Here is a 56,405-nt window from a genome sequence, read left to right as displayed (position 1 = left end):
ATCTCCTTGATCTCCTTGTCGATCGCCTTCAGGTCATCCTCGGTGGCGTGTTTGCCGCTCAGCAGCATCTCGCGCACCATCTCGATCGGGTCGCTCTGTTCGCGCACTTTCTGCACCTCTTCGCGGGTCCGATACTTGGCCGGGTCCGACATCGAGTGGCCGCGATAGCGATAGGTCTTGACCTCGAGGATATAGGGGCCCTTGCCCGCGCGGCAGTGGGCAACGGCCTTCTCTCCGGCCTCTTTCACCGAGAGCACGTTCATGCCGTCGACGGTCTCGCCGGGAATGCCGAAGGCCTCGCCGCGGGTGTAGATGTCGGGCGAGGAGGTCGAGCGTTTCTGGGCGGTGCCCATGGCGTATTGGTTGTTCTCGATCACGAAGATCACTGGCAGCTTCCACAGGGCCGCCATGTTGAAGGTCTCATAGACCTGGCCCTGGTTGGCGGCGCCATCGCCGAAATAGGCGAAGGTGACGCGGCCATTGTTCAGATACTTGTCGGCAAAGGCCAGACCGGCGCCAAGCGGAACCTGCGCGCCGACGATGCCATGGCCGCCATAGAAGTGCTTCTCTTTCGAGAACATGTGCATCGAGCCGCCCTTACCCTTGCTGAGCCCGCCGATGCGGCCGGTCAGTTCGGCCATCACGCCGCCGGGTTCCATGCCGCAAGCCAGCATATGGCCGTGATCGCGGTAGGAGGTGATGCGTTTGTCGCCCTCTTCGGTTGCGGCCTCCAGCCCGACCACAACGGCCTCCTGACCGATGTAGAGGTGGCAGAAACCGCCGATCAGCCCCATGCCATACAATTGGCCGGCCTTTTCCTCGAATCGGCGGATCAGTAGCATTTCTCGGTAATAGTGTTTCAGCTCGTCAGCCGAAGTATTTGATTTTCTTGGCGTCTTTTTGGCGGTCGTCACTGCGGTCTCCCCCTTGCGGCAAGATAGTTTAGCATTAAACTATTAAATAGAGCATTTGAGTGCCCATGGCGAGGGATAATATGACGCGGGGGAAGTCAGCCGCTGCGCGGCCAAAATCTTTACCAAAGATTTTGCGACAGGATTTCGTGGAAATCCTGAGTCCGGCCTCAGCGGATGACGATTTCGTCCGAACGCAGCAGGCCCAGAACCGAGCGGGCCTGTTCGTCGAGCAGGTCAAGGTCGAGGTAGTCGTCAGACAGGCGTTGCGTGAGATTTTCCATCCGGGCAATCTGGCTCTGAAGTTCTGTCAGCTTGCGTGACAGCATGTCCCGTTCCGCCGCAATCTCGACGCGCCGGAACAGGCCAAAATCGCCCTGCACCGCCGCGAAGGTGAAATACGTCCCCAGCGCAAAAGAGACCGCGAAGAAGATCATCGCGCCAAAGCTGGGTCTGGTGGAACGGGACACTCGAGGTACCTGCTGTCTTATTGCCTCTGGCCGCATCTCTGACGGATGCGCTGCTGCAGTATGGCACAGCCGAATCGCCTTGTGAATCCCTCATTTTCCAAGCCCTCTCACCACCGGCCCTCAGGTTGAGGGGTGCAGGATGCCGCCCATCTCGTCGCGGACCACCTGCCGGGTCAGATCGGCGAACCGGTCTATTGCGAGAGGCGTGCCGCTGGCCTCGCGCCACGCCAGGCCGACGTTCCGATGCATCGCCGGACGCAGTGGCCGGGTGACGACATCGGCCCCGGTCGCGCGCACCTCTGACGCGACATAGAGCGCCGGCAGCAACGTGATCCCCATGCCCAGCGACACCATCTGGCGCAGGGCGTCCAGGCTGGTTCCCTCGAACTCGGTGCTCAGCCGCGCACCGGCGGAGTCGCAAAGGGCCTGGACCTGCCGGTGCAGCGCATAGCCGGAGCTGAGGCTCAGCATGACTTCACCTGCCAGGTCCGCCTGCCGGACCTGCGTCACTCCTGCCAGCCGGTGCGCCGGGTCCAGCGCCACGTGCAGCGGTTCGCGAAACAGCGGCGCCACCCGGATGTCGTCACGGCCAACCGGGAGTTGGGTCAGGATCAGATCATAGCGGCCTGCCGCCAGATCTTCGACCAGTTCGCGCGGCGCGCCGTCCCTGATCGCCAGTTTCAGACCTGGGAAACGGTCGTGCAGCCGACGCAACACCCGTGGCAGCAGATAGGGGCCGATGGTTGGGGTTGACCCCAGCCGCAGCGTGCCGGTCATGTTGTCCCGCATCGGGCTGGCATAGAGCGTCAGCGCCTCGACCTCGCGCAGAATGCGCGTCACCATCTCGGACACGTCGCGGCCCTCGGGGGTCAGGATAAGCCCGCTCCGCCGCCGCTCCAGCAACCGCGCCCCCACCGCCTTTTCCAGCGCCGCGATTTGCAGGCTGAGCGAGGGTTGACTGATGCCAAGGCTGCGGGCGGCGCGCCGATACTGTCCGGCATCGACCAGGGTAGAGAAGTAGGTGAGCTGGCGCAGGGTGATGTCGGGCGGCATGCGGATATCATAAGATAGGAAAAACCTATCTATATCTATAATGATATTGGCTTCATTCCAGATCCGCCGCCCCCATCTTGGGGCCAGGCCGCAACGTGATCGCGGCACATAAGCAACCGGAGGAGACCATTTATGAGTGCCAAAAGCAGAGCTCGCGCCTTCTCGCTGAAGCTGAGGATGGCGGTCCTGAAAGAGCGCAGGGCAGAGTTGAAACAGCGCATCCTGACCGAACTCAAGCGCCCTGCGCCCTGCGCCCAGACGCTGCGCATGCTCAAGCGGCGCAAGCTGACGCTGAAAGACGAACTGGCGCGCCACGAAGGGCTGCTGCGCACGCTCGAAGCGATGCGGCCGCAGCCGGAACAGCAGCTGGGGAGGGTGTGATGTTTCGTCTTCTCTTCATGACGACGGGCCTGCGCTGGCTGCACAGCCCGGATCTGGGCGACATGCGGCGCGCCCTCGTGCCCGAGGACGACGACGGGCCGGATGGCGGTGGAATCCGACCCGAAAAGGTCCCGGCGGGCGGGGCGTAAACCCGGAAGACTCAGCCGTTCCGCATCAGGGCGGCGACGCCGGGCAGGGTCTTGCCTTCCATCCACTCCAGGAAGGCACCCCCGGCGGTGGAGATATAGGTAAAGTCCCCCGCCGCGCCACTGGCGTTGAGCGCGGCAACCGTATCGCCACCGCCGGCAACCGATACCAGTTTGCCTGCCCGCGTCAGCGCCGCCGCCTTCAGCGCGGCGGCGTTTGTTGCGGCGTCGAACGGCTCCAGTTCAAACGCGCCCAGCGGACCGTTCCAGATCACGGTGCGGCTCTTCTCGAAAATGGCCTTGATCGCGGTCAGGCTTTCGGGGCCCGCATCCAGGATCATCCCGTCTTCGGGGCAGCGGTCCGCCGGCAACACTTCGTGCGGGGCGTGGCTTTCGAATTTCTTGGCCACCACCACATCGCTCGGCAGGACGATGGTGCAGCCCGCGGCTTCGGCCTTGGCCATGATCTCGGCTGCGGTGTCCTTCATGATCCGCTCGGCCAGCGACTTGCCGACCGAATGGCCCTTGGCCACCAGAAAGGTATTGGCCATGCCGCCGCCGATCACCAGGTAATCCACCTTTTCGATCAGGTTGCCCAACAGCTCCAGCTTGGTCGAGACCTTGGCGCCGCCCACGACTGCGGTCACCGGACGTTGCGGCTTGCCCAATGCCTTTTCCAGCGCTTCCAGCTCGGCCTGCATCAGCCGTCCGGCGCAGGAGGGCAAAAGGCGCGCAATCGCCTCGGTCGAGCTGTGCGCGCGATGGGCGGCGGAAAACGCGTCGTTGCAGTACACCTCGCCCAGCCGTGCCATTCCGGCGGCCAGCGCGGGGTCGTTCTTGGTCTCCTCGGCATGGAACCGGGTGTTTTCCAGCAGCAGCACCTCGCCCGGGTGCAGTGCTTCGGCGGCTTCCTCGGCTGCGGGGCCAACGCAATCGTCGACGAACAGAACCTTGGTGCCAAAGGCGCGCTCCAGCGTCGGGACCAGCTGGTTCAGCGACAGGTTCTTGCGCCGCTCGCCGCCCGGGCGGCCAAAATGCGCCAGCAGGATGGGGCGGCCGCCTGCGGCGATGATGTCGCGCACGGTGGGCATCAAACGGCGGATCCGGGTCGAGTCGGTGACCACGCCCTCCACGATCGGCACGTTGATATCGACACGCACCAGCACGCGCTTGCCGTTCAGGTCCATGTCGTCGAGTGTCTTCCAGCCCATATCCCGCAATCTCCCTGATCAAATGCTAGGGCGTTTCTCTACCCGAATGCGCGCGCCCGTCAATGGCGTGCCTTGTCGATTGCGCGCGCGATGGTTAGGTTCCCGGCAATCAACGTGACAGGAGGGCCCGATGGCCGAAATCAAGGATCCCGAAAACACCATCATCGTCGAGCTGAAGGACGGCAATGTGGTGATCGAACTGCTGCCCGACGTGGCGCCCAAGCATTCCGAACGGATGAAGGAGCTGGCGCGCGCTGGCGAGTATGACAATGTCTGCTTTCACCGGGTGATCGACGGCTTCATGGCCCAGACCGGCGATGTGGCCAATGGCGACATGGAAGACGGGTTCAACATCCGCATGGCGGGGACCGGTGGATCGTCGCTGCCGAACCTGCCGGCCGAATTCTCGAAACTGCCGCATGACCGGGGCACGCTGGGGGCTGCACGTTCGGCCAACCCGAACTCGGCCAACAGCCAGTTCTTCATCAACTTCAAGGACAACCATTTCCTGAATGGCCAATACACCGTCTATGGCCGGGTGATTTCCGGCATGGAACATGTCGATGCGATCACCCGCGGCGAGCCGCCCGCGAACCCTGATCGCATGATCAGTGTCAAGGTAGCAGCAGATGTATAAACTCGCCGCCCTTCTGGCACTGATGGCCGTCCCGGCCGGAGCCACTGGCCTCAAGATCGAGGTGACGGGCGAGGCCAATGGTACCGTCACCATCGATCTCTTCGAAGATGTCGCGCCCAAGCATGTGGAGCAGATCACCGCGCTTGCTGCCGAAGGCAAATACGACGGCGTCGTGTTTCACCGCGTGATCGACGGGTTCATGGCCCAGACCGGCGATGTCCAGTACGGACGTCTCGGTGGCGACATGCGGCTGGCCGGGCGCGGCGGCTCCGACCGCCCCGATCTGCCGGCCGAGTTTTCGAACATCACTTACGAACGGGGCGTTGTGGGAATGGCGCGGGCGCAGGACCCCAACAGCGCCAATTCGCAGTTCTTCATCATGTTCGCCCCCGGTCCGTTTCTGGATGGCCAGTACACCGTTGTCGGCAAGGTCTCCGAAGGCATGGATGTGGTCGACGCGATCAAGCGCGGCGCTGGCCCGAACGGGTCGGTGATCGGCCAGCCGGACCTGATGAAAACGGTCACGGTGACAAAGTGACCTCCTGCCCGGCGCCGGTTTCCGGCCCCGGGCTCCGTCTTCACGATCGCGTGTAGACACTGGCACCAGCGGCACTGGCCGGGGATCATGGTCTTGTCCTGTCCTGACCGAGGCTCCGATGCGCTTGATCGTTTCTCTGTTTGTCTGGCTGCTGACCGTACCGGCCTCGGCCGATCCCGAATTCTGGCGCCACGAATGGCCGCGAACGGATTTCTCTCGTTCCTCTGTCGAAAACTGGGGCGAAATCCTGTCCGGAGGGCCGCCGAAGGATGGGATACCGGCGCTTTCCAACCCGGATTTCCTTCCGGTTGCCGCCGTTTCCGGCATCAACGGGCGGGAACCGGTCATCACGCTTGAACTGGCTGACGAGGTGCCGCGTGCCTATCCGATCCGCTACCTGATCTGGCACGAGATCGTGAACGATCGGCTCGGCGATCTTGCTTATGCCGTCACCTTCTGTCCGTTGTGCAATTCGGCCCTGATCTTTGACCGGCGCACCGACCACGGCATCCTCACCTTCGGTGTCACCGGCAAGCTGCGCAATTCGGATATGGTGATGTATGACCGCGAGACCGAAAGCTGGTGGCAGCAGGCCGAAGGCCGCGCCATCGTTGGCGCGCTGACCGGCATGCGGCTGGCGGCTCTGCCGGGCTGGATGGAGAGCCTGGACGCTTTCCGTAGCCGCAATCCAGATGGCCTGGTCATGGCCGAACCGGACCACGCCCGGCCCTACGGGCGCAATCCCTATCGGGGGTATGACACGGCCAGCCGTCCGTTCCTCTATTCAGGAGAGCCGCCACCTCACGGCATCGCGCCGCTGGCGCGGGTCGTGCGGGTCGCGGACCGGGCCTGGCCGCTGGAGCGGCTGGCAAGGGCCAGGCGCCTGACCGAGGCAGAGGTCACGCTGAGCTGGGAACAGGGAGTGGCCTCGGCGCTGGATACCGAAGAGATCGGCATGGGGCGGGATATCGGGTCGGTCCGGGTACAGGACGCCCAAGGCCGGGATCTGCCCCATGACGTGATGTTCGCTTTTGCGTTTCACGCCCTGTGGCCGCAAGGAACATGGATGCTCGGCCGGTAAGACATACCTCGCACAAAAAAGCGCCGCGGAATGTCTTCCGCGACGCCTCACTGTCCCTGTCAGACCGGCTGGCCGTTTTCGGCTTCAGGCGCCTTCGGGTTTGGTTGCAGGGGCGGCAGCGGCTGCCGGGTTGGCAGCAGGCTTGGCCGCGCGGCCCGGGTTCAGCGGGTCGTCCTGACGCTGTACCGACCCCTCGAAATGGGCACCGCTCTCGATGGCGATGGTCTTGTGGATGATGTCGCCCTCGACCCGTGCGGTCGATGTCAGGCGCACCTTGAGACCCCGGACGCGGCCCACGATACGGCCATTGATCACCACGTCGTCGGCGGTCACTTCGCCCTTGATGGTCGCGGTTTCGCCGATGGTCAGCAGATGGGCGCGGATGTCGCCCTCGACCGAGCCTTCGACCTGGATATCGCCGCTGGTCTTGATGTTGCCGGTGATGTGCAGGTCCGAGGACAGCACCGATGCCGGCGGCTTTGGCTTGGGCGCGGCTGGCTTGAAATCGCTCGGAGCGGGCGCAGCGGGGGCCGTGGAAGTGGCGGGTTTTGCCGCCTCGGGTGCCTTGGGGGCGGGCTCGTTGATTTTGCTCTTAGAAAACATTGCGTGCAGCCTTGATGTAAGTCATGGGGTTAACAGGTCGTCCGTTGACATGCACCTCGTAATGAAGGTGGGTACCGGTGGACCGTCCGGTGCTACCCATATCAGCAATATGATCCCCGCGCGAGACCCTTTGACCGACCTTCACGCGGATCTGTGAATTATGGGCGTAAAGCGTCTCGATTCCAAAATCGTGCTGGATCCTGACCAGTTTGCCAAAGCCTGATTCCCACCCCGCATGCACGACCACGCCATCGGCCGTGGCATAAATATCGGTGCCATGCCTGCCCGCGAAATCCGACCCGTTGTGCATGCGCTTGCCGCCGGTCTTGGGATCGCGCCGATAGCCGTAGCCGCTGGTGAATCGCACGGCGGCCCGGACCGGGTTGGCAAAGGGCGCGCGCTCCGCCGCAATCCGATAGAGGTTCAGCTGATCCATCTGCTGCAACAGGTTATTGGCCCGAATCTCGTCCGCCGAGGGTTCTTCACCCCGGGTGGAAAAGGACAAAGGGGTGAGCGGCCCGCCCTGACCGCTATAGCCGCGCCGCACCTGTTCCAGGATGCTGTCGGTGGGCATGCCAGCCGCGCGGAACATCTTGTCCAGCGGTTCGACCGAAACCGTCATCGCCTCTTCCAGCTGGCGGAAAATCTGGTCGTTGCGCTCTTGCATCAGCTTGATTTCCAGCTCCAGCTCCGCCCGCGCCGCCAGCGCTGATTGCGCGTTGGAATGGATTTGATCCCGTTGCTGGGCGGTGCGCTCCAGCGCCTGGGCCATGAAAGTCATCTGCGCTGGCAACTCGCTCGCGGCCAGGTGCACGGCGCCGTTCTCTCCGGTCTCTTCCTTCAGGGCGGCCAGTGCTTCGCGCGCGGTCTCGCGCTGTTTCATGGTGGCGCGAAGGGTGGTCTGAATCACCTCGATCCCGGTTTCCAGCTCGCGCCGCCGGGTTTCGGATTCCAGCAGTTCCGACTGCATCACCGAGATCTGCGCCAGGGCGGCGTTGAACCGGCGCTGTGCCGCCACCGCCTCTTCGGCGCGGGCGTCCCGCTCGGCCGAGATCGCGTTCAGCCGTTCCTGATACGTGGCCTGGTCCCGTTTCGCCTGTTCGCGGAAATTGCCCGACCCTATGCTGTCCATCAGCAGGATCGCGGTGGCCACGATGGTCCAGGCGACAAACAGTGTCGCCCCGGCAAAGGCGACGATCTGGGTTTCCGATTTGAGCCGGATGAACCGTGTGTCACTGTCGGATTTCAGAAAAACCCGGCGTTCCGGAAACCGCTGCTCCAGAAACGCGTGTATCTTGATCGCCAGACGTGTCCGCACCCGCCCATCCCTTGTTGTCCCCTCGGCAAGACCCGTCCGGCTGAGTGGCGCCGGGCCTTGGCCCGAGTGCATAAGCGGTTAAGACGGATCGGGCAAGTTTGTTTACCGGTTGGGCGAAAACGGCACGGGGCTGCTTGATTTTTTGGCAAAAATCCGCCGATTGGAATGCGCGCCCGGCTCAGACCGGGCGATCCCGTGTCGGCGTCTCTTCGGCCAGCGGCCAGTAGAAGTCGGGCGGCAGGCCCGCTTCGGCACGTTTCTCTTCGTTGAACGGGGGCTTCAGGGCGCCATGGAAATAGCGCCGGACAAGTGCGTGGAACACATCCTTAGGGTCTACATTCTCGCGTCCGCAGAGGAAATGGAACCATTTCGAGCCATAGGCCACATGGCCCACCTCCTCGGCATAGATCACCTCCAGCGCCGCCACGGCCTGGGACAGCCCGGCCTTGCGAAAGATCCCGATCATGCCCGGTGTCACATCCAGCCCACGCGCCTCCAGCACCATGGGCACCACCGCGAGCCGCCCCATCAGGTCCTCGGCCGTATCCTCGGCCGCGCGCCACATGCCGGCATGGGCGGGCAGCGCGCCATAATGGCTGCCGATACTCTCAAGAACATCGCAGACCATGTTGAAATGCTTGGATTCCTCGTCGGCGCATTTCACCCAGTCGTCATAAAACCCGATGGGCATCGGTACATGGCCGAACCGCGCCACGATATCCCAATGCAGATCGACCGCGTTCAGCTCGATATGCGCCACCGCATGCAACAGCGCGATGCGCCCAGCCTCAGACCCCGGGCGTCGGCGCGGCACGTCCCGGGGGCTGAGCAATTCGGGCCGCTCGGGCCGGGCGGGATGCAGGGGGGGGGTAGCCGTGCCCACCGCAATCGGTTCACTCTCACCGCGGCGCGCAGCGAACCACGCGCTGGCATGGCGGCGCGACAACGCGGTCTTGGCACGCCCGTCGGCGGTAGAGAGCACCTCCACCGCCATTTCGGTCAACGTCAGGCTCACAGCGCTTTGACCGCGTCCAGAACCTCGGCCACATGGCCGTCGACTTTGACCTTGCGCCAGATCCGGGCAATGCGCCCCTCGGCGTCGATCAGAAAGGTCGACCGTTCGATCCCCATGGATTTCTTGCCATACATGTTCTTTTCCACCCAGACGCCATAGCGCTCGCAGGTATCGCTGTCGGCATCCGACAGCATCGCGGTGGTCAGCCCGTGCTTGGCCACGAACTTGTCATGTTTTGCAACCGTGTCCTTGGACACGCCCAGCACCGTCGCCCCGGCATCGGCAAAGGCTTGCAGATGGTCGGAAAAGCCGATGGATTCCTTGGTGCATCCCGGGGTATCGTCACGGGGATAGAAGAACACTACAACCGCGCCACCGCGCAGGCCGGACAGGCTGATCTCGCCGCCGCCATCCCGGGGCAGCGTGAAATCGGGGGCGATATCGGAAATGTCGGGCATAGGAAAACTCCGCTAAGGGTTTCATGGATATGTTGCGCGCATAATAGGTCGCGGCAGGGAAGTTGAAAGACACCGAACCCAAATCAGGCCGGAAAACACCGGAGAAACCGCGCCGCAGCAAGCGGCGGGTCACGCTTGTCTGGGCGATGCGCGGCACGCTTCTGCTGGTGTTTCTGGCCGCGTTTTCGGCGCTTATGGTCCCAGGCCAGACCTTGCAGCCGCCGCCCTGGGTCAAGGCGCGGGTCGAGGCCCGGCTGAACACGCTGCTCGGTGACAAGCAGGTCCGGTTCGGCGATGTGTCCTTTGTCATCAACAAGGGGTGGCGGCCGCGCCTGCACCTGCGCGATGTCGAACTATCCGACACCGAGGGGCGCGTCATCGCCCGGCTCGGCGATGCCGAGGCGAGCCTTGCCATGCGCCCGCTGCTGCGCGGTCAGGTGCAGCCGAAGCGGATTTCGCTCAGCGGCGCCTATGCCAACCTGCGCCGCGACGCCGACGGGCGGTTCACCCTGTCGCTGGGTGGTGGCCAGGCGGCGGTTGAGCAGGCGCCGACGCTGGTGCAGGTGCTGGAAAAACTCGACGATGTCTTCCTCAACCCCGCGCTTCAGGCCCTCACCTCGATCGAGGTGAGTTCGCTGGCGATGGAATACGAGGACCTGCAACAGGGGCGGGCCTGGACCCTGGATGGCGGCCAGGTGCTGGTCACACGCACAAGCGACGCGATGCGCATGGCGACCGAATTCTCGGTGCTCAGCGGCCGCGATTACGCCAGCCGGGTCGAGGCCAACTACAGCTCGACCCTGGGCAAGCCAAGCGCAAGTTTCGGCATTTCGGTCACCGATGTGGCGGCCTCCGACATCGCCGCGCAGGCGCCGGCGCTGGCCTGGCTTCAGGTCCTGGATGCGCCGATTTCGGGTTCTGTGCGCGGCGGCATCGGCGAGGACGGTGCGCTGACACCGATTTCGGCGACATTGCACATTGGCGCCGGTGCGGTTCAGCCGAACCCCAAGACACGCCCGATCCCCTTTACCGGGGCGCGTACCTATTTCTCTTACCTCCCGACAGAGCAGAAACTGAGCTTCGCCGAGATCTCGGTCGACAGCGCCTGGGGCGCGGCCCAGGCCGAGGGCGACGCCTATCTCGACGGCCTCGATCAGGGGCGGTTGGACCGTCTGGTTGCGCAGTTCCGCCTGACCGGCCTGCGGGTGAACCCGGCAAATGTCTTTGACGCGCCGCTGGAACTGGATCGGGCCGAGATCGACTTTCAGATGCGGCTCAATCCGTTTCGGGTGCAAGTGGGGCGGATGAACGTCATCGACGACGGTCGCACCTTGCTGCTGCGCAGTGATCTGACCGCCGCGCCCGATGGCTGGCAGCTTGCGCTGGACGCCCAGCTCGACGCCATCACGCCCGCACAGGTGCTGGGTTACTGGCCGGAACGGGCGGCCCCCAAGCCGCGCGAATGGGTGGTCGAGAACCTGCGGACAGCCGAGTTGAGCGATCTCGACCTTGCCCTCAGGCTCAGGCCCGGCGCACCGCCCGACCTCTATGCCGATTTCGATTTCGCCGATGCCGAGATCCGCTTTGCCAAGACCTTGCCGCCATTGGTGAACGCGCGCGGACAGGCCAGCCTGTTGGGCGGGCGTTTTGCGGTGACCGCCGACGCGGGCCAAATCCTGCCCGACGAGGGTGGCGCGGTCGATGCAAGCGGCACCTCCTTCATCATTCCCGATATCGGTATCCGCAAGGCGGCGCCGGGCATCGCCCGGATCGCAGCACGCGGGTCCGTGACAGCGGCGCTGTCCTTGCTGAACCGCGCACCGCTCAGCATCATGGACAAGGCCAATCTGCCGGTGACCATCGCCGAGGGACGGGCCAACCTTGCCGGCACGCTGGCCCTGCCGCTGCGCGACGGGGTCAAGCTCGGCGATATGGAGTTCCACCTTGCCGGAACCATCGACGAGGTGCGCAGCGCCGATCTGGTGCCGGGGACGGTGGTCTCGGCCAGGCGGCTTGAAGTGACCGGCAATCAGACGCAGATCGCGCTCCGGGGCGAGGGGCTCTTCGGGTCGGTGCCGACCCAGGTCCGCTGGCGCCAGCCCCTGGCCCAGGACGAGGCCGCCCGCAGCGAGGTGACGGGCAGCATCGAACTGTCGCCTGCACTGGTGCGCGAACAGCGTCTGGGTCTGCCGGACGGCATGGTGACCGGTGCCGGGACGGCGCAGTTCACGCTTGGCATCGGTGGCGGTCAGCCGCTGCGGCTTGAGGCGCAGTCGGATCTTGAGGGCGTGCGTTTGGCACTTCCCGAATTGGGCTGGGTCAAGCCCGAAGCCGAAACCGGCCGGTTGGCTGTCGGCGCAACGCTGGGGGCGGGGGGCAGGGTCGACCGGCTGGAGATCGACGCCGCCCGCCTGCGGGCACGTGGCACGGTCAGCTTTCGCGAGGACCGCAGCTTTGACAAGGCGCAGTTCACCACCTTTGAACTGGCCGACTGGCTTGCGGTGCCGGTCGACCTGATCGGGCGGGCCGGGCGGGCGCCCGACATCGCGGTTCTGGGCGGGCGCATGGACCTGCGCAGCGCGACCTTTGGCTCGACCGGTGGGGGGCAGGGCGGGGCCGGGCCGGGCCCGGCGCTCGCTGTGTCGCTGGACCGGTTGCAGATCAGCGAAACCCTGGCGCTGACCGGAATGCGCGGCACCTTCACGACAACCGGAGGTCTGGCGGGCCGCTTCACCGGCAAGCTGAACGGATCCGCCGATATCGAAGGCCAGATGATCGCCCGTGGCGCCCGCAGCGGCATGGTTCTCAGCTCCGCCGACGCGGGCCAGGTGTTCCGCGCCGCCGGTATCATAACCCAGGCCCATGGCGGCAGCTTCCAGTTGTCGCTCGATCCGGTCGGCGACGCGGGGCACTACGATGGTCAGCTTCGTGTGCGCAACACCCGGATCAAGGACGCGCCCGCCATGGCGGCGCTGTTGAACGCGATGAGCCTTGTCGGCCTGCTGGATGAAATGTCCGGGCAGGGCATCCTGTTTGGCGAGATCGAGGGGCGGATGCGGCTCAGCCCCTCCGCCATCACGGTGCTGGAAAGCAGCGCCGTTGGCCCGTCGATCGGCCTGTCGATGAACGGGGTCGTCGATACCGAACGCGACACGCTGGACCTGCGCGGCGCGATCTCTCCGATCTATCTGGTCAACGGGATCGGCAGCGTGCTGACGCGCAAGGGCGAGGGGCTGATCGGCTTCAACTACACCCTGACCGGTTCGATGGCGAACCCGCAGGTCTATGTGAACCCGCTGTCGGGCCTGGCGCCGGGCTTTCTGCGTGACGTGATCCGGGCACCGGCACCGCAGGTGCCGGTCGCGCCCGGCGAGCCCCCGGCGCCACCGGCAGAGGCGAAACCACGCCCATCCCGGCCGGGCGGCGACCGCTGATCACTTTGCCTGTGGTCAAAGCCGCGGGCGCGCTCTATAGGCGCGGGCCATGAAACTGAGCGATTTCGATTTCGACCTGCCCGACGGGCTGATCGCGACGCGGCCGGCCCGGCCGCGATCCTCCGCGCGGCTGCTGGTGGCCGAGGGCGACAGGATCACCGATTCCGTCGTGTCCGATCTGACCGAGTGGCTCCGCCCCGGTGACCGGCTGGTGCTGAACGATACAAGGGTGATTCCCGCACGCCTCAGCGGCAGCCGCACCCGGCAGAGCGCGCAGGGAGAGGTCTCGGCCCGGATCGAGGTCACGCTGCTGGAACCCCAGGCCGACGGCGCCTGGGCCGCGCTGGTCAAACCGCTGCGCAAGCTGAACGTCGGGGAAACGATCACCTTTTCGACCGACCTGTCCGCCACCGCCGAACGTATCGCCGAAGGCCAGGCCTATCTGCGCTTCAACCTCACGGGTCAGGATTTCGACGCCGCGCTGGCCGAGGCAGGCGCCATGCCGCTGCCGCCCTACATAGCCGCCAAACGCCCCGCTGACGCCCAGGACAAGACCGATTACCAGACGGTCTGGGCCCGCCATTCCGGCGCTGTTGCCGCCCCGACCGCGTCCCTGCATTTCGACGAACCGCTGCTGGCGGCTCTGGCCGCTCATGGCGTGACCTTCACCCATGTCACCCTGCATGTGGGCGCGGGCACCTTCCTGCCGGTCAAGGTCGAGGACGTGACCACCCACAGGATGCATGCCGAATGGGGCCGCGTCAGCCCCGAGGCCGCAGCCGAGATCGCCGCCACCAAAGCCGCTGGCGGCCGGGTGATCCCGGTCGGCACCACCGCGCTGCGCCTGATCGAAAGCGCCGCGCGCGGCGGCGACATCGCGCCTTGGGAAGGCGAGACCGATATCTTCATCTATCCCGGGTTCCGGTTCCGGGTCACCGACGGGCTGATGACCAACTTTCACCTGCCCAAATCGACGCTTCTGATGCTGGTCTCGGCGCTGATGGGGCAGGAGCGCATCCGCCGCATCTATGCCCATGCGGTCGAGCACAGGTACCGCTTCTTTTCCTACGGGGACGCGTCCCTGTTGTTGCCCGGCTAGACGCTAACGGTTGCAGCCCCGCCGCTTTTGGCGTGGACAGACCCGGCCCGCTGCCGCCATTTTCTCACACAGGCTCCGCCCTGCTCCATCGAAGGTCACGACGAATGCTTCAGGTTCTTTCCAGCGCATGGGCGCTGCTTCTGGGGATCGGCCTCTTGATGGTCGGCAACGGGCTGCAAGGCACGTTGCTCGGCGTGCGTGGCGAGATCGAGGGGTTTTCGACCTTCGAGATGTCGCTTGTCATGTCGGCCTATTTCGTGGGCTTTCTCGGCGGGTCCCGCATGGCGCCCGAGATGATCCGCCGGGTGGGCCATGTGCGCGTCTTCGCGGCGCTGGCCTCGTTCATCTCGGCGGTGATGATCATGTATCCCGTACTGCCCGACACCTATGCCTGGATGCTGGGGCGCGTCATCATCGGCTTTTGTTTCTCCGGCGTCTACGTCACCGCCGAAAGCTGGCTGAACAACGCCGCCGACAACTCCAACCGGGGCAAGGCGCTGTCGCTCTACATGATCGTGCAGGTGACCGGCATCATCGTGGCGCAGGGCCTGATCCAGGTGGGTGACCCCGGCGGGTACGAGGCGTTCATCATCGCCTCGATCCTGGTGTCGATCTCCTTCGGCCCGATCCTCTTGTCGATCTCGCCGACCCCCGCCTTTGACAGCACCAAGCCGATGAGCCTCAGGGCGCTGATGAAGACCTCGCCGCTGGGTTGCGTCGGCATGCTGCTTCTTGGAGGCGTGTTCTCGGCCCAATTCGGGATGAGCGCGGTCTATGCCGCCAAGGTGGGGCTGACCCTGACGCAACTGTCGATCTTCATCGCCACGTTTTACGTCGGCGCGCTGTTCCTCCAGTACCCTCTGGGCTGGCTGTCCGACCGGATGGACCGGCGGGTGCTGATCCTGTTCGTGGCTCTGATCGGTGGCGGTGGCGCGATGCTGGGCGCGATCATGGGCGAGCGGTTCGAGTTGCTGCTGGTGGCGGCGCTGATCATCGGCGGCCTGTCCAATCCGCTCTATTCGCTGCTCATCGCCTATACCAACGATTATCTCGACTATGACGACATGCCCGCCGCCTCGGGCGGGCTGGTGTTCATCAACGGTCTGGGCGCCATCGCCGGGCCGGTCACCACTGGCTGGCTGATGTCGGATGGGGTGTTTGGACCTCCGGGTTTCTTCATCTTCATCGCAGCGCTGATGTTCGCAACGGCCGCCTATGCCGCCTATCGGGCAACACAGCGCGCCTCGACCCCGATCGAGGCAACCGGTAGCGTCGCATACATGTATCCAACCGCCTCGCCGGTGGCGGTGGAATTGGCGCAGGAAGCGGCACACGAGGCCAGTCAAACCGGATCAGAGTCGCAATAATCGGCATTTTCCCCTTGTTTCATGTCGCTATGTTGCAAAACTTTACTGTAACAAAACTGTAAAATATCGTTTAATCCCCAAGTAGCTGGGGATAAAAATGGAGGGTGGAGAGAGACCTATGGTCGGCCCCGAAGACATTCTGAAGTTCTGGCTGGACGAAACCGGTCCGGACGGGTGGTATATCCAGGACGAAGAGCTGGACGCCCGTATCCGGGCAAGGTTCCTGCCCACGTGGGAGGCCGCCGCCGAAGGCCGCTTCTCGCTGTGGCTGACCTATCCCAGCGGTGTTCTGGCTTACATCATCCTCACGGATCAATTTCCCCGCAACATGTTCCGCGGCTCGGGTCGGGCCTTCGAGACCGATCGCGCGGCGCTGATGGCGGCCAAATGCGCGGTGGACAAGGGCTGGGACATGAAGATCGACGAGCCCGCAAGGCAGTTCTTCTACCTGCCGATGATGCATTCCGAGAACCTGTGCGACCAGGAACGCTGTGTGCGTCTGATGTGCGAGCGGATGCCGGCGTCCGGACCTTCCAACCTGCTGCACGCCCGCGCGCATCGCGAGGTGATCCGCCAGTTCGGCCGCTTCCCCTATCGCAACCATGCCCTTAAACGGCACAGCACGGATCAGGAAAACGCCTATGTCGACAATGGCGGCTATGGTGCGACTGTGCGCCGGTTGCAGGCCGCCGCTGGCTGATAGGGTCAGGAGGCGGTTTCGCAGCCTCTGATCTCGGACAGGCCGCGGGCGAACTTGTCTGCGGCCGTTTCCATCGCCGTGTCGATCAGCCGGTCGGGCAGGGCGGTCAGTTGCTCCATCCGGGTCTGCATCTCATCCAGCCGCGTCCCGATCGCATCCAGCCGGGCCTCGACGCGGGTCACCGGCACCCCTTGCGTACCCGCAGCCGCGATGTCGGCGCGCAAGCCGGAGAGTTCGGCCCGCAGGCCCGCGACCTCGTCGCGCACCGGCGCGAAGCTCTGGATGCTCTCGGACAGGCGGTCGGTGATGCCGTCGACCGTGGACATCAGTTGCCAGCCCAGGAACAGACACAGCGCCACCAGGATCAGCGTCGCGTTGATCAGGGCAAGGACCAGGTCTTTCAGCGTCTTCATTGTCAAAACCTCGGCTTGGGGATGGAACGCGTTCCTTACCATGCAGTTCTAGCGAAACCGGACCCAAGCGTATAGGCTCGACCATGACGGGTTCACTGGGTGCCCCTGCGTCAAATTTGTCGCGGAACGCTGTCATTGAAGTCGTTTGAAAATTAGTTTAATGGTAAACTAGTTTTTGAAACAGGTCTGGCCGAGGGAAGAACATGGCTGCACAATCCTATGACGTGATCGTAATCGGTGCCGGGCCGGGGGGCTATGTGGCCGCCATCCGTGCGGCGCAACTGGGGCTCAAGACCTGTGTGGTCGAGCGCGAGCATCTGGGCGGCATCTGCCTGAACTGGGGCTGCATCCCGACCAAGGCGCTGCTGCGCTCGTCCGAAGTGTTCCACCTGATGGAGCGCGCCAAGGAATTCGGGCTGAAGGCCGACAATATCGGCTATGACCTCGACGCGGTGGTGAAACGCTCGCGCGGGGTGGCGAAACAGCTCTCCAGCGGCATCGGCCACCTGATGAAGAAGAACAAGATCGACGTGGTGATGGGCGCCGCGACGATCCCGGCCAAGGGCAAGGTTTCGGTCAAGACCGACAAGGGCACACAGGATCTGACCGCCAAGAATATCGTTCTGGCCACCGGCGCGCGCGCGCGCGAATTGCCCGGGCTGGAGGCGGATGGCGATCTGGTCTGGACCTACAAACACGCGCTGCAACCGGTGCGGATGCCCAAGAAACTGCTGGTGATCGGATCGGGCGCCATCGGCATCGAATTCGCCAGCTTCTACAACACGCTGGGCGCCGACACGACCGTGGTCGAGGTGATGGACCGCGTCCTGCCGGTCGAAGACGCCGAAATCAGCGCCTTCGCCAAGAAGAGCTTTGTCAAGCAAGGCATGAAGATCATGGAGAAATCCATGGTCAAGCAGCTCGACCGCGCCAAGGGAAAGGTGACCGCCCATATCGAGACCGGCGGCAAGGTCGAGAAACTGGAATTCGACACCGTGATCTCTGCCGTGGGCATCGTCGGCAACGTCGAAAACCTCGGGCTCGAGGCGCTGGGGGTCAAGATCGACCGCACCCATGTGGTAACCGACGCCTATTGCCGGACCGGGGTCGAGGGGCTTTATGCCATCGGCGACATCGCCGGCGCCCCCTGGCTGGCGCACAAGGCGTCCCACGAGGGCGTGATGGTGGCCGAACTGATCGCGGGCAAGCACGCCCACCCGGTCAAACCCGAAAGCATCGCGGGCTGCACCTATTGCCATCCACAAGTGGCATCGGTCGGCTATACCGAGGCCAAGGCCAAGGAACTGGGATACGACATCAAGGTCGGCCGCTTCCCCTTCATCGGCAATGGCAAGGCGATTGCATTGGGCGAGGCCGAAGGCATGGTCAAGACCATCTTCGATGCCAAGACCGGCGAGCTGCTGGGCGCGCATATGGTCGGGGCCGAGGTGACCGAGATGATTCAGGGCTATGTTGTGGGCCGCCAGCTGGAGACCACCGAAGAGGATCTGATGCACACGGTCTTCCCGCACCCGACGCTGAGCGAGATGATGCACGAAAGCGTTCTCGACGCTTACGGCCGCGTCATTCACATGTAAGATCATCCGCTTTTGCGGTAAAGTTTACCCTCGCCCGGCCATGCCGGGCGAGGGTTTTTCTTACTCCACCACCACCGCGCGGCGGGCCAGGATACGCTCGCCCGCGACGGTCGAGACATAGCGCAGCTCGTAACGCCCAGGCGTGTCAGGGGCCTGCACCTGCACCGTCGCGCCATCGCTGGTATAGGCATAGCCGAGATAGTCCAGCACACCCGCATCCGGGGTGACAAAGGTGATATAGTCGCCCTCATAGGCCGGGCCGGTATGGCTCACCGCCACCATGCTGCCCGCCGCCACCCGGTCGGGCGCCGCTAGCGTCACGCTCAGGTCGGTCACCGTGATCGGTTGGCTCACCGCAACCGAACTGTCCTGACCCACCACATAACGTAGCTGGTATTGGCCCGGTTCCAGCGGCATCCGCAACCCCACCGGGTTGCCGTCGCGTACATAGGCATAGGTCACGTAGTCATTACCGTCACCCGCATCCAGACGCGCCACGGTCAGGAAATCCTCGTCAAAGCCGCCGCCGGACCATGCGACCTCCACCAGACTGCCCACCGGTGCGCTGTCCGGCGCGCTCAGGTCAAAGCCGCGCTCAGTTACGGTGATCGGCAGGCGGGCCAGCGTTTGGATCCCGTCCGCCAGCACATAGCGGATCTCATACGCGCCCGGCTCCACCGGCAGGCGCAGCGGCAGCGGGTTGCCCTTGGCGGTATATTCAAAGGTCAGGTAGCTGGCGTCGTTGGCGCCAATCGGACCGGCAGTCAGATAATCGCCATCGCCGTCCGGGCCGGTCCAGGTGACCTCGACCATGCCACCCGCGGTGCCACTGGCCGGCGCCGAGAGGGTGGCGAGGGGCAGAGCTTCGGCAAAGACGATCTCGACCCCCTCGCTGCCGCCGGGTTTCAGGGTGACCCTACGCTCCTCCACCGTCTCATCCGACAGGCGCAGGGCACGGACCAGATAGGTGCCGGGCGGCAGTTCGGCCTCGCCGCTAATCCCCTGGGTCGCATCCATGGCCTGCGCGCCATCCTCGGTGTACACCTCCCAGACTACCTCGACCTCACGGAATGTGCTGCCATAGGCCTCGGTCGCGGAATAGATCAGCCGGGCGGGACCGGGCGCCGGGTCGGGCTTCACCGTGGCGGCAGCGGTCAGCGCCGCGCCCAGTTCCTCGGCATTGGCAGCGCTGCGGAATGTCCCGCCGGTCTGGTCCGCCAGGCATTGCATCTGCGCCAGCGCCTGCGGGTCGTCGATATCGAAGCCCACCACATGGGCGGTGAAATCGACGCCCGCCGCCTCCAGCGCGGCGGCGGTGGCGCAGGGATCGGCGTCACAGGTCTCGACCCCGTCCGAGACCAGGATCACGGTGGCCTTCTCCTCGGTATAGCGCAGCGCCTCGGCCGCCTGCCGCACCGCGTCCAGCATCGGCGTCTTGCCCTTGGGTTTCAGCCCGGCCACCGCCTCGGCGATCGCCGCGCGATTGCCCGCCGCAGGCAGGGTCAGCGTTTCGATATCGCCGCAATCGCCCTTGCGCCGGTGCCCGTAAACCGTCAGCCCCAGCGGCTGGTCTGTGGGCAGGGTGGCCAGCAGGTCGCCCACCACCCGGCGGGCAATCTCGATTTTCGCCTCGCCCTCGATCTGGCCCCACATCGAGCCCGACGCGTCCAGCACCAGAATGGCCGAAGGCCGCTCTTGCGCGGCAAGGCTCAAGGGAAGACAACAGGCCAGCGCGGCCCAACCAATCCGTTTCATTCAATACCCCGTATTCAAAGCGAAATCCGCCGCGCAATCCCGCGGCATGGTCAGACATTACGAGGTCGGGAAAACGCGAAAAGGGGGAAAATGTCGCTGTTTGGCACATTTGCGCGCAAATGCATGCCGGGCGACTGGACGCACCGCGCAAGGGCTGCTTTCCTGCCGCCAAGAGCACGGAGGCAACAGTGACCAGTTTGAACCGGATTGTCATGGCGCGGTCGAGCCGCAAGCTGATAAGGGATCTCGGCCCCGACCGGCTGGATGCCGCCGAGGTCTCGGGCAAATGGGGCCAGCAGTTCAGCTTTCGCAGCTATCGCCGCTTCATCTATCCCGAATACGATATCTGCGCCGGACCCTATCGGGATGAGGCGGGCGAGATCCTGTTCTTTGACCTGATCATGGCCAACCAGGTCTGGGAGCACCTCGACCGTCCCTATGAGGCGACCCTGAACGTGCTGGAAATGCTGCGGCCCGGCGGCCATTTCTGGCTTGCCGTGCCGTTCTTCATCCCGTTTCACGCGGCCCCCATGGACAATTCACGCTGGTCGGCACGCGGGCTCCGAAACTTTCTCACCGAATGCGGGTTCGACGAGGATGAAATCCGGGCCGAGCAATGGGGCAACCGTCACGCGGCGCTGCGCAATCTCGAAACGCCCTGGCCGCCGGAATATCACCCCGAGACAGATCCGCTCGACAACGACCCCGATTTCCCGATCTGCGCCTGGGCGCTGGCGCGCAAGACCTGACGCGCTCAGTCGCGTTCCAGCGCGCCGCCCGCCTGAACCCAGTGGCCCAGCCCACCGATATTGTGCACCGGATCAAAGCCCAGCCCGCGCAGGATGGATTCGGCATGCGCAGACCGGCCGCCCGACGCGCAATAGACCGCGATCGGTCCGGCATCTGCCAGCAGCGGGTGGAAATCCGGATGCCGTCGGTCCGCCATGTCGCGCAAACACATCAGCGGGATATGCAGCGCGCCCTGTGCCTTGCCGGTGGATTGCACCTCACCATGCTCGCGCACGTCGATCAGCAAAAGATCGCCGCTGGCGGCCTGTTGCACGGCATCGGCCACGGATAGACCAACGGGAGAGGGTTTCTTGAAAAAGAACATGTCGCCTGCCTGAGGATATGGGCAAATCCGCCCGGAAGAGATGCCCTGAATTTAACATTCATAAATGTGAATGCAATGGGTAAATCTTGCGCTTGTGATTTGTTCCCTTTACGTTCTGTTAATTGGGTTGGAGACTCGCGGCGGATCGCCTATCTGTTGCGCATTGGGTCCGAGGGCAGTTCATGGCTGAGCAGAAGTTCATCGAGGTACGCGGCGCGCGCGAGCATAATCTCAAGGGGATCGACGTCGATATTCCCCGCGACCAACTGGTGGTGATCACCGGTCTTTCCGGCTCGGGCAAGTCCAGCCTGGCCTTTGACACGATCTATGCCGAAGGGCAGCGGCGCTATGTGGAATCGCTGTCCGCCTATGCGCGTCAGTTCCTCGACATGATGGAAAAGCCGGATGTGGACCATATCAGCGGTCTGTCCCCGGCGATTTCCATCGAGCAGAAGACCACCAGCAAGAACCCGCGCTCGACCGTCGGCACGGTGACCGAGATCTATGACTATATGCGGCTGTTGTTCGCGCGCGCAGGCACGCCCTATAGCCCCGCCACCGGCCTGCCAATCGAGGCGCAGCAGGTGCAGGACATGGTCGACCGGATCATGGCGATGGAGGAGGGCACGCGCGGCTATCTGCTGGCCCCCATCGTGCGCGACCGCAAGGGTGAATACCGCAAGGAGTTTCTGGAACTGCGCAAGCAGGGCTTTCAGCGGGTCAAGGTGGATGGTCAGTTCTACGAGCTGGACGAGCCGCCGACGCTCGACAAGAAGTTCCGCCATGATATCGACGTCGTGGTGGACCGGATCGTGGTGCGCGAGGGGCTGGAGACCCGGCTGGCCGACAGCCTGCGCACCGCGCTCGACCTCGCCTCTGGGATAGCCATCCTTGAAACTGCGCCCAGCGAGGGCGAGCCCGAGCGCATCACTTTTTCCGAGAATTTCGCCTGCCCTGTCTCGGGCTTTACCATACCCGAGATCGAACCCCGCCTGTTCTCGTTCAACGCGCCTTATGGTGCCTGCCCGAAATGCGATGGTCTGGGGGTCGAGCTGTTCTTTGACGAACGCCTCGTCGTCCCCGACCAGAGCCTCAAGGTCTATGACGGCGCGCTGGCGCCCTGGCGCAAGGGCAAGTCGCCCTATTTCCTGCAAACCATCGAGGCCATCGCCCGTCATTACCAGTTCGACAAGAACACGCCCTGGAAGGATCTGCCGGAAAAGGTACAGCATGTGTTTCTGCGCGGCTCCGGCGACGAGGAAATCCAGTTCCGCTATGACGAGGGCGGCCGCGTCTATCAGGTCACCCGCAGTTTCGAAGGCGTCATCCCCAACATGGAGCGCCGCTATCGTGAGACCGACAGCGCCTGGATCCGCGAAGAGTTCGAGCAATATCAAAACAACCGCCCCTGCGGCACTTGTGGCGGTTACCGGCTGAAGCCCGAGGCACTGGCGGTCAAGATCGCGGGCCTGCATGTGGGCGAGGTGGTGCAGATGTCGATCAAGGAGGCCTATGCCTGGATCGACACCGCGCCGGCCGCGCTGAGCGCCCAGAAAAACGAGATCGCACGCGCCATCCTCAAGGAAATCCGCGAGCGGCTCGGGTTCCTGAATAACGTGGGATTGGAATATCTTACGCTGTCGCGTTCAAGTGGTACGCTGTCGGGTGGCGAAAGCCAGCGCATCCGCCTGGCCAGCCAGATCGGCTCAGGCCTGACCGGCGTGCTCTACGTGCTCGATGAACCCTCGATCGGCTTGCACCAGCGCGACAATGACCGGCTGCTGACCACGCTCAAGAACTTGAGGGATCAGGGCAATACGGTGATCGTAGTCGAACATGACGAGGAAGCGATCCGCGAGGCCGATTATGTGTTCGACATCGGCCCCGGTGCGGGTGTGCATGGCGGGCAGGTGGTCAGCCACGGCACGCCGGCGCAGATCGCCGCCGATGCGGCCTCGGTCACCGGGCAATACCTGTCGGGCAGTCGCGAAATATCGGTCCCGGCCGAGCGCCGCCCCGGCAATGGCAAGAAACTGACGGTGGTCAAGGCCACCGGCAACAACCTGCGCGAGGTCACCGCCGATTTCCCGCTGGGCAAGTTTGTCTGCGTCACCGGCGTATCGGGCGGGGGCAAATCCACGCTGACCATCGAGACCCTGTTCAAGACCGCCAGTATGCGCCTGAACGGCGCCCGGCAGACGCCCGCGCCCTGCGAAACCATCAAGGGGCTGGAGCATCTCGACAAGGTGATCGACATCGACCAGCGCCCCATCGGGCGCACCCCGCGCTCGAATCCCGCTACCTATACCGGTGCCTTCACGCCGATCCGAGACTGGTTCGCGGGCCTGCCCGAGGCCAAGGCGCGTGGCTACAAGCCGGGGCGGTTCAGCTTCAACGTCAAGGGTGGCCGGTGTGAGGCCTGCCAGGGCGACGGTGTCATCAAGATCGAGATGCATTTCCTGCCCGACGTCTATGTCACCTGCGAAACCTGCAAGGGCGCGCGCTATAACCGCGAGACGCTGGAGGTGAAGTTCAAGGGCAAGAGCATCGCCGATGTGCTTGATATGACTGTGGAAGATGCGCAGGAGTTCTTCAAGGCGGTGCCGTCGATCCGCGAGAAGATGGATGCGCTCTCGCGTGTTGGCCTGGGCTATATCAAGGTTGGCCAGCAGGCGACGACGCTGTCGGGCGGCGAGGCGCAGCGGGTGAAACTCAGCAAGGAACTCAGCCGCCGCTCCACCGGCCGCACGCTCTACATCCTCGACGAGCCGACCACCGGTCTGCATTTCGAGGACGTGCGCAAACTGCTCGAAGTGCTGCATGAACTGGTCGAACAGGGCAACACGGTGGTGGTGATCGAACACAATCTGGACGTGGTGAAAACCGCCGACTGGATCATCGACATCGGCCCCGAGGGTGGCGATGGCGGCGGCATGATCGTGGCCGAGGGCACGCCCGAGGACGTGGCCAATGCCGAACGCAGCCATACCGGGCGTTACCTGAAACCGATGCTCAACCCTGAACGGGTGGCGGCAGAATAACGCCGCTACCCCGGGTGCACTCAGGCAGGATGCGCCCGCGCCTGCCGCGCCAGCAGCAGCGGCATCAGAAACAGCGCCAGAAACCCGCTGTTCATCACCACGTTGAACGCGGCCCCGGCCAGCACCGATCCGGCGCTGTCGATCACGAACCAGGCGAGCACCCCGCGCAGGATGATGCGCCCGCCCGTCTCGGCGTCGCGGGCATAGACGTCGCGCACCACCTGCCAGATCATCACCCCCAGTCCGACCAGCAAGCCGCCGCTGATCGCGGTCATCAGCTGCACGGCGGCGCTGTCCAACCGGTCCGCCGCGTCCAGCGGCAGGATCGCAAGGTCCAGAAAGAACTCCAAGGGCGCGTGGCGGTCCAGCGCGATAGTGGCGAACATGGCCAGCCCGAACAGCGAGCTGACAACAGCGGCAAACGACAGCAGGCGGGTGGCGCGGTCTTGGGTCATCTCAACTCTCCATTTCTGATGCTGGGGCCAGCCTGCCACCGCAAAGCGCGGCAAAACAATTACCTCTGGGGTAAGTGAAACCCGCGCCTGATGCCCTATACTGGAATAAGCGGAGGGCAGCGACGATGGACAGGTTCGGAGATGTGCTGCGGGAATGGCGCCAGCTGCGCCGGATGAGCCAGATGACACTTGGCCTCTCTGCCGGGGTTTCACCGCGCCATATCTCGTTTCTGGAAAGCGGACGTGCCCGGCCCAGCCGGGGCATGGTGCTGCGGCTCTGTGACGAGTTGGAGGTGCCGGGCAGCGCCCGCAACCGCTGGCTCACCTCGGCGGGGCTGGCGCCCACCTATCACAGCCGGGCAGGCGACGCGCCCGAAATGGCGCCACTGACACAGGCAGTCGACTGGATGCTCAGCCGTCATGCGCCCTATCCGGCGATGGCGGTAGACCGGCACTGGTGCCTCAAGGCGATGAACCGCCCCGCCCAGGCGATGTTTGCCGCAACCGGGCTCGGGGCGGGTGACAGCCTGATCGACGCGTTGCTGGACAATCCCGCCCTTGCGGCGGCGCTGGAAAACCGGGCCGAGGTCGAGCGGCTGAGCCTGACGCGCCTGCGCACCGAGCTTGCGCATTTTGGCCATGACCCGGTGCTGGAACCGGCGGTGGCCAGGCTGGCGGAACGTGTCGCGCAACAGCCAGGCACCGTCGATGCTCCGATGCCCGCCGTGATCCCCGCCCGCTACCGGCTGGGCGAGGCGGTGCTTTCCTTCTTCACCACCATCACCCAGTTCGGCGCCAGCGGCGACATCGCCATGTCCGAACTCAGGATCGAGATGTTCTTTCCCGCCGATGACACCACCCGGCAGACGGTACAGGTGCTCTGGGGGAATGCGACTCCCGGAGATTGAGACATGGCGCCATTGCGCTATGCTCTGAGCGGGGACCAGAGGAGGACGACCATGCGCAAGCTACAGACCCAGGGCGTGCATCACATCACCCTGACCGGTGCCGACCGGCAGAGCACCATCGACTTCTGGGAGGGGGTGCTGGGCATGCCCTTCGTGTTCGATCAGCCCAATCTCGACAACCCGGACGAAGGCCATGTCTATTTCGACCCGGGCGACGGGCGCTTGATCACCGTGTTCACCAACGAGGCGCGCAAGGGCACGCCCGACCGCACGCCGACCGATCCGGGCTGCGTGCATCACATCGCCTTCAACGTGTCACAGGCCACATTCTGGCAGGCGGTCGAGCGGCTGGACGAACGCGGCATCGACCATTCCGGTCCGCGCGACCGGGGTTTCATGGATTCGATCTATTTCAAGGATCCGCTGGGCCTGTTGATCGAACTGGCCAGCTACCGGTTCGAGCCGCCGGTGGGCTGCACCCATGCCGATGTGCTGCTGCGCGCCCATCGCATTCGGGTGGCGCGCGGTGACTACAATATCGACCGCATCCACCTGGCGGATGCGATCGAAGAGCTTGTCACCGCCCGGCAAGACAGCCTGTCCGAGGATCGCGCGCCCAGGAACCCCTGGCGCTGAGTCTCAGTTCAGGATGTCGGCCACCGCGCCGATCAGGTTCAGCACCTTATGGGTGTCGCGGTCAATCTGGTAGACATAGTCGCCCGCCCGCACGTAATAGCCGTCCCGCTTCAGGCCATAGCGATAAGGGTCGTCGATGCGGAAATAGTCACGCGGGATATAGTCGCCGATGCCATAGCGCGCCTTTACCTGTCCGGGCGGCACGCAGGGAACGGCCTTCTTGGCCAGTCCCGGCGGGCAATGCACCGAGACGGTCGTATTGGCCGGGCGGGTGACCTTGACCGTTTTTTCAACCTTATGGGGGGCCTTGCCATTTCCCGCCAGGGCAGGGGCAGCAGCAAGGGCCAGGCTCAGCACCAGCGAAGCAGAGATCATCCGTTTCATGTCATCAACTCCATCTTGCGACCGGGACTCCGGGCTCTCTCTCATCAGATGGGGCATGCGCGGCGCAACTGCAAACCTCTGCGCAAGAAACCGCCGGCGAACACACCGGCGGCTGGCTTCTTTCTGGTTGGAAATACTCCGGGGTGAATTGGCCGCAGGCCAAGAGGGGTGGCGCCCCTCAGCTGCGTCCGCGTTTTTCGAACCGGGGCAGCATGGCGCTGAAATCCATGCCCTTTCCGTCCTCGTTCTCGACGAATTGGGCATAAAGCGCTTCGGCCAACTGGCCCATCGGCGTATCGGCATCGGCGCTGCCAGCGGCCTGCTGGCTCAGCCGCAGATCCTTCAGCATAAGCTCGGCCGCGAACCCAGGTTTGTAGCCGTTGTCGGCGGGCGATTGCGGCCCCACCCCGGGCGCCGGGCAATAGGCGTTCATCGTCCAGCTATAGCCCGACGAGGTCGAGACCACGTCGAACATCTTCTGCCGGTCCAGTCCCAGCTTGTCGGCCAGCGCAAAGGCTTCGCAAGTGGCGATCATGGTGACGCCCAGGATCATGTTGTTGCAGATCTTGGCGGCCTGTCCGGCGCCTGCATCACCGCAATGCACGGCCTTCTGTCCCATGATGTCGAACAGAGGCTTGGCCTTGTCGAACGCCGCTTCCGAACCACCGGCCATGAAGGTCAGCGTGCCCGCCGCCGCGCCCCCGATGCCGCCCGAGACCGGCGCGTCGACGGCCAGCAGCCCGGCCGCCTCGGCATCTGCCGCCACCGCGCGGGCGCTGTCCACGTCGACGGTCGAGCAATCGACCAGCGCAGCGCCCGCCGTCATCGCCGGGATCACCTCGGCGGCAACGGCGCGCAGGATCTGGCCGTTGGGCAACATGGTCACCACCACATCGGCGCCCCGCGCGGCCTCGGCCGCGCTGGCCGCGCGGGTCACACCCGCCACCTCGACCGGCGCCATGTCGAAGCCGGTCACCTCGTGACCGGCCTTGGCCAGGTTGGCCGCCATCGGCGCCCCCATATTGCCCAGACCGATGAACCCGATTTTCATGCCTATTCCTCCTCGAATGTCAGCGCCTCGGCGCCCAAAGGCTGCAACATGGCCGATACCGCCACCGCAGGCACCGTCAGATCGGCATATTGCCAGCGCGGATTGCGATCCTTGTCGATGATCTGGGCGCGGATCCCCTCCAGGAAATCGCCCTTTTCCATCGCACGATAGGTGAAGCGGTATTCCAGCTCCAGCGCCTTGCGGATTGTCAATGTCGCACCGCGCAGCCGGTGCAGCATCTCAACCGTGCAGGCCATCGACAGCGGTGAGTTCCGTCCCAGGCTGGCGCGCGTTTTCTCCGAAAACTCTCCGGCATCGGCCCGCAATGACGTCAGGATATCCCCCAGCGTTTCGCCGCCGAAATGCCGATCGATCTCACCCTGCATGGCGCGCAACTCGCCCGGGGGCGGGGTCTGCGCATGAGTGGCGAGAGCCGCCGGATCGCCCGAGGCCTCGAGCATCTCGATCAGCCCCTCCCAGTCACCTTGCGGAATGTAGAGATCGGCAAAGCCCGCAAAAATCGCGTCATCCGGCCCCATCCGCCCGGCGGTGGTGCCCAGGTATTCGCCCAGCCGCCCCGGCGCCAGCGCCAGCATCAGCGTGCCGCCCACGTCCGGAACCAGCCCGATACCGCATTCCGGCATGGCGATCTTGCTGCTTTCGCCCACCACCCGGTGCGAGCCGTGACAGCCGATGCCGACACCGCCGCCCATGGTGAAGCCCTGCATGAAGCTGACCACCGGCTTGGGATACTCGAAGATCATCGCATTCATGCGATATTCGTCGCGCCAGAAGGTGCGCCCGTACCCATAGTCACCTCGGGTGCCGGTATCATAGAGCTCGGCAATATCGCCCCCGGCGCAAAACGCCTTGTCGCCCTCGGCATCAAGGATCACCAGCGCGACCTCGTCATCCTCGCGCCAGTTCCTGAGCGCTGCGTCGATCGCCATGCACATGTCATAGCTCATCGCGTTCAGCGCCTGCGGGCGGGTCAGCGTGATCCGCCCGGCGCGTCCCGTGACCCGAATGTCGATATCTGCCATCTGATCCTCAGCGGTTGGCCAGCATGTGGCGGGCAACGATCACCCGCATGATCTCGTTGGTGCCTTCCAGGATCTGGTGCACCCGCAGGTCACGCACCAGCTTCTCTATCCCGTAATCGGCAAGATAGCCGTATCCGCCATGCAGTTGCAGGCACTGATCCACCACTTTCGAGCCGGTCTCGGTGACGAATTTCTTGGCCATGGCGCAGAACTTGGTGGCATCGGGTGTCTTGTTGTCCAGCTTCCACGCCGCCTGCCGCAGGAAGGTGCGCGCCGCCTGCAACTCGATCTCCATATCCGCCAGCCGGAATTGCAGCGCCTGGAACTGGTCGATGGATTTGCCGAACGCCTTGCGCTCGCCCATGTATTGCAGGGTCATGTTCAACGCCGTCTGTGCCGCGCCCAGGCTGCACGAGGCGATATTCAGCCGACCGCCATCCAGCCCCATCATCGCGTATTTGAACCCGTCGCCCTCGACGCCGACCAGGTTGCCCGCGGGCACCTTGCAATCGTCGAACTGCACCTGGGCCGTGGGCTGGCTCTTCCAGCCCATCTTCTGCTCCAGCGCGCCAAAGCTCAGGCCGGGCGTGCCATCCTCGACATAGACGGTCGAAATGCCCTTGGGCCCGTCCTCGCCGGTACGCACCATGCAGACATAGGCATCGGAATAGCCGCCGCCCGAGATGAACGCCTTGGTGCCGTTGAGCGTATAGCCCTCGTTGGTCTTCTCCGCCCGCGTCTTCAGCGCCGCCGCGTCCGAGCCCGATCCCGGTTCGGTCAGGCAATAGCTCAGCACGGTGTTGAGCGACAGCACATCCGGCATCACCCGCGCCTTCAACTCGTCACTGGCGAAATTGTCCAGCATCTTGGCGCACATGTTGTGGATCGACAGGAAGGCCGCGACCGAAGGGCAGGCCATGCTCAGCGCCTCGAACACCAGTGTCGCATCCAGCCGGGTGAGGCCCGCGCCGCCGGCCTCCTCGGACACGTAAAGCCCGCCAAAACCCAGTTCGCCCACCTGCGGCCACAGGTCCTTGGGAATGGTGCCCTCGGCCTCCCATTGCCGGGCAAAAGGCGCGATATTGTCCTGGCCGAATGCATGGGCCATGTCGAAGATCGCGGTCTGTTCCTCGGTCAGTGCAAAATCCATGACGTTTCCTCCATCGGCAGGACAGCAGAATTGAACAGTTGTTTATTTCTTACCGCCGCGCCGGTATCCGATCAAGCACCAATGCCGCAAATACCCCATGCAGAAATGCAAAGCGCACCGCCCCAAGCCCTTTCACTTTGCCCTAAATACTCCGGGGTGAATTGGCCGCAGGCCAAGAGGGGCAGCGCCCCCGGCTACAGATCGGCGTGGAACTCCTCGATCAGGTGGCGCACCACGGCCTGTCCCGCATCCTCGCCCCGTGCCAGTGCCTCGGCATGGACCCTTCGCTGCCGGGTGGCCGAGTTGCCATGTTCGGCGATCTGGCGCAGGCGCGCCAGTTCGGGCAGGGTACCCAGCGCCTCGGCATCCTCGGACAGCATCCCCATCAGCTCGTCCATCAGCACCGTCATCGGCTTGACCGAGCGATCGCCAAAATCGATCAGCCCTTCGCCCACGCCATAGCGCTGCGCGCGCCAGCGGTTCTCGCCGATCAGGAACCGGTCATAATGGCGCCAGCGCAGGTTGCGCGCTTTCAACCGGCACAGCATCCGCATCAGCGCCTGGTTCATCGCGGCCAGCGACAGCGCATGTTCCAGCCGCGGCTGCACATCCATGATCCGGGTTTCCAGCGTCGGGAAGCGGTGCGAGGGGCGCAGATCCCACCAGATCTTGGTGGTGTCCTCGATCACGCCCAGTTCCACCAGAATGCCGGTGGTGCGCTCATACTCTGCCCAGCTCGCAAATGTGGGCGGCAGGCCGGTGCGCGGCAGGTTGTCGAAGATGGTCAGCCGATAGGACGACAGGCCGGTATCCTCGCCATTCCAGAAGGGCGAGGAGGCCGACAGCGCCAGAAGATGCGGCAGGAAGTAACTCAGCTGTGGCATCAGATCGGCGCGCAGCGCCTTGTCTTCGACCCCGATATGCACATGCATGCCACAGATCAGCATCCGCCGCGCCACCCCACCCAGCGCATGTTGCAGCGCGTCGTAACGCTCCTTGCGGGTGTGGTGCTGGTCCTTCCAGTTGGCGAATGGGTGGCACGAGACAGCAATCGGCGCCAGATTATGCTCTCCCGCCCGTTTCGACACACAGGCGCGCAGACGTTTCAGATCCTCGCGGGCGGCGGCGATGGTGGTATGCGGGCGGGTGCCCACCTCGATCTGGCATTGCAGGAACTCGGGGCTGACCTGGCCTTCGAAATCGGCCTGACAAGCCTCCATCAAAGCGGCGGGCGCCTCGGCCAGTTGCAGGCTGTCGCGGTCAACCAGCAGGTATTCCTCTTCGATCCCAAGCGTGTATTCCGTCTGCATGGTGCCTCCCGTTTGGCCGTGTTGGACCAGTGAACAGGCATCGGACCCGTTTCTCAAGCAGGAATGCCATTGGATCGCGGGCGCGGGCCGGTTATGCAACGGGCTGAACCAGAGGACGGACAACAGGTGAAAGCGGTGAAAAAGCGGAAGTTTCCAAAGGCCAACGCGTTGCTGTCCCGGTGGGGGATGGCGCTTGTCGATGCCCGCGAAGGGCTTGCCGAGCAACAGCGGCTGCGCGACTTCGAAGCGTGCGGCGGCCTTGACGATATCGCCTATGCGCTCAGCCCGGGGATGGACGGGTTCGATATCGGCCAACTGGCCGGAGAATACCAGACCCATGCCGATGCCCTTGCCGCGCTGCACGACCCAGAGCGGAACCAGACCGGCTATCGCAACAATAACGGCTATTATGACACGCCGGATGCCGAGGCGCTCTATCTGATGGTCCGCCGCTATCAGCCGCGCCAGGTGATCGAGGTTGGCTGCGGCAACTCGACCCGGATCACCCGTCAGGCCATTCTGGACGGCGGGCTGGCCACCACGATTACCGCCATAGACCCCTGGCCGCGCGCCGACATCGCGCATGTGGTCGACCAGTTCGAGCAGAAACGTCTGGAAGAGGTCGATCCGGCCCTGTTCGCCGCACTGGGTGCAGGCGACATCCTGTTCATCGATTCAAGCCACCAGGTGCGGATGAGCAACGATGTCGCGCATCTCTTCTGCCGGATCATCCCGGCGCTGGCACCGGGCGTGGTGATCCATGTGCATGACGTGTTCCTGCCCTATGAATACCCCAAGCGGTTCTTTTATGACTGCCCCTCCTGGGCGGAACAGTATGTCCTGCATGCGCTGATCCAATCGGGCGGGTATGACATCCTCTGGCCCGGTTACTACCTGCAACGCGCGCGACCTGATGCTGTGGCGGCGCTGCCGTTCCTGGGGCAGGGGCGGGCGCAATCCTTCTGGATCCGCAAGATCTGAACTGTTTCCGGGCTTGCCACAATCTTGTCCAATTTCGGTGCGACCCTGTACAAAACGGAACAAACGGGGCTGAGGCCCTGAGCAAAACGGTCAATTTCGGGTACAATCCAACAAGATTGGAGAGGGACGGCATGATGCGTGTGACGGTTCTGATCTTTGCGCTTTCTGCCGGGTTGGGGCTTTCCGGCGCCGCATTGGCGGACGAAACCCAGCCTGTCAAATCCGGCCAAACCTCCACCACAAAGCGGTTCGATCCCCTGATCTGGGCGGAAACGGCCTTGGGCAACCGTGTCGATCTGAGCGCGGGCGCCTTGCCGAACGGCAGCAAAGCAGGACCCTTTGCCCTGAGCGCCGCGGTTCCATTTGTCGACACCCGAGGCATACGGTTTTCCTTCGTCGGCGCGCTGGCCTGGGATGCCGATCTGGCGCAGAAATCGCGGTATTCCCTTGGCGCCGTGGCCCCGGTGGCGGCGCTGGAGGCGCGCTATCGCAACGCCTATCTGCGGGCCGTGCCAAGTGAGGCGCTGGATGCCGAGACCAGGTTGAACTTTGGTCTGACCATACCGCTCAAATAACCGCTTCGGCGCATCGCGCCTGACACATTTCCGCAAAAGGACAGAATTCAAATCTATGCAAAAGAGTGCCAAAACAGCCATGCTTTCAATGGCTTTCGCAGTTTCATCCAACTTTGCGGTTGCCGGTCCTGACCAGGTTTCGATCCTGCTGGGGTCGCATCATGTTGGCGCGACCCGCTCGTTCGAAGAGGTCAATCCCGGGCTGTTCCTGACCTGGACCGAGGTGGCGATCGGTCAGCGCGTTGATCTGACTGTAGGGGCATTTCGCAACAGCTATGGTGACGGCTCTATTGCCGTGTCGGGGGCATATCCGCTGTACCGGACCGAGAACTGGGGGTTCGATCTGTTCGCCGGCCTTGCCTGGTATCCCGGCAACGGAGACCAGTTTAACCACGCCGTGGACGACATGGTACCGCTGGGTGGCGTGCAGATGCGCTATCGCAATCTGTTCATTCAGGCTTTGCCAGGGGGCGGCAACGCGGTCGATGCCACCCTGACCTATGGCCTGACTTTTCCGCTGAACTAGAGCAGCCGAACCTTGGTTCCGATCTGTACCATCGGATAGAGTTCTTCGACATGCTGGTTGTAGAGCCCGATGCACCCGGACGAACTTTGCCGACCGATCTTGCGGGTGTCGTGGGTGCCATGCACCAGATAAGCGGGCCAATCCAGATACATTGCCCGTGTTCCCAAGGGGTTACCGGGCACACCGCCTTCGATGCGCTGGGGTAGGGTTGGGTCGCGCTCACGCATCGAGGCGGTTGGAGTCCAGCTTGGGTTCTCCGTCTTGCGCACGACCTCGGTGTATCCGCGGCGCGTCAGTTCCTCGGTCATCGGGACCGAGGAGGGGTAGAGCTTGTAAGTGCCGTCCGGCGCCCAGTAATGCACCGCCCGGCTGGAGATATCCGCCAGCAAACAGCCGACCCCGATGGCATCGAAATGGTCCTGCCAGTTCTGCTGGCTGAATGCCGAGATGTTCCGCCGCACGGCGACCTGGTCGCGGATGACCTCTTCGTTGGTCGGAAAGGCATCGGTGGACTGCGCGCGGGCGATCGCGGGCGCGGCAAGGCTGGCTGCAAAGCCCAAAAGGGTCGCACGGCGGGTCAGGCGAGGCTGGGTCATAGGTCTCCTGCTCTTTCTGAACAAATTTTCGTGCAACATAGGGCTTTGCCCCTGACCCTTCCAGTGGTGTCCTTTGAACAATTTGTGAGTGTTTGACGAACTCGGCAAGGAACTGCCGAAAGAAAAACGCCCCGGCGGGGCCGGGGCGTTTTCCGAGATTATTCCATCACCGGAATGGAGAATTCGCCACCTTCCTTGATGCCCGAGGGCCAGCGGGCGGTGACGGTCTTGGTCCGAGTGTAGAACTTGAACGCGTCGGGGCCATGCTGGTTCAGGTCGCCGAAGGCCGACTTCTTCCAACCGCCGAAGGTGTGATAGGCCAGCGGCACCGGGATCGGCACGTTGACGCCGACCATGCCGATATTGATCCGGTTGGCGAAATCGCGCGCGGCGTCGCCGTCACGGGTAAAGATCGCGGTCCCGTTGCCATATTCGTGGTCCATGGCCAGGCCAAGCGCCTCTTCATAGGTCTTGGCGCGCACGGTGCTGAGGACCGGGCCAAAGATCTCTTTCTTGTAGATGTCCATGTCGGGAGTGACATGGTCAAAGAGATGCGGGCCGACAAAGAAGCCGTCCTCGTAGCCTTGCAGGCTGAAATCGCGGCCATCGACCACCAGCTTGGCGCCCTGTTCCACGCCCGAGTTCACCAGGCGCAGGATGTTCTCCTTGGCGGCGGCGGTGACAACGGGGCCGTAATCGACATCCTTACCGGCGGTATAGGGGCCGACCTTCAGCTTTTCGATGCGGGGCACCAGCTTCTCGATCAGGCGGTCGGCGGTTTCGTCCCCCACCGGCACGGCAACCGAAATGGCCATGCAGCGTTCGCCCGCGGCGCCGTAACCGGCACCCACCAGCGCGTCGGCGGCCTGGTCCATGTCGGCGTCTGGCATGATGATCATGTGGTTCTTGGCGCCGCCGAAACACTGCACGCGCTTGCCCTGGGAACAACCGGTGCCATAGATGTATTCGGCGATCGGGGTCGAGCCGACAAAGCCCACCGACTGGATCACCGGGTTGTACAGGATTGCGTCGACCGCTTCCTTGTCGCCGTTGACGACCTGAAGGATGCCCTTGGGCAGCCCGGCCTCTTCCATCAGTTCGGCCAGCATCAGCGGCACCGACGGATCACGCTCGGACGGCTTCAGGATGAAGGCGTTGCCGCAGGCGATGGCGGGCGCGAACATCCACATCGGAATCATGGCGGGGAAGTTGAACGGCGTGATGCCGGCGGTGACGCCCAGCGGCTGGCGCATCGAGTACATGTCGATGCCGGGGCCGGCGCTGTCGGTGAACTCGCCCTTCAGCATGTGCGGCGCGCCGATGCAGTATTCCACCACTTCCAAACCGCGCTGCACGTCGCCTGCGGCGTCGGGCAGGGTCTTGCCGTGCTCGCGGCTCAGCGCCTCGGCCAGCTTGTCCATGTCGCGGTTCAGAAGGTCGACGAATTTCATCATCACCCGCGCGCGGCGCTGCGGGTTGACGGCGGCCCAGGCCGGCTGGGCGGCGGCGGCGATTTCAACTGCGCGGGCCATTTCCTCGGTCGAGGCCAGCGGGCATTTGGCCTGCACTTCGCCGGTGGCGGGGTTGAAGACATCGGCAAAGCGGCCCGAGGTGCCTTTGACATGTTCGCCGTTGATGTAGTGGGTCAGTTCCTGCATGGGATCTCCTCCGGATTGGCTGGCGGCACTTTAGGCTTGCGAAAATCCCGAGAAAAGAGGCAAGATTTCAAAGTCGTTTTGCAAGAATGCAGTAGTGGGGTTGGGGATGGAACCGCATTGGGATGATATGAAGGTGTTTCTGGCCGTTGCGCGCGAGGAAAGTCTTTCCGGGGCGGGGCGGTTGCTGAAACTCGATCCGGCTACGGTCGGCCGACGCATCGCTCGGCTGGAGGCGGCCTATGACGCGCCGCTTTTTGCCAAGTCGCCACAGGGCTACACGATGACAGCGGCCGGAGAGCGGCTGTTGGCGCATGGGGAACAGGCCGAGGCTGCGATGCGCAGCGCATCCGAAGCACTGGCGGGCACAACCGAAGGTTTGACCGGCCAGATTCGCATAGGTGCACCGGACGGGAGCGCCAACTACCTGCTGCCGCAGGTCTGCGCGCAGATCAGCGACGAGAACCCGGATCTGGACATTCAGATCCTGGCCTTACCGCGCATCATCAACCTGTCGCGGCGCGAGGCAGACATGGCGATTACCGTGAGTGCCCCGACCGCCGGGCATCTGCTGGTACAGAAGATCACCGATTACAAGCTGCACCTGGTTGCGGCGCGCCAGTATCTGCGGCGCCACGCACCCATCGAGAAGGTCGAGGACCTGAAGGGGCATCGGATGATCGGCTATATTCCCGACATGATCTTTGACCGGGAACTGGATTACCTGAATGATATCGGCGTTGAACGGGTTGCGCTGTCGTCGAACTCGGTATCGGTTCAGCTACGACATGCCTCTCACGGGTCGGGGGTTTGCGTCGCGCATGACTTCACGCTGCCTTTTCATGGCAATCTGCGCCAGATTCTGACCGACCGGATCAGTCTGACGCGTTCGTTTTATCTGGTACGGCATCAGGGAGATCAGCGCAGCGAGCGCCTGAACCGGTTTGCCGAGGCGTTGTCGCGCGGCATCCGCGACGAGGTGGCACGGCTGGAAGGTCATGGTGCGTCTTGACAGGATCAGCCTTTAACGCAACGCTTTGGAAAGTGAGAAGATATTTTCGGAGGAGTTGCGAATGCTTGTTCAGGCCATTCTGAAGTCAAAGGCAAGCGACGGTGTTGTCACCGTTCCGGCATCGGCAACGGTCTCGGAAGCGGCGGCGATCCTGGCGGAAAAGCGGATCGGAACGGTAGTTGTGTCCGATGACGGTGTCACAGCTCTGGGCATCCTGTCGGAACGCGACATCGTGCGCGAGCTTGCGGCCAGCGGAAGTGGCTGCCTGACACAAAGCGTAAGCGAATACATGACGGCCGACTTGGTGACCTGCACCCGCGATTCGTCTGTCCAGAACGTCTTGACACAGATGACCGAGCGGCGGTTCCGGCACATGCCGGTCGTCGAGGAGGGCAAGCTGATCGGTATCGTCACGCTGGGCGATGTGGTCAAGGCGCAGCTGTCGGAACTGGCGATGGAAAAGGATGCCCTTGAAAGCATGATCATGGGGCACTGATCCGCCATTTTTTTTCGCCGCAGGCTGCCGGTCTTGCACCTGCGGCGAAGATATGTTTGCTTGCGCAGCAATAATATTGCGCAGGAGGGCGCCATGAGAGTTGCATTGTATCCCGGAACCTTCGACCCGATTACTCTGGGGCATATCGACATCATCCGGCGCGCCTCTGCTCTGGTGGACAAGCTGGTCATTGGTGTCGCCATCAACCGGGACAAGGGGCCTCTCTTCAACCTGGAAGAGCGGGTTGCGATGATCGAGGCCGAGTGCGCCAAGCTCAGCGCCGAAACAGAGACCGAGATCGTGGCCCATCCTTTCGAGAATCTGCTGATTGATTGCGCCCGGGATGTTGGGGCTCAGATCATCGTTCGGGGCCTGCGCGCTGTTGCCGATTTTGAATATGAATTCCAGATGGTTGGCATGAACCGGGCGCTCGACGACAAGATCGAGACGGTGTTCCTCATGGCTGATGCGCGCCGACAGGCGATCGCCTCGAAGCTGGTCAAGGAAATCGCGCGTCTGGGTGGTGATGTGTCCAAGTTCGTGACACCGCTGGTCAACGAAGCGTTGAAAGAGCGACTTTCCGTGAAGTAACGCCGAGGTGGCAGGTGTCACCGCCAGAATGCCATCCATTCAAGCAGATCGAATAGCTTCTTGCCGAGAAAGAGGATGTGCTCGGTTCCGAACATCGCAAAATCCAACATCATCCCGCCCAGGAGAAAGATGCCGAGCCAAAGGGCGATCTGGTTGGTCATGTAAGGTCGGCTCCGACGAAAACGCCCGCTCAGATAACCTGAGCGGGCGTATCTTCTCAAGTGGGTCGGCGCAAATCAGCCAAGCTTGCCCATGGCCACGGCAACGTCGGCCATACGGACCGAAAAGCCCCATTCATTGTCATACCAGGCCAGCACGCGCACCATGCGGTTTTCCACCACGCGGGTCTGGTCGGGGGCAAAGATCGAGCTTTCGGGGGTGTGATTGAAATCGGTCGACACCAGCGGCGCGGGCTCGTAGCCCAGCACGCCTTTCATCGGGCCTGTGGCGGCGGCCTGCACGGCGGCGTTCACCTCGTCTGCGGTCACGTCGCGCCCGGCGCGGAAGGTCAGGTCAACGGCCGAGACATTGGGTGTCGGCACCCGGATCGCAGATCCGTCCAGTCGGCCCTTGAGGTTCGGCAGCACCTCACCCAGTGCCTTGGCGGCCCCGGTCGAGGTGGGGATCATCGACATCGCGGCGGCACGGGCGCGATAGAGGTCCTTGTGGCGGCGGTCCAGCGTCGGCTGGTCGCCGGTATAGGCGTGGATCGTGGTCATGATGCCGTGTTCGATGCCAAAGGCCTCGTCCAGCACCTTGGCCAGTGGCGCCAGGCAGTTGGTGGTGCAGGAGCCGTTCGAGATCATGGTGTCGGCGGCGGTCAGCTGGTCGTCGTTGACGCCGAACACGATGGTTTTGTCCACGTTCTTGCCGGGGGCGGATAGCAGCACCTTCTTGGCGCCACGCTCCAGATGCACCTTGGCCTTGGCGCCATCGTTGAATTTGCCGGTGCATTCCAGCACCACGTCGCAGCCCGACCAGTCAAGCTCGTTCAGATCATAGGTCGAGAACATTTGCATGTCGCCGCGACCGAGGTTCATGGTGCCGTCGCCGATGCTGACCTCACCCGGAAAACGGCCATGCACGCTGTCATATTTGATCAGGTGGGCGGCGGTTTCCAGCGGACCGGTGGCGTTGACCTTGATCACCTCGATATCGTCGCGGCCCGAGGCTGCGATATGCGACAGGGTGCACCGACCGATGCGGCCAAATCCGTTGATACCAACCTTGATCGTCATTGTGAAACTCCGACAGACGTGAATTTGTCCCGCCATATAGACGGCGCTGACAGTGTCAGAAAGGGCAAAACCGATTTATTTTGAGTGTGTTAGCGCAAACTTGACCCGGTTGCGCTAACGCTTGCAGCCAGCGGGCGTTACGCTAGGGTGACCTAAGATGCGGGCAGGATGAAAGGATGCGGGCATGAGCGGATTGCTGGCCCTTCTCGACGATGTTGCGGGAATTGCCAAGGTCGCGGCGGCCTCGGTCGACGATGTGGCGGCGCAGGCGGCCAAGGCGGGTGCCAAGGCGGCGGGTGCCGTGATCGACGATGCGGCGGTGACCCCGAAATATGTGCATGGATTCGCACCCGCGCGCGAATTGCCGATCATCTGGAAGATTGCCCGTGGCTCGATCCGCAACAAGCTGCTTATTCTGCTGCCTGCAGCGCTGATCCTCGCGAATTTCGCACCCTGGCTGATCGCGCCGTTGTTGATGCTGGGTGGCGCCTATCTGTGTTTCGAGGGCGCGGAAAAAGTCTATCACGCGCTTGTACCGCATGACACCAGCCATGTGTTCAAGGAGGACGAACCGGGCGATCCGCTGCATCTGGAAGAGCAGAAGGCCGCCGGTGCCATCAAGACCGATTTCATCCTGTCGGCCGAGATCATGACCATCATTCTGGCCGCCATTCCCGAAAGCGGATTCTGGATGGAGGCGGCGACACTGGCCGTGGCCGGGATCGGCATCACAATTGCGGTCTACGGATCTGTGGCTTTGATCGTGAAGGCCGACGACTTTGGCCTGTTTCTGGCAGAAAACGGACGTCTGGGGGCAACACGTGCCTTTGGCAGGGGGCTGGTGCGGGGAATGCCGCGTTTCATGTATCTGCTGACTGTGGTGGGCACAGCGGCGATGCTGTGGGTTGGCGGGTCGATCGTCATTCATGGCATGGAAGAGTTGGGCTTTGGCTGGCTGGGTCATCACATCCACGACTGGGCCTATGCCGTGGGTCATTTGGTTCCTGCGGCGTGGACCGGGCCGGTGGAATGGATCGCCAAGGCCGCCATGGATGGCGTCTTTGGGCTGGCGCTCGGCATTCTGTTGATCCCTTTGGCGACAAAAGTCATCGCGCCGGTGCTGTCGGCAGTCATCGGCAAAAAGCACACACATTAACAACGAAAAGGGCGGCACATGGCCGCCCTTTCCAGATCAGATTGACTGTCGAACTCAGCCCAGCAGTTCCTTGGCCTTGGCCACGGTCGCCGCCGCAGTGATGCCGAACTTCTCGTAGAGTTCTTCGGCCGGAGCAGAGGCACCGAAGCCGGTCATGCCGATGAAGCCCGCCTTGGCCTCGCGCCCGCGCTCACCCAGCAGCCAGCGATCCCAGCCGCCTGCGCGCATCGCGGCCTCGATGCCCACTCGGACGGGACCGGCAGGCAGGACGCGCTTGCGATAGGCTTCGTCCTGCTCGGCAAAAAGTTCCATGCAGGGCATCGAGACCACGCGGGTGCCAATTCCATCGGCCTCCAGCGCCGCGCGGGCCTGCATGGCGATCTCGACTTCGGAGCCGGTGGCGATCAGGATCACCTGACGTTTGCCCGCGCTGGCGTCGGCCAGCACATAGGCGCCCTGGGCGGTCAGGTTCTTGGTCTTGTGCTCGGTGCGCAGGGTGGGCAGGTTCTGGCGCGTCAGCGACAGGACCGAGGGGCTCTGCTGGAAGGTCAGCGCCAATTCCCAGGCCTCGGCGGTTTCCACCGTATCGGCGGGGCGGAACACATAGGTGTTGGGCGTGGCCCGGCTGATCGCCAGATGCTCCACCGGCTGGTGGGTCGGACCGTCCTCGCCCAGGCCGATTGAGTCATGCGTCATCACAAAGACCGACGGGATCTTCATCAGCGCGGCCAGGCGCATCGCCGGGCGGGCATAGTCGGTGAAGCACATGAAGGTGCCGCCATAGGGGCGGATGCCTCCATGCAGCGCCATGCCGTTCATCGCCGCCGCCATGCCATGTTCGCGGATCCCCCAGTGGATATAGCGGCCCTTGCGGTTTTCCGGCAGGAAGATACCCAGATCGGCGGTCTTGGTGTTGTTCGAGCCGGTCAGGTCGGCCGAGCCGCCGACGGTCTCGGTCATGATCGGGTTGACGACCTTCAGCACTTCTTCCGAGCTTTTGCGGGTGGCCCATTTGGGTTGCTCTTCCGAGACCTGCTTTTTCAGCGCGCGGATGGCACCGGCCAGCTTCTTGGGCGCCTCGAACGCATAGGCGCGGGTGAACTCGGCCTGCTTGCGCTCGCTCAGCTCGGCAAAGCGGGTCTCCCAGGCGGCCCGCTCGGCGGCGCCACGGCTGCCGATGGCCTCCCAGGCGGATTTCACGTCCGAAGGCACCTCGAAGGGTCCATGTGCCCAGCCATAGGCCTCTTTCGCGGCCAGAAGCTGCCCCTGATCGGTGAGCGCGCCATGGCCCTTGGAGGTGTCCTGTGCCGCGTGGCCCAGCGCGATATGGGTCTTGCAGGCGATCATCGTGGGCTTTTTCGAGCCCTTGGCCTGGGTCAGGGCGGCGTCGATGGCGGCCGGGTCATGGCCGTCGATCTCGATCACATGCCAGCCCGAGGCGGCAAAGCGACGGACCTGGTCGGTGCGGTCGGCGATATCGACGGTACCGTCGATGGTGATGTTGTTGTTGTCCCACAGGACGACGAGCTTGCTCAGCTCCAGACGCCCGGCAAGGCCGATGGCCTCCTGGCTGACGCCCTCCATCAGGCAGCCGTCACCGGCGATCACATAGGTGTAATGGTCGACGACCTTCTTGCCGTATTGCGCGCGCTGGATTTCCTCGGCGATGGCAAAGCCCACGGCGTTCGAGATGCCCTGACCCAGCGGGCCGGTGGTGGTCTCGATCCCCTTGGCGAGGAAATTCTCGGGGTGGCCGGCGGTCTTTGCACCCATCTGGCGGAAGTTCTTGATCTCCTCCAGCGTGATCTCGGGATTGCTGGTGAGATACAGCAGCGAATAGAGCAGCATCGAACCATGGCCGGCCGACAGGATGAACCGGTCGCGGTCGGGCCATGTGGGGTTGGCGGCATCGAATTTCAGGTGCTTTTCAAACAGCACGGTGGCGACATCGGCCATGCCCATCGGCATGCCGGAATGGCCGGAATTTGCCGCCGCGATGGCATCCAGCGTCAGGGCGCGGATGGCGGTGGCCTTGGTCCAGTGGTCGGGGTTCGCAGTGCGCAGCGCAGTCAGGTCCACGAGGCTTTGTCCTTTGGGTTTCGGGCGGATTGCGCGCTCAATACCACTCACCCCTCAAAGTTCAAGCAGAACGGGCCGATGCGGCGAAGAGTCGGATCAGAAGTGGCCTCCAAGTGATTGAAAGCAATGATAGGGGTATTTAGGGTGTCATTTGGTTAGACTACATCTATTCATCCCAGCACCCGATTCGGACCAATTCGGGACCGGTAGCCGGGCAGAGAACAAAAAACGCGTCACACGAAGGTGAGGGGCATGAGCCAGATTGAGGAACTACAGGGCCGTATCTCGGCCGCGATGGAGCGGATCAGCGCTGGCGTCGAAAGTCTTGGCAAACCGCAACCGGTTGTTGCCGCGACAGAAGATGCGGAGCCGGATGCCGATCTGCTTGCACAGCTCGAGGACGAGCGGCTTGCCAATGCCCAGCTTGAAGAGCGCCTGAGATCCATAAAGGCCAAGCATGCGGCCGAGATCGAAGCCCTGACATCGCAAGACGACGGGTCGGCAGACGCGGGCGAACTGGACCGTTTGCGCAGCGAACTGGATGAGGTTAGGCGCGCGTTGTCCGAGGCACAGTCAAAGCTGGAGGCGGCCGCATCCGAGCAAGAGGCGGAAGATCGCGCGGCAATGCAAGCGGAGATCGAGGCACTTCGCGCCCAGGTCGAAAGCGCCGAGGATATCGCGCCGCTCAAGGCTGAACTGGAACAGCTCAGGTCTCAGACTGTCAACCCGGAGCTGGTGGACCAGTTGCGTGAGGAGAATGCCGCACTCAAGGCCGAGTTGAGCAATTCCGAGCGTCTGTCCGATCTGCTGGCCGAGTTGGAGATGCTGCGCGCAGAGCGGGTCAGTCACGGAGAGGCGATGTCGCGGCTCGACGGAGATCTGCAACGCCTGCGCAAGGCAAACGATCAGTTGCGAAAGGTCGTATCCGAACTGAGAACGGCCAATGAGGCTGGAGTGGGAGAACCGCACCTGATCAACAGCGCGATGCTGGCCGAGTTGGAGGCGCTGCGGGCGCAACGGGCGACGGACGCGTCCGAGGTACATGCGGTCCTGAGCAAACTGGGGCCGCTGTTGTCCGCGGCCAACCTGGCAGAAGGAGAGGATGAGTGATGCCGGAGGTGACGATCCACATCGGGGGCCGGGGATTCGAGGTATCGTGTCAGGATGGCGAGGAAAGCTACCTGCAAGCGGCAGCGAAGATGCTCGACGACGAGGCGCAGGTTCTGTCTGATCAGATCGGCCGAATGCCAGAGGCACGTATGCTGCTGATGGCCGGGCTGATGCTCGCCGACAAGACGGCTGCGGTTGAAGATAAAATCAAGGTTGTCGAAGCCAAACTTGCCGAACGAGATGCCGAGATCGCCAGTCTGCGCAATGCGCCGGCGCCAGAGCCAGAACGGGTCGAGATCGCGGTTATTCCACCCTCTGTCACCGATACGCTAGCTGAGCTCGCCGCGCGCGCCGAGGCGTTGGCGGATCAGGTCGAGGAGAAAGCCGCAGGATAATACCTCGCGGGATCGGGCCAAGATGTTGGAAACATCTTGAAAAAGGGCGCCACTTGGGGCGCCCTTTTTTCAGGATTTTCCAAAATCCTGTCAACAAGGTCTTTGTAAGACCTTGCTCGCGCTTGCTGCGTCGGCAACGCTCAGGCGTTGGCCGCGCGGATCTTGTCGGCGGCGTCCTTGTCGTAGGAAACGCCGTTATCCTCGAACAGGGTATCGAGTTCCCCGGACAGGGTCATTTCGGTGATGATGTCGCAACCGCCGACGAACTCGCCCTTTACATAGAGCTGTGGGATGGTCGGCCAGTCGGAGTAGTCCTTGATGCCCTGCCGGATCTCGTCGTCAGCCAGAACGTTGACGTCCTTGTATGCGACGCCCATGTAGTTCAGAACACCGGCCACGCGCGATGAGAAGCCACATTGCGGCATCTCCTTGGTCCCCTTCATGTAAAGGACCACGTCGTTGGCTTTTACGGTTTCGTCGATGCGGGACTTTGCGTCGGTCATTGTTTCGTTTCCTGTTTCGCCAACGGTCAACCGTCTGGCATGTGGATAACTGGTTTATGCGGCCTCACAGTTCGCTCGAGGCATCGGTTCAGTCTTTCGGTTCTACTCGGGTGCCTTGGTCGTCAAGGCAAGCGCATGCAGTTTACCGCTGTCGATCTCGGGCCTGACGGCGGCGTTTACCGCCCGCTGCTGCTGAACACGGCTCTGCCCCTTGAAGCTTGCATCGATGACCTCGGCGGCCCAGTGGTTGCCGTCACCTGCAAGGTCGGTGATGGTAATCTTTGCCTGCGGAAAGCTGGCGCGGATCAGCGCTTCGATTTCATGGGCTTCCATGGCCATATGATAAACTCCGGATATCTTGCTCTCAGATGTAGAGCGATGCGTCCCTACGTGCAAGGGAGCGGCGCACCAATGTGGTGCGCCGTAGATTTTGCAATCTGTCGGAATCAGGCGACGGCGGCAGCGAAGCTGCTGCGGAACAGAGCCGAGAATTCGGCCAGCGGCGCCTCGGAGGTGCCGATGCGCACCTTGTCACCACCGAACCGGCCGATGGCTGCGATCGGCACGCCTGCTGCAGTGGCGGCCGTCATCAGCGCCTCGGCCTGATCGAAGTTGCAGGCGACCAGATAACGCGCCTGATCCTCGCCGAAGAGGAACTCGGTGCTGGCAGCGTCAAGCTGAACGCCGACGCCCGCGCCTTCGGCAAGTTCGAACGCGGCAAGGGCCAGACCGCCGTCGCCAAGGTCAGTGCAGGCCTTGATCAGGGCGCGGTTGGCGCGGATGAACTCGCCGTTGCGGCGCTCGGATTCAAGATCGACATGGGGGGCGTCGCCGTCCTCACGGTTGAACACCTCGGCCAGCAGCGCGGATTGGCCCAGGTGACCCGTGGTTTCGCCCACGACCAGTGCGACGTGGCCCTCGCGAACGTCCTTGCCGATGATCTCGTCGGTCGACGCGAGCAAGCCCACGGCCCCGATGGTCGGAGTGGGCAGGATCGCGCTGCCGTCGGTCTCGTTGTAGAGCGACACGTTGCCGGACACGATGGGCATGTCGAGGGCCGCACAGGCCGCGCCGATGCCTTTGATGGCGCCGACGAACTGTCCCATGATCTCAGGCTTTTCGGGATTGCCGAAATTCAGATTGTCGGTCGAGGCCAGCGGCCGTGCCCCCACGGCGGTCAGGTTGCGATAGGCCTCGGCCACCGCCTGCTTGCCGCCTTCCTCGGGGTTGGCGCGCACGTAGCGGGGGGTGACATCACTGGTGAAGGCCAAAGCCTTGTCGGTGCCGTGCACGCGCACGATGCCGGCACCCAGGCCCGGCGTACGCGCACTGTCGGCCATGACCATTGTGTCATATTGCTCATAGACCCACTGCTTGCCGCCATAGTTGGGCGAGGCGATCAGGGCGCGCAGCCCGTCGATCGGGTCAATCTGCGGGACCTCGGCCAGAGGTGCGGCCGCAGGTGTGGGAACCCAGGGCCGGTCGTACTCCGGTGCGCGCCCTGAGAGAGGCGACAGCGGCAGGTCGGCCCGGATCTCACCCTTGTGCAGGATGATGAAACGGTCTTCGGTAATGGTTTCGCCGACAATGGCAAAGTCGAGGTCCCATTTGTCGAACACCGCCTTGGCCTCGGCCTCTTTCTCGGGCTTCAGCACCATGAGCATGCGCTCCTGGGACTCTGAGAGCATCATCTCGTAGGCGCTCATGTTCTCTTCGCGCTGCGGCACGGCGTCGAGGTTCAGCCGGATGCCCAGACCGCCCTTGTCACCCATCTCGACCGCCGAACAGGTCAGGCCAGCAGCCCCCATGTCCTGGATCGAGATCACGGCGCCGGTCTGCATCAGTTCCAGACAGGCCTCCATCAGGCGCTTTTCGGTGAACGGGTCGCCCACCTGCACGGTGGGCCGCTTTTCCTCGATCGTGTCGTCGAACTCGGCGCTGGCCATGGTGGCGCCGCCGACGCCATCGCGCCCCGTCTTGGCGCCGAGGTATACGACCGGCATGCCGATTCCCGAGGCGGCGGAGTAGAAGATCTTGTCGCTGTCGGCCAGACCGGCGGCAAAGGCGTTCACGAGGCAGTTGCCGTTATAAGCAGGGTGGAACCGCACTTCGCCACCGACGCAGGGAACCCCGAAACAGTTGCCATAGCCGCCGATGCCTTCAACCACACCATTGACCAGTCGCCGGGTCTTGGGGTGGGACGGCTCACCAAAGCTGAGCGCGTTCATCGAGGCGATGGGCCGTGCGCCCATGGTAAAGACGTCGCGCAGGATGCCGCCCACGCCGGTGGCGGCGCCCTGATAAGGTTCGATGTAGGACGGGTGGTTGTGGCTCTCCATCTTGAAGACCACCGCCTGACCGTCGCCGATATCGACAACGCCCGCGTTCTCACCCGGGCCACAGATCACCTGCGGCCCCGAGGTGGGCAGGGTGCGCAGCCATTTCTTGGAGGATTTGTAGGAACAATGCTCGTTCCACATGGCCGAGAAGATGCCCAGCTCGGTAAAGCTCGGTTCGCGCCCGATGATCTCGAGGATCATGTCGTATTCCTCGGGCTTCAGCCCGTGCGCGGCGATCAGGTCCGGAGTGATTGCGGGCTCTTGCATCTGTGGTGTTCCCAAGCTGGCCGATGTTGCGCGCCTTTTAGGGCAAGGCCGCGCCGGGGGAAAGAGGCAAGAGGGCGCAGATTGTCGGAGCAACTGGCACTCTTGCGAATAGGCGGCGCGAAACGTGTTTTTGAACGGTTGCAAAGAAAAACCCCGTCGCCGGCGCGACGGGGATCAGTGGGCCTGATGGCTTTTTGCAGACAGGGCTATTCGCCACCGCCTTGTTGCGATTGCTCGTTGGCGGCCTGCGCTGCTGCTGCGGCCACCGCTGTTTTCTGATCGGGCGTCAAATGTTCGGCCTCGTCGAGACCGGGAATGGCCACGCGCACCTCGCGGCGGGCAAAGTCGATGCCATTGGCCTTGAACTCGGCCTTGACCTTGTTGAAGATCTCCTTGCGCAGGGTGAACTGCTTGCCGGGCTTGGCCATGAACTTGCCCCGGATGATCATGCCGACGTCGTCGAAATCGAACACACCCTGCGATTTGAACGGTTGCAGGAAGCCTTCGGCATGCACCGGGTCCGCCATCATCTCGGCGCCGATCTTCTTGAAGATCTTCTTGACCTTGTTGGGGTCGGTGTCGAACGGCACGGTGAACTTCAGTTTCATGATCACCCAGTCGCGGCTGTAGTTTGTCAGCTTGGCGATCTCGCCATAGGGGATCGTGTGCACCGGGCCGCGGTGGTGGCGCAGCTGCATCGAGCGGATCGAGATTTTCTCGACCGTGCCGGTGGTGCCGCCCACATCAACATATTCGCCCACACGGAACGCGTCGTCGATCAGGAAGAACACACCGCCCACGATATCGGCGACCAGCTTCTGGGCCCCGAAACCGATGGCCAGACCCAGGATCCCTGCGCCCGCCAGCAGCGGCGTGATGTCCAGCCCCAGCGCCCCCAGCGCCAGCAGGCCGAAGATCACCGCGATGGCGACCTGCGCCGTGACGCGAAGCAACGGCAGAACAGTCACCAGGCGCGAGCCTCCGGCGCCACCGCCTTCTCCCGCTTCCTCGTCGGGGCTTTGGTCTATCGCTGTCTGTTCCTTTGCCAGTCGGCGGTTGATCCAGAGCGAGATGACCTCGTCCAGGATGTAGCCGACTGCAATGATGATCAGGAACTGGATGACGGCCCCCCCGACATCGGATCCGGCACCCGCCACCTGCCGCAGGTCGATCTCCCAGGCATTGGCGATCATCAAGACGACAAAGATACCCGCGAGGACGCGGCCAATGCGGATATAGCTGCGTTTGGTCGAGCGGTAGGCCTTTTCAGCGATGGCGCCGGTACCGATCATCGGCGGTTGCAGATGCCGCACCAGCCCCCGGATCAGCGTGTCGATGGCCGGGGCCATCAGCAGCCAGAACATGGTCACGTAATGGGCGCCCGCGCCGATATTGGCCAGCACCGCCATGTCGCGGATCGCCACGAAGTATTCCACGATCAGCCAGACAGCGGCCGAGACTGCGATGGCGAAATATGGGTAGTAGGTCGCGACCTTCTCGTCGAATTCGGTGCGGTCGGGATCATTGCCCCGCATCATCTCGGTCAGGCCGCTGCGCGCGGTCCAGGCGATCAGCGCAATATAGATGTGGATCGAACTGTTCAGCCAGAACCCCAGCCTCATATCGCCCATCGCAACACCGTTGAGATCATTGAAGGTGACGATGAACAGGGTGAAGCCGATCAGCAGGAACAGGCCGATCTGGTTGCGATGCAGATAGCGCGCCCAATGGTCATCGGCATTGACCAGCCGAAGGTCGGGCCGGTTCGGCGCAAGCACAAAGCGCGAGATCGCCGCCCCCAGACGCGGCAACCAGATCAGGTAGAGCACGAAGGGCGCCGCATAGGCGATCTGCTCGGGCTCCAGCAGGCGGCGTCCAACAAAGACGAGGGTGTAGTAGAACACGACCAGACCCAGAACCTCGCGGCAGAACCGCCGGAACAGATAGCCAACCGCACCACGCAGGTCGTCCGAGGCGCTGGCGGGGTCGGCCTTGATCCATGAGCGTGTGATGTAAACCGCGACTTTCTCGGCAGCGTAGCCAATGGCGAGCGCCAGCAGTGTATAGCCAAACAGCGTTGCCATGCCCGCGGTGCCGAGCGCGGTTGCGAAATTCGAGAGCGCTTCGGCCTGCTTTGTTACCAGCACAGGAACCTTGCTCAGGGCGTCCAACCATGAGGCGACCAGCGCTTTGGCGGCGTCACCGGCCCGGGCGATGGGGCCTTTGCGCGGTTCCGCAGGTGCTTTCGCGGCTTGCGCCACCGCGTCCAAACGCTCCAACAGCAGGGCGCGGACCTGGTCGTCTGACAGACGGGCGACCAGATCGTCGACCTGGTCGGGTGTCAGATCATCGGGAACTGTCGGAGTCGTCGCCTGTGGGCTTCCCGAAGGGGTCGGAACCTGGGCCGCCAACGGAACGGATATGCAGAACAGGGCGGCCAACAGGGCCAACACCTTGAAAAGCGGTTTCATGAATTGCCCTCGTATTTTTTGTATGTCTTCTTTCTACCTTGCGTTGGCGTGAACTCAAACAGTTTCACCGGAAAGAGAGCGGTTCCGGGCGAAAGCAAAAAAAAGGCCGAGCACTAAGCTCGGCCGTAGTCCAACAGGGAGGTATGAAGATGATGAGCGTCTAAGCATCATCGCCTTCGAGAGCTGATTTAGGAGGCACCGGCGCTTTCTTCAAGAACTTTGATGTCGCAGGTGCAGCATTTCCGCTATGCAGTTGTTGCATAGCTTTCTGGCTGTCATAGAATTCCAAGTTCTTTCAGCTGTTTGCGGTGCGCGATGATTTCTTCCTGTACAAAGTCACGGAAGGCCGCGACCCGCTGGGAATGGCGCAGTTCCTCTGGATAGGCCAGGTAAACCGGCACCTGTGCCGATTTGATATCAGGCAGGACGTGAATGAGGTCGGGGAAATCCTGGGTCACGTAGTCGGGCAGCACACCGATGCCCAGATTGTGCAATACCCCCTGAAGTACGCCGAAATAGTTGTTCACCGTCAACAGCGACGAGGGGTTGTAGGCCAGCAGGTGCTGGGCCAGAACCACGCTGGCGCCGACTTGCGCGGCATTGGTGTTCTGGCAAATCAGCCGGTGGTCGCTGATGTCGCTGATATCCTGGGGGGTGCCGGCCGAGTCGAGATAGGCGCGGGTGGCGTAAAGCTTCATCTCGACGGTCATCAATCGCTTGCGGATCAGATCGGCCTGGCTGGGCTCTTTCATGCGGATGGCAACGTCGGCCTCGCGCATGGGCAGATCGAGCACCCGTTCTTCGAGCATGAGATCGACCTTGAGATCGGGATACTTCTGATAGAGCGCCGTCAGGCGCGGCGCCAGCCAGAGGGTGCCGAAGCCAAAGGTGGTTGTTACCCGCAACTCGCCGAACACTTCCTCCTCGCTGTCACGGATACGGGCGGCAGCGGCGTCCAGGCGCTTGGCCATGGATTTTGTGGCGTCGAACAGAAGTTCGCCTTGTTCGGTCAGAATCAGGCCACGCGCATGGCGGTGAAAAAGTGTCGCGTTCAGCGATTCCTCAAGGCCACGGATCTGTCTGCTGACCGCCGACTGAGACAGATTCAGCTTGTCTCCCGCATGGGTCAGGCTGCCCGCGTCGGCAACCGCATGAAATATCCGAAGCTTGTCCCAGTCCATATCCGCAACTTTCTTTATGCGCCCGATCACCTATATGAAACACATGACAATTTCCACAGGGAACGGAATACAACTGCGCTTGGTGGTGAAAAAATCACCTATGCAGGTCAGCAATTGTGACCTATATTCGGGCATCACTTTCAAGCCGGTCCGGCGCAGGGGAGACGTCTGATGAGCCAACCCAAACTCACGCTAAACGACAAGTTCGATCTGGAGAAGAGCTCGGTGCTGTTGAATGGCACTCAGGCCCTGGTTCGCCTGATGTTGATGCAGAAAGCGCGCGATGCCGCCGCCGGATTGAACACGGCCGGTCTGGTCACCGGCTATCGCGGCTCGCCGCTGGGCGCGGTCGATTTGCAGATGAGCCGGGCGAAGAAGCAGCTCAGTGCCGCTGACGTCACCTTTCAGTTTGGGTTGAACGAGGATCTGGCGGCCACCGCGCTGTGGGGCAGCCAGCAGGCGGGACTGCGCGGCGATGGCAAGTATGATGGCGTCTTTGGTCTTTGGTACGGCAAGGGGCCGGGAGTCGACCGCTCAGGCGACGTGATGCGCCACGCCAATATGGCCGGTACCGCCAGGCATGGCGGCGTGCTGATGGCGATGGGAGACGACCATACCGGCGAAAGCTCGACTGTGCTGCATCAGTCGGAATGGGCGCTGGTGGACATGTACATGCCCGTTGTCAGCCCGGCAGGTGTGCAAGAGATTCTGGACTACGGCATCTATGGTTATGCCCTGAGCCGGTTCTCTGGTCTCTGGGTTGGCCTCAAGACCATGAAGGATACGATCGAGGTGACCTCGGTCGTGGATGGCCGTCCCGACCGGATGCAACTGGTGACCCCAGATTTCGAAATGCCCGAGGGCGGGTTGAACATCCGTCTGGGCGACACGCCGCACCTGCAAGAGGGGCGGATCATCGACTATAAACGCTTTGCCGCCGAGGCGTTCAGCCGCGCCAACCGGATGGACATGCGGGTCTGGGGCAAGCCGGGCGCCAAGATCGGCATCGCCGCGGCGGGCAAGAACTGGCTCGACCTTGTACACGCCATGTCGCTCTTGAACATCGACGAGAACGAGGCCGAGCGTCTGGGTATCACCACCTACAAAATCGGCCAGACCTTTCCGCTGGACATGCAGAGTTTCCACGACTGGGCCGAAGATCTCGAACTGGTGGTGATCGTTGAGGAAAAGCGCAAGCTGATCGAGGTGCAGGTCAAGGAGGCGATCTTTGACGACCGTCAGGGTCGCCGCGTCTATGGCTGGTACAAGGGCGGTGCCGGGGCGATGCACCGCGAGGAACTGTTCCCGACCCGTGGTGCGCTGGACCCGATCCTGATCGCCGAGAAACTTGGCGCGATCTTTATCGAAGAGGGGCGCGAGACCGATGGGATCCGTGCCGGACTGAACGCGCTGGCCGATGCGCGGCGCAACGACAATGCGCAGGAAATCGCCTCGCGCCTGCCGTATTTCTGCTCGGGTTGCCCGCATAACAGCTCGACCAAGGTGCCCGATGGCAGCCGCGCCTATGCCGGGATCGGCTGTCACTATATGGTGCAGTGGATGGACCGGAACACCCAAGGGTTCACCCATATGGGCGGTGAAGGGGCGAACTGGATCGGCGAGGCGCCGTTTTCCAAGACCAAGCACGTGTTCCAGAACCTGGGCGATGGCACTTATAACCATTCGGGCGTGCAAGCGATCCGCGCCGCCTTGGCGGCTGGCACCAACATCACCTACAAGATCCTGTTCAACGACGCGGTCGCAATGACCGGCGGACAGGAGAACGAAGGCGATCTGACCGCGCCCCGCATCGTGGCCGAGTTGAAGGCGATGGGCGTCAAGGAACTGGCCGTTGTCTATGACGACAAGGAGGATGTGGACCGCTCGCAGTTCCCCTCGGGCGTACCGTTTCACGAGCGCGCCGAGCTTATGCAGGTGCAAAAACGGTTCCGCGAGATCGAGGGCGTCAGCGCCATCGTCTATATCCAGACCTGCGCCGCCGAGAAGCGCCGCCGGCGCAAGCGCGGCACCTTCCCCGACCCGGACAAGCGGGTGTTCATCAACACCGATATCTGCGAGGGCTGTGGCGATTGCGGGGTGCAGTCGAACTGTGTCTCGATCGTGCCCAAGGAAACCGAACTGGGCCGCAAGCGGGCGATCGACCAATCCTCGTGCAACAAGGATTTCTCCTGCGTCAAAGGGTTCTGCCCGTCCTTCGTGACGGTGCAGGGCGCCAAGATCCGCAAGGAGGCCACCGCCGAGATCGACCTGCCGCATCTGCCGATGCCGGACCTGCCCGCCATCACCGGCACCCATAACGTGGTGATCACCGGTGTCGGCGGCACCGGCGTGGTGACCATCGGCGCGGTACTGGCGCAGGCTGCCCAGATCGACGGCAAAGGCGCGGGCATGATGGAAATGGCGGGGCTGGCGCAAAAGGGCGGTGCCGTGCACATCCATTGCCGCATCGCCAACCGACCCGAGGATATCAGCGCCATCCGCGTCGCAACCGGCGAGGCGCATGCGCTGATCGGCGGCGATCTGGTGGTCAGCGCCGGGGCCAAGACGCTGGGCCTGACCCGTACCGGAACCACAGGCGCCGTGGTCAACAGCCATGAGATCATCACCGGTGATTTCACCCGCAACACCGATTTCACCATCCCCGCCGACCGGCTGAGCCTTGCGCTGGAGGCTCGATTGAAAGAGCGGCTGGACCTGTTCGATGCATCAGAGCTGGCGCGCGCGGTGATGGGCGATTCGATCTATTCCAACATGATGGTGTTCGGCGCCGCCTGGCAGCGCGGGCTGCTGCCGGTCAGCCACGAGGCCATCATGCAGGCGATCGAGCTGAACGGCGCCGCGGTCGAACGCAACAAGCGCGCCTTTGACATTGGCCGCTGGGCGGTGCTGCACCCGGACGAGGCCGCGCGGCTGATCCGGCCCGGTGTGGTCGAGCTGCCGAAATCGCCCGAGGACAAGATCGCCTATCGCGCCGAACATCTGACCGCCTATCAGGGCGCGCGTCTGGCCAAGCGCTATCGCAAGCTGGTCGACGCGATCGAGGACGGCGATCTGCGCGCGGCGGTGGCCGAGGGTTATCACAAGCTGTTGTCCTACAAGGATGAATACGAGGTGGCGCGCCTGCTGCTTGACAGCCGCGACAAGGCGGCGGCCGAGTTCGATGGCGATCTGAAGCTGACCCTGCACCTGTCGCCACCGATCCTGGGCGGCAAGGATGCCGATGGTCGCCCGAAAAAGCGTGAGTTTTCCGAGCGCTGGCTGGGGATCTTCAAGCTGTTGGCGCGGATGAAGGGACTGCGCGGTACGCCTCTGGACCTGTTCGGCTATACCGCCGAGCGCAAGATGGAGCGGGCGCTGATCCGGCAATATGAACAGGACCTGCGCGAGGTGCTGCCGAAACTCGACGGCCGTACCCGCGATGCCATCGTGGCGCTGGCACGGCTGCCGCTGGATATCCGCGGATTTGGGCCGGTGAAACTGGCAAACGAGGCCAAGGCCGCCAAACGGCGCGAGGAGCTTCTGGCGGTAATTCGCCAAGGTGGACCGGCTCTGGCAAAAGCGGCGGAATAACGCGTCATTTGCCTGTTACAGGCTCTATGCAAAATCGAGGACTGCCCCTATTTCAGGGGCAGTTTTTTCGGAGCTATTCATGACCGCACAGCGCCATATCGCCCGCGATATCAGCTATGCCCATTCCGCCGCGACCAAGGGAGGTCGGGCGGTGATCCGCCTGATGGAGAACACCACGGGACGTCTGGGCCTGATCCGACGGGCGCAAGGATACGAGCACGAAGTCGCCCGGGGGCGCGATTTCTGGGCCGTCATGGTCGAGCGATATGGTCTCACGCTGGATGTGGTGGGGGGCGCACTGAGCAACATCCCGCAGGACGGTCCGCTGATCCTGATCGCCAATCACCCTTATGGCATCCTCGACGGGCTGATGATGGGGCATATCCTGGCGCAGACACGCGGCGAATTCCGCATCATGGCGCATCGGGTGTTCCGCAAGGCCGAGGATATCAACCGGATCATCCTGCCGATCTCGTTCGACGAGACCCGCGAGGCGGTGCAGCTGAACCTCGATACCCGTCGTCAGGCGCTGAACTATCTGGGGCAGGGCGGCGCGATCGGCATCTTTCCCGGCGGCACCGTCTCGACCGGGCTGCACCCGTTCTCGCATCCGATGGATCCGGGCTGGCGCGGTTTCACCGCGCGCATGGTGGCGAAATCCAACGCGGTGGTGGTGCCGCTGTTCTTTGACGGCCATACCAGCCGCTTGTTCCAGATCGCCAGCCACCTGCATTCGACCCTGCGCATGGGCCTGTTGATCAAGGAGTTCCGCAAGCGGGTGGATACGCCGGTGCGGGTGGTGGTGGGCCAGCCGATTGGGCGCGACATTCTGGACCCACTGGCCCGGGACACGCGCAAGATGATGGATTTTCTGCGCAAGGCGACGTATGAGCTGTCTCCGACGCCGCTCAAGTCCTATGACTACGGCTATGAATTCGAGGAACGGCATCGCGCCTGAAGGGAAAGATGGCAGTAGGGATATTCGATTCGGGCCTGGGTGGCCTGACCGTGCTGGAAGCGGCGCAGAAACGGTTGCCGGAGGTAGAGTTCCTCTACTATGCCGACAGCGCCCATGCGCCTTATGGGGTGCGCACGCCCGAGGATATCTTTCAGCTGACGCGAGCGGCGGTGCATGATCTGTGGAACCGGGGCTGTGACCTGGTGATCCTGGCCTGCAACACCGCCAGCGCCGCCGCGCTGCGGCGGATGCAGGAAGAGGGCGTGCCGCCGGGCAAGCGGGTGCTGGGCGTCTTCGTGCCGCTGATCGAGGCGCTGACCGAGCGGCAGTGGGGTGACAACAGCCCCCCGCGCGAGGTCGAGGTCAAGAACGTCGCCCTGTTTGCAACGCCCGCAACGGTGGCCAGCCGCGCGTTTCAGCGCGAGCTTGCCTTTCGCGCCATCGGCGTGGATGTCGAGGCGCAGGCCTGTGGCGGGGTGGTCGATGCCATCGAAGAGGGCGATCTGATACTGGCCGAGGCATTGGTGCGCAGCCATGTGGACGCATTGAAACGCAAGATGCCCAGTCCGCAGGCGGCCATTCTGGGGTGCACCCATTATCCGTTGATGGCCGAGGCTTTTCAGGACGCGCTGGGACCCGAGGTGACCGTATACAGTCAGGGCGATCTGGTGGCGGCAAGCCTGGCCGACTACCTGCAACGCCATCCCAACATGTTGGGCGCTGGTAAGGGCGGCTATCTGACGACGGGCAAACCCGCGACAGTTGGCAGCCGCGCAACCCAGTTCCTTCGGCGCAAGATCGAGTTTCAGGCCGCCTGACTTCGGTCAAGGCGGTCGGTGGCTTTAACGCCTATTGAGGACCAGTGTTTTCGTGTAACCATGGCCGCTGACAAAAGGTAGCAGGCGCAAGACCTTGTACTGCGCCAGTTCGATGTTAGTTGAACGACATGCAACCGGTCTGACGATGGCCCGCTCTTTCTGGTGAGGACGCTATGAAATCGCTCAAGAAACAACGCCGCATACAGGTTATCGCCGTGGCTGCCGTTGCTTTGGTCCTGGCGACGGGCCTTATCGGATATGCCATGCGGGACGGCATCAACTTCTTTCGCGCGCCCAGCCAGGTGATCGCTGAACCACCGGCGGAAACCGAGGTGTTTCGCCTTGGGGGATTGGTCGAGGAAGGAACCTTGGTCCGTGGGCAGGGCGAAACGGTGCGGTTCTCTGTGACGGATGGCGGCGAGAGCGTGCCGGTTACGTTTACCGGCGTGCTGCCGGATTTGTTTGGCGAGAACCAGGGCATGATCGGAACCGGACGCTACATTAACGGTGTATTTGAAGCCTCTGAAATACTTGCTAAACATGACGAAACCTATATGCCGAAAGAGGTGATGGACGCGCTCAAGGAG

At 63.2% G+C, this 56,405-nt stretch carries 54 protein-coding genes (2 of these 54 running past the window's edge); 27 read left to right on the top strand and 27 right to left on the bottom strand.

All coding sequences use genetic code 11. From position 1 onward, the window contains the following. From pdhA to OE747_RS01375, 3 genes are all read right to left on the bottom strand, one after another. Nucleotides 1-914, bottom strand: the 5' portion of a protein-coding gene (gene pdhA / locus OE747_RS01385; protein WP_263826820.1) for a pyruvate dehydrogenase (acetyl-transferring) E1 component subunit alpha. The gene continues 79 nt to the left of window position 1, outside the view; 914 of the gene's 993 nt are visible here — the first part of the coding sequence; it begins with the start codon at nt 912-914; the stop codon falls past the left edge of the window. A gap of 167 nt (nt 915-1,081) precedes the next feature. After that, nucleotides 1,082-1,381 (bottom strand): FtsB family cell division protein, encoded by a 300-nt coding sequence (locus OE747_RS01380; protein WP_263826819.1) that lies wholly within the window; start codon nt 1,379-1,381, stop codon nt 1,082-1,084. Between the two features lie 120 nt (nt 1,382-1,501). Continuing rightward, on the bottom strand, nt 1,502-2,434 hold the full coding sequence (locus OE747_RS01375) for a hydrogen peroxide-inducible genes activator (protein WP_263826818.1): 933 nt from the start codon (nt 2,432-2,434) through the stop codon (nt 1,502-1,504). Nucleotides 2,435-2,566: 132 nt separating this feature from the next. Between OE747_RS01375 and OE747_RS01370 the strand changes: the two genes are divergently transcribed. After that, nucleotides 2,567-2,815, top strand: a complete 249-nt coding sequence (locus tag OE747_RS01370) for a YdcH family protein (RefSeq protein ID WP_263826817.1) — start codon at nt 2,567-2,569, stop codon at nt 2,813-2,815. Further along, a complete protein-coding gene (locus OE747_RS01365; protein ID WP_263826816.1) occupies nt 2,815-2,964 on the top strand; it encodes a hypothetical protein in 150 nt (49 codons plus the stop codon). Before OE747_RS01370 ends, OE747_RS01365 begins: the two co-directional genes overlap by 1 nt. A gap of 11 nt (nt 2,965-2,975) precedes the next feature. Here the strand turns inward: OE747_RS01365 and OE747_RS01360 are convergent, their stop codons facing one another. After that, on the bottom strand, nt 2,976-4,172 hold the full coding sequence (locus OE747_RS01360) for a phosphoglycerate kinase (protein ID WP_263826815.1): 1,197 nt from the start codon (nt 4,170-4,172) through the stop codon (nt 2,976-2,978). A gap of 130 nt (nt 4,173-4,302) precedes the next feature. Between OE747_RS01360 and OE747_RS01355 the strand changes: the two genes are divergently transcribed. The 3 genes from OE747_RS01355 to OE747_RS01345 all read left to right on the top strand — a co-directional run bounded on the left by OE747_RS01355 (nt 4,303) and on the right by OE747_RS01345 (nt 6,428). Continuing rightward, complete coding sequence (locus tag OE747_RS01355) at nt 4,303-4,809, top strand: peptidylprolyl isomerase (protein ID WP_263826814.1); 507 nt, start codon at nt 4,303-4,305, stop codon at nt 4,807-4,809. Then, nucleotides 4,802-5,347, top strand: a complete 546-nt coding sequence (locus OE747_RS01350) for a peptidylprolyl isomerase (RefSeq protein WP_263826813.1) — start codon at nt 4,802-4,804, stop codon at nt 5,345-5,347. The genes OE747_RS01355 and OE747_RS01350 overlap by 8 nt, the downstream gene beginning before the upstream one ends. A gap of 118 nt (nt 5,348-5,465) precedes the next feature. Next, a complete protein-coding gene (locus OE747_RS01345) occupies nt 5,466-6,428 on the top strand; it encodes a DUF3179 domain-containing protein (RefSeq protein WP_263826812.1) in 963 nt (320 codons plus the stop codon). Nucleotides 6,429-6,512: 84 nt separating this feature from the next. Here the strand turns inward: OE747_RS01345 and OE747_RS01340 are convergent, their stop codons facing one another. The 4 genes from OE747_RS01340 to OE747_RS01325 form a co-directional block, all read right to left on the bottom strand. Next, nucleotides 6,513-7,031 carry a bactofilin family protein gene (locus tag OE747_RS01340; protein ID WP_263826811.1) on the bottom strand — a complete coding sequence of 173 codons (519 nt, stop codon included), beginning with the start codon at nt 7,029-7,031 and terminating at the stop codon, nt 6,513-6,515. After that, nucleotides 7,021-8,349 carry a M23 family metallopeptidase gene (locus OE747_RS01335; protein ID WP_263826810.1) on the bottom strand — a complete coding sequence of 443 codons (1,329 nt, stop codon included), beginning with the start codon at nt 8,347-8,349 and terminating at the stop codon, nt 7,021-7,023. Before OE747_RS01335 ends, OE747_RS01340 begins: the two co-directional genes overlap by 11 nt. A 178-nt stretch (nt 8,350-8,527) precedes the next feature. Further along, complete coding sequence (locus OE747_RS01330) at nt 8,528-9,343, bottom strand: ferritin-like domain-containing protein (protein ID WP_263827084.1); 816 nt, start codon at nt 9,341-9,343, stop codon at nt 8,528-8,530. A gap of 17 nt (nt 9,344-9,360) precedes the next feature. Continuing rightward, complete coding sequence (locus OE747_RS01325) at nt 9,361-9,822, bottom strand: peroxiredoxin (RefSeq protein WP_263826809.1); 462 nt, start codon at nt 9,820-9,822, stop codon at nt 9,361-9,363. A gap of 62 nt (nt 9,823-9,884) precedes the next feature. On the opposite strand from OE747_RS01325, the gene OE747_RS01320 reads away from it, so the two are divergent. The 4 genes from OE747_RS01320 to OE747_RS01305 all read left to right on the top strand — a co-directional run bounded on the left by OE747_RS01320 (nt 9,885) and on the right by OE747_RS01305 (nt 16,422). Then, nucleotides 9,885-13,256, top strand: coding sequence for a YhdP family protein (locus OE747_RS01320; protein ID WP_263826808.1), 3,372 nt, complete (start codon nt 9,885-9,887; stop codon nt 13,254-13,256). Between the two features lie 49 nt (nt 13,257-13,305). Next, a complete protein-coding gene (gene queA, locus OE747_RS01315; protein ID WP_263826807.1) occupies nt 13,306-14,355 on the top strand; it encodes a tRNA preQ1(34) S-adenosylmethionine ribosyltransferase-isomerase QueA in 1,050 nt (349 codons plus the stop codon). 104 nt (nt 14,356-14,459) lie between these two features. Beyond that, nucleotides 14,460-15,722: an MFS transporter gene (locus OE747_RS01310; protein WP_263826806.1), complete on the top strand. Its 1,263-nt coding sequence runs from the start codon at nt 14,460-14,462 to the stop codon at nt 15,720-15,722. Nucleotides 15,723-15,840: 118 nt separating this feature from the next. Then, entirely contained in the window at nt 15,841-16,422 is a 582-nt protein-coding gene (locus tag OE747_RS01305; RefSeq protein WP_263826805.1) for a DUF924 family protein, read from the top strand. 5 nt (nt 16,423-16,427) lie between these two features. Here the strand turns inward: OE747_RS01305 and OE747_RS01300 are convergent, their stop codons facing one another. Continuing rightward, the gene (locus OE747_RS01300) at nt 16,428-16,835 is read right to left on the bottom strand and encodes a hypothetical protein (RefSeq protein ID WP_263826804.1); all 408 of its coding nucleotides are present in this window, start codon (nt 16,833-16,835) and stop codon (nt 16,428-16,430) included. 203 nt (nt 16,836-17,038) lie between these two features. On the opposite strand from OE747_RS01300, the gene lpdA reads away from it, so the two are divergent. Next, complete coding sequence (lpdA, locus tag OE747_RS01295; RefSeq protein WP_263826803.1) at nt 17,039-18,433, top strand: dihydrolipoyl dehydrogenase; 1,395 nt, start codon at nt 17,039-17,041, stop codon at nt 18,431-18,433. 60 nt (nt 18,434-18,493) lie between these two features. On the opposite strand, the gene OE747_RS01290 is transcribed toward lpdA, so the two are convergent. Beyond that, nucleotides 18,494-20,188, bottom strand: a complete 1,695-nt coding sequence (locus tag OE747_RS01290; protein WP_263826802.1) for a VWA domain-containing protein — start codon at nt 20,186-20,188, stop codon at nt 18,494-18,496. Between the two features lie 188 nt (nt 20,189-20,376). Between OE747_RS01290 and OE747_RS01285 the strand changes: the two genes are divergently transcribed. Then, nucleotides 20,377-20,937 (top strand): class I SAM-dependent methyltransferase, encoded by a 561-nt coding sequence (locus OE747_RS01285; RefSeq protein WP_263826801.1) that lies wholly within the window; start codon nt 20,377-20,379, stop codon nt 20,935-20,937. A gap of 5 nt (nt 20,938-20,942) precedes the next feature. Here the strand turns inward: OE747_RS01285 and OE747_RS01280 are convergent, their stop codons facing one another. Continuing rightward, complete coding sequence (locus OE747_RS01280; RefSeq protein WP_263826800.1) at nt 20,943-21,302, bottom strand: rhodanese-like domain-containing protein; 360 nt, start codon at nt 21,300-21,302, stop codon at nt 20,943-20,945. A 182-nt stretch (nt 21,303-21,484) separates the two neighbouring features. Between OE747_RS01280 and uvrA the strand changes: the two genes are divergently transcribed. Next, nucleotides 21,485-24,343, top strand: coding sequence for an excinuclease ABC subunit UvrA (gene uvrA, locus OE747_RS01275; protein ID WP_263826799.1), 2,859 nt, complete (start codon nt 21,485-21,487; stop codon nt 24,341-24,343). A 20-nt stretch (nt 24,344-24,363) separates the two neighbouring features. Here the strand turns inward: uvrA and OE747_RS01270 are convergent, their stop codons facing one another. Then, complete coding sequence (locus OE747_RS01270) at nt 24,364-24,798, bottom strand: excinuclease ABC subunit A (RefSeq protein WP_263826798.1); 435 nt, start codon at nt 24,796-24,798, stop codon at nt 24,364-24,366. 125 nt (nt 24,799-24,923) lie between these two features. Between OE747_RS01270 and OE747_RS01265 the strand changes: the two genes are divergently transcribed. Together OE747_RS01265 and OE747_RS01260 are read left to right on the top strand one after the other, a co-directional pair. Beyond that, nucleotides 24,924-25,706 carry a helix-turn-helix domain-containing protein gene (locus OE747_RS01265; RefSeq protein WP_263826797.1) on the top strand — a complete coding sequence of 261 codons (783 nt, stop codon included), beginning with the start codon at nt 24,924-24,926 and terminating at the stop codon, nt 25,704-25,706. A gap of 51 nt (nt 25,707-25,757) precedes the next feature. Next, the gene (locus OE747_RS01260; protein WP_263826796.1) at nt 25,758-26,342 is read left to right on the top strand and encodes a VOC family protein; all 585 of its coding nucleotides are present in this window, start codon (nt 25,758-25,760) and stop codon (nt 26,340-26,342) included. Between the two features lie 3 nt (nt 26,343-26,345). Here OE747_RS01260 and OE747_RS01255 read toward each other — a convergent pair whose 3' ends face one another. From OE747_RS01255 to OE747_RS01235, 5 genes are all read right to left on the bottom strand, one after another. Beyond that, nucleotides 26,346-26,726 (bottom strand): hypothetical protein, encoded by a 381-nt coding sequence (locus OE747_RS01255; RefSeq protein WP_263826795.1) that lies wholly within the window; start codon nt 26,724-26,726, stop codon nt 26,346-26,348. Nucleotides 26,727-26,904: 178 nt separating this feature from the next. Further along, nucleotides 26,905-27,777, bottom strand: coding sequence for a 3-hydroxyisobutyrate dehydrogenase (mmsB, locus tag OE747_RS01250; protein WP_263826794.1), 873 nt, complete (start codon nt 27,775-27,777; stop codon nt 26,905-26,907). Nucleotides 27,778-27,779: 2 nt separating this feature from the next. Beyond that, nucleotides 27,780-28,820 carry an enoyl-CoA hydratase/isomerase family protein gene (locus OE747_RS01245; RefSeq protein WP_263826793.1) on the bottom strand — a complete coding sequence of 347 codons (1,041 nt, stop codon included), beginning with the start codon at nt 28,818-28,820 and terminating at the stop codon, nt 27,780-27,782. Nucleotides 28,821-28,827: 7 nt separating this feature from the next. Continuing rightward, entirely contained in the window at nt 28,828-29,970 is a 1,143-nt protein-coding gene (locus OE747_RS01240) for an acyl-CoA dehydrogenase family protein (protein ID WP_263826792.1), read from the bottom strand. A gap of 194 nt (nt 29,971-30,164) precedes the next feature. After that, nucleotides 30,165-31,280, bottom strand: a complete 1,116-nt coding sequence (locus OE747_RS01235) for a carboxylate-amine ligase (protein WP_263826791.1) — start codon at nt 31,278-31,280, stop codon at nt 30,165-30,167. A gap of 135 nt (nt 31,281-31,415) precedes the next feature. On the opposite strand from OE747_RS01235, the gene OE747_RS01230 reads away from it, so the two are divergent. From OE747_RS01230 to OE747_RS01220, 3 genes are all read left to right on the top strand, one after another. Continuing rightward, on the top strand, nt 31,416-32,261 hold the full coding sequence (locus OE747_RS01230) for a class I SAM-dependent methyltransferase (RefSeq protein ID WP_263826790.1): 846 nt from the start codon (nt 31,416-31,418) through the stop codon (nt 32,259-32,261). A gap of 131 nt (nt 32,262-32,392) precedes the next feature. Next, complete coding sequence (locus OE747_RS01225; protein ID WP_263826789.1) at nt 32,393-32,836, top strand: hypothetical protein; 444 nt, start codon at nt 32,393-32,395, stop codon at nt 32,834-32,836. A gap of 88 nt (nt 32,837-32,924) precedes the next feature. Then, nucleotides 32,925-33,362 (top strand): hypothetical protein, encoded by a 438-nt coding sequence (locus OE747_RS01220; protein ID WP_263826788.1) that lies wholly within the window; start codon nt 32,925-32,927, stop codon nt 33,360-33,362. Here the strand turns inward: OE747_RS01220 and OE747_RS01215 are convergent. Continuing rightward, nucleotides 33,359-33,958 (bottom strand): L,D-transpeptidase, encoded by a 600-nt coding sequence (locus OE747_RS01215; RefSeq protein WP_263826787.1) that lies wholly within the window; start codon nt 33,956-33,958, stop codon nt 33,359-33,361. The two genes, OE747_RS01220 and OE747_RS01215, sit on opposite strands and share 4 nt — an antisense overlap. Before the next feature lie 158 nt (nt 33,959-34,116). Then, nucleotides 34,117-35,616 carry a CoA-acylating methylmalonate-semialdehyde dehydrogenase gene (locus OE747_RS01210; protein ID WP_263826786.1) on the bottom strand — a complete coding sequence of 500 codons (1,500 nt, stop codon included), beginning with the start codon at nt 35,614-35,616 and terminating at the stop codon, nt 34,117-34,119. Between the two features lie 106 nt (nt 35,617-35,722). On the opposite strand from OE747_RS01210, the gene OE747_RS01205 reads away from it, so the two are divergent. From OE747_RS01205 to coaD, 3 genes are all read left to right on the top strand, one after another. After that, entirely contained in the window at nt 35,723-36,625 is a 903-nt protein-coding gene (locus OE747_RS01205; RefSeq protein WP_263826785.1) for a LysR family transcriptional regulator, read from the top strand. A 61-nt stretch (nt 36,626-36,686) separates the two neighbouring features. Next, nucleotides 36,687-37,121, top strand: a complete 435-nt coding sequence (locus OE747_RS01200) for a CBS domain-containing protein (protein ID WP_263826784.1) — start codon at nt 36,687-36,689, stop codon at nt 37,119-37,121. Nucleotides 37,122-37,214: 93 nt separating this feature from the next. Continuing rightward, nucleotides 37,215-37,712: a pantetheine-phosphate adenylyltransferase gene (gene coaD / locus OE747_RS01195; protein ID WP_263826783.1), complete on the top strand. Its 498-nt coding sequence runs from the start codon at nt 37,215-37,217 to the stop codon at nt 37,710-37,712. Nucleotides 37,713-37,729: 17 nt separating this feature from the next. On the opposite strand, the gene OE747_RS01190 is transcribed toward coaD, so the two are convergent. Both OE747_RS01190 and gap read right to left on the bottom strand, forming a co-directional pair. Then, nucleotides 37,730-37,873, bottom strand: a complete 144-nt coding sequence (locus OE747_RS01190; RefSeq protein ID WP_263389679.1) for a hypothetical protein — start codon at nt 37,871-37,873, stop codon at nt 37,730-37,732. A gap of 75 nt (nt 37,874-37,948) precedes the next feature. Beyond that, nucleotides 37,949-38,950 (bottom strand): type I glyceraldehyde-3-phosphate dehydrogenase, encoded by a 1,002-nt coding sequence (gene gap, locus OE747_RS01185; RefSeq protein WP_263826782.1) that lies wholly within the window; start codon nt 38,948-38,950, stop codon nt 37,949-37,951. A gap of 184 nt (nt 38,951-39,134) precedes the next feature. On the opposite strand from gap, the gene OE747_RS01180 reads away from it, so the two are divergent. Next, the gene (locus OE747_RS01180) at nt 39,135-40,106 is read left to right on the top strand and encodes a DUF808 domain-containing protein (protein WP_263826781.1); all 972 of its coding nucleotides are present in this window, start codon (nt 39,135-39,137) and stop codon (nt 40,104-40,106) included. Nucleotides 40,107-40,160: 54 nt separating this feature from the next. Here the strand turns inward: OE747_RS01180 and tkt are convergent, their stop codons facing one another. Further along, nucleotides 40,161-42,185, bottom strand: coding sequence for a transketolase (tkt, locus tag OE747_RS01175; protein WP_263826780.1), 2,025 nt, complete (start codon nt 42,183-42,185; stop codon nt 40,161-40,163). 252 nt (nt 42,186-42,437) lie between these two features. Here tkt and OE747_RS01170 point away from each other — a divergent pair, with 252 nt between their 5' ends. After that, on the top strand, nt 42,438-43,295 hold the full coding sequence (locus OE747_RS01170) for a coiled-coil domain-containing protein (protein WP_263826779.1): 858 nt from the start codon (nt 42,438-42,440) through the stop codon (nt 43,293-43,295). Further along, complete coding sequence (locus OE747_RS01165) at nt 43,295-43,690, top strand: cell division protein ZapA (RefSeq protein ID WP_263826778.1); 396 nt, start codon at nt 43,295-43,297, stop codon at nt 43,688-43,690. Before OE747_RS01170 ends, OE747_RS01165 begins: the two co-directional genes overlap by 1 nt. A gap of 140 nt (nt 43,691-43,830) precedes the next feature. Here OE747_RS01165 and grxD read toward each other — a convergent pair whose 3' ends face one another. From grxD to OE747_RS01140, 5 genes are all read right to left on the bottom strand, one after another. Further along, on the bottom strand, nt 43,831-44,193 hold the full coding sequence (gene grxD / locus OE747_RS01160; RefSeq protein ID WP_263826777.1) for a Grx4 family monothiol glutaredoxin: 363 nt from the start codon (nt 44,191-44,193) through the stop codon (nt 43,831-43,833). A 102-nt stretch (nt 44,194-44,295) separates the two neighbouring features. Continuing rightward, complete coding sequence (locus OE747_RS01155) at nt 44,296-44,532, bottom strand: BolA/IbaG family iron-sulfur metabolism protein (protein ID WP_263826776.1); 237 nt, start codon at nt 44,530-44,532, stop codon at nt 44,296-44,298. Nucleotides 44,533-44,639: 107 nt separating this feature from the next. Then, entirely contained in the window at nt 44,640-46,799 is a 2,160-nt protein-coding gene (gene purL, locus OE747_RS01150) for a phosphoribosylformylglycinamidine synthase subunit PurL (RefSeq protein WP_263826775.1), read from the bottom strand. A 206-nt stretch (nt 46,800-47,005) separates the two neighbouring features. After that, on the bottom strand, nt 47,006-49,270 hold the full coding sequence (locus tag OE747_RS01145) for a mechanosensitive ion channel family protein (RefSeq protein WP_263826774.1): 2,265 nt from the start codon (nt 49,268-49,270) through the stop codon (nt 47,006-47,008). Nucleotides 49,271-49,545: 275 nt separating this feature from the next. Then, nucleotides 49,546-50,451 (bottom strand): LysR family transcriptional regulator, encoded by a 906-nt coding sequence (locus OE747_RS01140; RefSeq protein WP_263826773.1) that lies wholly within the window; start codon nt 50,449-50,451, stop codon nt 49,546-49,548. Between the two features lie 171 nt (nt 50,452-50,622). Between OE747_RS01140 and OE747_RS01135 the strand changes: the two genes are divergently transcribed. From OE747_RS01135 to ccmE, 4 genes are all read left to right on the top strand, one after another. After that, nucleotides 50,623-54,042 (top strand): indolepyruvate ferredoxin oxidoreductase family protein, encoded by a 3,420-nt coding sequence (locus OE747_RS01135; protein ID WP_263826772.1) that lies wholly within the window; start codon nt 50,623-50,625, stop codon nt 54,040-54,042. Between the two features lie 79 nt (nt 54,043-54,121). Beyond that, entirely contained in the window at nt 54,122-55,000 is an 879-nt protein-coding gene (locus OE747_RS01130) for a lysophospholipid acyltransferase family protein (protein WP_263826771.1), read from the top strand. 8 nt (nt 55,001-55,008) lie between these two features. After that, nucleotides 55,009-55,818 carry a glutamate racemase gene (gene murI / locus OE747_RS01125; protein ID WP_263826770.1) on the top strand — a complete coding sequence of 270 codons (810 nt, stop codon included), beginning with the start codon at nt 55,009-55,011 and terminating at the stop codon, nt 55,816-55,818. 173 nt (nt 55,819-55,991) lie between these two features. Continuing rightward, nucleotides 55,992-56,405, top strand: the 5' portion of a protein-coding gene (gene ccmE, locus OE747_RS01120; RefSeq protein ID WP_263826769.1) for a cytochrome c maturation protein CcmE. It continues 30 nt past the right edge of the window; 414 of the gene's 444 nt are visible here — the first part of the coding sequence; its start codon is at nt 55,992-55,994; the stop codon falls past the right edge of the window.

Source organism: Ruegeria aquimaris, assembly GCF_025751555.1.
GTDB lineage: Bacteria > Pseudomonadota > Alphaproteobacteria > Rhodobacterales > Rhodobacteraceae > Ruegeria_B > Ruegeria_B aquimaris.
The sequence above is the reverse complement of the archived record's forward strand: the minus strand, read 5'-3'. Positions and strand labels throughout refer to the sequence as shown.

What these genes read in the sequence shown, in the direction of transcription:
- OE747_RS01205 (WP_263826785.1), top strand. Translation starts at nt 35,723, where the DNA reads ATGGAACCGCATTGGGATGATATGAAGGTGTTTCTGGCCGTTGCGCGC.
- uvrA (WP_263826799.1), top strand. Translation starts at nt 21,485, where the DNA reads ATGGCTGAGCAGAAGTTCATCGAGGTACGCGGCGCGCGCGAGCATAAT.
- murI (WP_263826770.1), top strand. Translation starts at nt 55,009, where the DNA reads ATGGCAGTAGGGATATTCGATTCGGGCCTGGGTGGCCTGACCGTGCTG.
- OE747_RS01200 (WP_263826784.1), top strand. Translation starts at nt 36,687, where the DNA reads ATGCTTGTTCAGGCCATTCTGAAGTCAAAGGCAAGCGACGGTGTTGTC.
- OE747_RS01180 (WP_263826781.1), top strand. Translation starts at nt 39,135, where the DNA reads ATGAGCGGATTGCTGGCCCTTCTCGACGATGTTGCGGGAATTGCCAAG.
- grxD (WP_263826777.1), bottom strand. Translation starts at nt 44,193, where the DNA reads ATGACCGACGCAAAGTCCCGCATCGACGAAACCGTAAAAGCCAACGAC.
- OE747_RS01325 (WP_263826809.1), bottom strand. Translation starts at nt 9,822, where the DNA reads ATGCCCGACATTTCCGATATCGCCCCCGATTTCACGCTGCCCCGGGAT.
- OE747_RS01170 (WP_263826779.1), top strand. Translation starts at nt 42,438, where the DNA reads ATGAGCCAGATTGAGGAACTACAGGGCCGTATCTCGGCCGCGATGGAG.
- OE747_RS01370 (WP_263826817.1), top strand. Translation starts at nt 2,567, where the DNA reads ATGAGTGCCAAAAGCAGAGCTCGCGCCTTCTCGCTGAAGCTGAGGATG.
- OE747_RS01235 (WP_263826791.1), bottom strand. Translation starts at nt 31,280, where the DNA reads ATGCAGACGGAATACACGCTTGGGATCGAAGAGGAATACCTGCTGGTT.
- OE747_RS01290 (WP_263826802.1), bottom strand. Translation starts at nt 20,188, where the DNA reads ATGAAACGGATTGGTTGGGCCGCGCTGGCCTGTTGTCTTCCCTTGAGC.
- OE747_RS01135 (WP_263826772.1), top strand. Translation starts at nt 50,623, where the DNA reads ATGAGCCAACCCAAACTCACGCTAAACGACAAGTTCGATCTGGAGAAG.
- OE747_RS01155 (WP_263826776.1), bottom strand. Translation starts at nt 44,532, where the DNA reads ATGGCCATGGAAGCCCATGAAATCGAAGCGCTGATCCGCGCCAGCTTT.
- OE747_RS01265 (WP_263826797.1), top strand. Translation starts at nt 24,924, where the DNA reads ATGGACAGGTTCGGAGATGTGCTGCGGGAATGGCGCCAGCTGCGCCGG.
- OE747_RS01165 (WP_263826778.1), top strand. Translation starts at nt 43,295, where the DNA reads ATGCCGGAGGTGACGATCCACATCGGGGGCCGGGGATTCGAGGTATCG.
- OE747_RS01140 (WP_263826773.1), bottom strand. Translation starts at nt 50,451, where the DNA reads ATGGACTGGGACAAGCTTCGGATATTTCATGCGGTTGCCGACGCGGGC.
- OE747_RS01330 (WP_263827084.1), bottom strand. Translation starts at nt 9,343, where the DNA reads ATGGCGGTGGAGGTGCTCTCTACCGCCGACGGGCGTGCCAAGACCGCG.
- OE747_RS01355 (WP_263826814.1), top strand. Translation starts at nt 4,303, where the DNA reads ATGGCCGAAATCAAGGATCCCGAAAACACCATCATCGTCGAGCTGAAG.
- OE747_RS01310 (WP_263826806.1), top strand. Translation starts at nt 14,460, where the DNA reads ATGCTTCAGGTTCTTTCCAGCGCATGGGCGCTGCTTCTGGGGATCGGC.
- OE747_RS01300 (WP_263826804.1), bottom strand. Translation starts at nt 16,835, where the DNA reads ATGAAGACGCTGAAAGACCTGGTCCTTGCCCTGATCAACGCGACGCTG.
- OE747_RS01215 (WP_263826787.1), bottom strand. Translation starts at nt 33,958, where the DNA reads ATGACCCAGCCTCGCCTGACCCGCCGTGCGACCCTTTTGGGCTTTGCA.
- OE747_RS01245 (WP_263826793.1), bottom strand. Translation starts at nt 28,820, where the DNA reads ATGGCAGATATCGACATTCGGGTCACGGGACGCGCCGGGCGGATCACG.
- OE747_RS01340 (WP_263826811.1), bottom strand. Translation starts at nt 7,031, where the DNA reads ATGTTTTCTAAGAGCAAAATCAACGAGCCCGCCCCCAAGGCACCCGAG.
- OE747_RS01190 (WP_263389679.1), bottom strand. Translation starts at nt 37,873, where the DNA reads ATGACCAACCAGATCGCCCTTTGGCTCGGCATCTTTCTCCTGGGCGGG.
- OE747_RS01270 (WP_263826798.1), bottom strand. Translation starts at nt 24,798, where the DNA reads ATGACCCAAGACCGCGCCACCCGCCTGCTGTCGTTTGCCGCTGTTGTC.
- OE747_RS01345 (WP_263826812.1), top strand. Translation starts at nt 5,466, where the DNA reads ATGCGCTTGATCGTTTCTCTGTTTGTCTGGCTGCTGACCGTACCGGCC.
- purL (WP_263826775.1), bottom strand. Translation starts at nt 46,799, where the DNA reads ATGCAAGAGCCCGCAATCACTCCGGACCTGATCGCCGCGCACGGGCTG.
- gap (WP_263826782.1), bottom strand. Translation starts at nt 38,950, where the DNA reads ATGACGATCAAGGTTGGTATCAACGGATTTGGCCGCATCGGTCGGTGC.
- OE747_RS01225 (WP_263826789.1), top strand. Translation starts at nt 32,393, where the DNA reads ATGATGCGTGTGACGGTTCTGATCTTTGCGCTTTCTGCCGGGTTGGGG.
- OE747_RS01130 (WP_263826771.1), top strand. Translation starts at nt 54,122, where the DNA reads ATGACCGCACAGCGCCATATCGCCCGCGATATCAGCTATGCCCATTCC.
- coaD (WP_263826783.1), top strand. Translation starts at nt 37,215, where the DNA reads ATGAGAGTTGCATTGTATCCCGGAACCTTCGACCCGATTACTCTGGGG.
- OE747_RS01255 (WP_263826795.1), bottom strand. Translation starts at nt 26,726, where the DNA reads ATGAAACGGATGATCTCTGCTTCGCTGGTGCTGAGCCTGGCCCTTGCT.
- OE747_RS01240 (WP_263826792.1), bottom strand. Translation starts at nt 29,970, where the DNA reads ATGGATTTTGCACTGACCGAGGAACAGACCGCGATCTTCGACATGGCC.
- queA (WP_263826807.1), top strand. Translation starts at nt 13,306, where the DNA reads ATGAAACTGAGCGATTTCGATTTCGACCTGCCCGACGGGCTGATCGCG.
- OE747_RS01145 (WP_263826774.1), bottom strand. Translation starts at nt 49,270, where the DNA reads ATGAAACCGCTTTTCAAGGTGTTGGCCCTGTTGGCCGCCCTGTTCTGC.
- OE747_RS01375 (WP_263826818.1), bottom strand. Translation starts at nt 2,434, where the DNA reads ATGCCGCCCGACATCACCCTGCGCCAGCTCACCTACTTCTCTACCCTG.
- OE747_RS01350 (WP_263826813.1), top strand. Translation starts at nt 4,802, where the DNA reads ATGTATAAACTCGCCGCCCTTCTGGCACTGATGGCCGTCCCGGCCGGA.
- mmsB (WP_263826794.1), bottom strand. Translation starts at nt 27,777, where the DNA reads ATGAAAATCGGGTTCATCGGTCTGGGCAATATGGGGGCGCCGATGGCG.
- OE747_RS01280 (WP_263826800.1), bottom strand. Translation starts at nt 21,302, where the DNA reads ATGTTCTTTTTCAAGAAACCCTCTCCCGTTGGTCTATCCGTGGCCGAT.
- OE747_RS01210 (WP_263826786.1), bottom strand. Translation starts at nt 35,616, where the DNA reads ATGCAGGAACTGACCCACTACATCAACGGCGAACATGTCAAAGGCACC.
- OE747_RS01260 (WP_263826796.1), top strand. Translation starts at nt 25,758, where the DNA reads ATGCGCAAGCTACAGACCCAGGGCGTGCATCACATCACCCTGACCGGT.
- OE747_RS01220 (WP_263826788.1), top strand. Translation starts at nt 32,925, where the DNA reads ATGGCTTTCGCAGTTTCATCCAACTTTGCGGTTGCCGGTCCTGACCAG.
- OE747_RS01365 (WP_263826816.1), top strand. Translation starts at nt 2,815, where the DNA reads ATGTTTCGTCTTCTCTTCATGACGACGGGCCTGCGCTGGCTGCACAGC.
- lpdA (WP_263826803.1), top strand. Translation starts at nt 17,039, where the DNA reads ATGGCTGCACAATCCTATGACGTGATCGTAATCGGTGCCGGGCCGGGG.
- OE747_RS01305 (WP_263826805.1), top strand. Translation starts at nt 15,841, where the DNA reads ATGGTCGGCCCCGAAGACATTCTGAAGTTCTGGCTGGACGAAACCGGT.
- OE747_RS01360 (WP_263826815.1), bottom strand. Translation starts at nt 4,172, where the DNA reads ATGGGCTGGAAGACACTCGACGACATGGACCTGAACGGCAAGCGCGTG.